This window comes from Ruminococcus sp. YRD2003, from assembly GCA_900109435.1.
GTDB lineage: Bacteria > Bacillota > Clostridia > Oscillospirales > Ruminococcaceae > Ruminococcus > Ruminococcus flavefaciens_G.
Window position 1 is genome coordinate 115,343 of record FNZT01000006.1, and the last position, 57,671, is coordinate 173,013.

The 57,671-nt window shown below is 51.8% G+C and carries 46 protein-coding genes (2 of these 46 running past the window's edge); 20 read left to right on the forward strand and 26 right to left on the reverse strand.

The features are described 5' to 3' along the window. Positions 1–1,349, reverse strand: the 5' portion of a protein-coding gene (gene ligA / locus BMX22_RS05820) for an NAD-dependent DNA ligase LigA (protein WP_074741518.1). It extends 634 nt beyond the left edge of the window; only the first 1,349 of its 1,983 coding nucleotides appear in the window; it begins with the start codon at positions 1,347–1,349; the stop codon falls past the left edge of the window. 393 nt (positions 1,350–1,742) lie between these two features. On the opposite strand from ligA, the gene BMX22_RS05825 reads away from it, so the two are divergent. Both BMX22_RS05825 and sigK read left to right on the forward strand, forming a co-directional pair. Continuing rightward, the gene (locus BMX22_RS05825; protein WP_074741520.1) at positions 1,743–2,450 is read left to right on the forward strand and encodes a sporulation initiation factor Spo0A C-terminal domain-containing protein; all 708 of its coding nucleotides are present in this window, start codon (positions 1,743–1,745) and stop codon (positions 2,448–2,450) included. 61 nt (positions 2,451–2,511) lie between these two features. Then, entirely contained in the window at positions 2,512–3,198 is a 687-nt protein-coding gene (sigK, locus tag BMX22_RS05830; protein ID WP_074741522.1) for an RNA polymerase sporulation sigma factor SigK, read from the forward strand. Positions 3,199–3,292: 94 nt separating this feature from the next. Here the strand turns inward: sigK and BMX22_RS05835 are convergent, their stop codons facing one another. Both BMX22_RS05835 and BMX22_RS05840 read right to left on the reverse strand, forming a co-directional pair. After that, positions 3,293–3,886, reverse strand: a complete 594-nt coding sequence (locus BMX22_RS05835) for an AAA family ATPase (protein ID WP_074741524.1) — start codon at positions 3,884–3,886, stop codon at positions 3,293–3,295. Positions 3,887–3,901: 15 nt separating this feature from the next. Continuing rightward, entirely contained in the window at positions 3,902–5,263 is a 1,362-nt protein-coding gene (locus BMX22_RS05840) for an SLC13 family permease (protein WP_074741526.1), read from the reverse strand. Positions 5,264–5,882: 619 nt separating this feature from the next. Between BMX22_RS05840 and BMX22_RS05845 the strand changes: the two genes are divergently transcribed. The 4 genes from BMX22_RS05845 to BMX22_RS05860 are packed head-to-tail and all read left to right on the forward strand — an operon-like array spanning position 5,883 to position 8,543. After that, the gene (locus BMX22_RS05845; protein WP_074741528.1) at positions 5,883–6,323 is read left to right on the forward strand and encodes a GNAT family N-acetyltransferase; all 441 of its coding nucleotides are present in this window, start codon (positions 5,883–5,885) and stop codon (positions 6,321–6,323) included. Positions 6,324–6,334: 11 nt separating this feature from the next. Next, a complete protein-coding gene (locus BMX22_RS05850; protein ID WP_074741641.1) occupies positions 6,335–7,075 on the forward strand; it encodes a glycosyltransferase in 741 nt (246 codons plus the stop codon). Between the two features lie 14 nt (positions 7,076–7,089). Beyond that, on the forward strand, positions 7,090–8,019 hold the full coding sequence (locus BMX22_RS05855; protein ID WP_074741530.1) for a calcium/sodium antiporter: 930 nt from the start codon (positions 7,090–7,092) through the stop codon (positions 8,017–8,019). Between the two features lie 11 nt (positions 8,020–8,030). Next, the gene (locus BMX22_RS05860) at positions 8,031–8,543 is read left to right on the forward strand and encodes a cysteine hydrolase family protein (protein ID WP_318259693.1); all 513 of its coding nucleotides are present in this window, start codon (positions 8,031–8,033) and stop codon (positions 8,541–8,543) included. A 60-nt stretch (positions 8,544–8,603) separates the two neighbouring features. Here BMX22_RS05860 and BMX22_RS05865 read toward each other — a convergent pair whose 3' ends face one another. After that, positions 8,604–9,644: a hypothetical protein gene (locus BMX22_RS05865; protein ID WP_074741532.1), complete on the reverse strand. Its 1,041-nt coding sequence runs from the start codon at positions 9,642–9,644 to the stop codon at positions 8,604–8,606. A 383-nt stretch (positions 9,645–10,027) separates the two neighbouring features. Here BMX22_RS05865 and pnuC point away from each other — a divergent pair, with 383 nt between their 5' ends. Continuing rightward, positions 10,028–10,744 (forward strand): nicotinamide riboside transporter PnuC, encoded by a 717-nt coding sequence (gene pnuC, locus BMX22_RS05870; RefSeq protein ID WP_143055480.1) that lies wholly within the window; start codon positions 10,028–10,030, stop codon positions 10,742–10,744. Here the strand turns inward: pnuC and BMX22_RS05875 are convergent. Next, complete coding sequence (locus BMX22_RS05875; protein ID WP_074741536.1) at positions 10,699–11,976, reverse strand: ABC transporter substrate-binding protein; 1,278 nt, start codon at positions 11,974–11,976, stop codon at positions 10,699–10,701. The two genes, pnuC and BMX22_RS05875, sit on opposite strands and share 46 nt — an antisense overlap. Next, positions 11,973–13,484 (reverse strand): sensor domain-containing diguanylate cyclase, encoded by a 1,512-nt coding sequence (locus BMX22_RS05880; protein ID WP_074741538.1) that lies wholly within the window; start codon positions 13,482–13,484, stop codon positions 11,973–11,975. Before BMX22_RS05880 ends, BMX22_RS05875 begins: the two co-directional genes overlap by 4 nt. Before the next feature lie 280 nt (positions 13,485–13,764). Between BMX22_RS05880 and BMX22_RS05885 the strand changes: the two genes are divergently transcribed. Both BMX22_RS05885 and BMX22_RS05890 read left to right on the forward strand, forming a co-directional pair. Then, positions 13,765–17,007 carry a beta-L-arabinofuranosidase domain-containing protein gene (locus BMX22_RS05885; RefSeq protein WP_074741540.1) on the forward strand — a complete coding sequence of 1,081 codons (3,243 nt, stop codon included), beginning with the start codon at positions 13,765–13,767 and terminating at the stop codon, positions 17,005–17,007. Positions 17,008–17,193: 186 nt separating this feature from the next. After that, a complete protein-coding gene (locus BMX22_RS05890) occupies positions 17,194–19,968 on the forward strand; it encodes a cellulose 1,4-beta-cellobiosidase (RefSeq protein ID WP_074741542.1) in 2,775 nt (924 codons plus the stop codon). 46 nt (positions 19,969–20,014) lie between these two features. On the opposite strand, the gene BMX22_RS05895 is transcribed toward BMX22_RS05890, so the two are convergent. Genes BMX22_RS05895 through BMX22_RS05905 form a run of 3 tightly spaced genes read right to left on the reverse strand, consistent with a single transcriptional unit; the run spans position 20,015 to position 25,978 of the window. Beyond that, positions 20,015–22,273, reverse strand: coding sequence for an ABC transporter substrate-binding protein (locus tag BMX22_RS05895; protein ID WP_074741544.1), 2,259 nt, complete (start codon positions 22,271–22,273; stop codon positions 20,015–20,017). A 44-nt stretch (positions 22,274–22,317) separates the two neighbouring features. Continuing rightward, complete coding sequence (locus BMX22_RS05900; RefSeq protein ID WP_074741546.1) at positions 22,318–24,570, reverse strand: ABC transporter substrate-binding protein; 2,253 nt, start codon at positions 24,568–24,570, stop codon at positions 22,318–22,320. A gap of 19 nt (positions 24,571–24,589) precedes the next feature. Then, entirely contained in the window at positions 24,590–25,978 is a 1,389-nt protein-coding gene (locus tag BMX22_RS05905; RefSeq protein WP_074741548.1) for a hypothetical protein, read from the reverse strand. A 283-nt stretch (positions 25,979–26,261) separates the two neighbouring features. Between BMX22_RS05905 and BMX22_RS05910 the strand changes: the two genes are divergently transcribed. Continuing rightward, the gene (locus BMX22_RS05910) at positions 26,262–26,825 is read left to right on the forward strand and encodes an RNA polymerase sigma factor (RefSeq protein WP_074741550.1); all 564 of its coding nucleotides are present in this window, start codon (positions 26,262–26,264) and stop codon (positions 26,823–26,825) included. A gap of 12 nt (positions 26,826–26,837) precedes the next feature. Further along, the gene (locus BMX22_RS05915) at positions 26,838–28,193 is read left to right on the forward strand and encodes a hypothetical protein (RefSeq protein ID WP_074741552.1); all 1,356 of its coding nucleotides are present in this window, start codon (positions 26,838–26,840) and stop codon (positions 28,191–28,193) included. Between the two features lie 56 nt (positions 28,194–28,249). Here BMX22_RS05915 and BMX22_RS05920 read toward each other — a convergent pair whose 3' ends face one another. From BMX22_RS05920 to BMX22_RS05955, 8 genes are all read right to left on the reverse strand, one after another. Continuing rightward, positions 28,250–28,477 (reverse strand): hypothetical protein, encoded by a 228-nt coding sequence (locus tag BMX22_RS05920; protein ID WP_074741554.1) that lies wholly within the window; start codon positions 28,475–28,477, stop codon positions 28,250–28,252. A gap of 12 nt (positions 28,478–28,489) precedes the next feature. Continuing rightward, positions 28,490–28,999 carry a Gx transporter family protein gene (locus BMX22_RS05925; RefSeq protein WP_074741556.1) on the reverse strand — a complete coding sequence of 170 codons (510 nt, stop codon included), beginning with the start codon at positions 28,997–28,999 and terminating at the stop codon, positions 28,490–28,492. 1 nt (position 29,000) lies between these two features. After that, positions 29,001–29,372 carry a NusG domain II-containing protein gene (locus BMX22_RS05930; protein WP_074741558.1) on the reverse strand — a complete coding sequence of 124 codons (372 nt, stop codon included), beginning with the start codon at positions 29,370–29,372 and terminating at the stop codon, positions 29,001–29,003. Beyond that, a complete protein-coding gene (locus tag BMX22_RS05935; RefSeq protein ID WP_318259694.1) occupies positions 29,365–30,390 on the reverse strand; it encodes an FAD:protein FMN transferase in 1,026 nt (341 codons plus the stop codon). The genes BMX22_RS05930 and BMX22_RS05935 overlap by 8 nt, the downstream gene beginning before the upstream one ends. Before the next feature lie 75 nt (positions 30,391–30,465). After that, complete coding sequence (gene gpmI, locus BMX22_RS05940; RefSeq protein ID WP_074741562.1) at positions 30,466–31,986, reverse strand: 2,3-bisphosphoglycerate-independent phosphoglycerate mutase; 1,521 nt, start codon at positions 31,984–31,986, stop codon at positions 30,466–30,468. A 69-nt stretch (positions 31,987–32,055) separates the two neighbouring features. After that, positions 32,056–32,832: a triose-phosphate isomerase gene (tpiA, locus tag BMX22_RS05945; RefSeq protein ID WP_024859683.1), complete on the reverse strand. Its 777-nt coding sequence runs from the start codon at positions 32,830–32,832 to the stop codon at positions 32,056–32,058. Between the two features lie 25 nt (positions 32,833–32,857). Further along, positions 32,858–33,094, reverse strand: coding sequence for a hypothetical protein (locus BMX22_RS05950; protein ID WP_074741564.1), 237 nt, complete (start codon positions 33,092–33,094; stop codon positions 32,858–32,860). A gap of 114 nt (positions 33,095–33,208) precedes the next feature. Beyond that, positions 33,209–34,429 (reverse strand): phosphoglycerate kinase, encoded by a 1,221-nt coding sequence (locus BMX22_RS05955; protein WP_074741566.1) that lies wholly within the window; start codon positions 34,427–34,429, stop codon positions 33,209–33,211. A gap of 265 nt (positions 34,430–34,694) precedes the next feature. Here BMX22_RS05955 and BMX22_RS05960 point away from each other — a divergent pair, with 265 nt between their 5' ends. Together BMX22_RS05960 and BMX22_RS05965 are read left to right on the forward strand one after the other, a co-directional pair. Further along, positions 34,695–35,096 (forward strand): hypothetical protein, encoded by a 402-nt coding sequence (locus BMX22_RS05960; protein WP_074741567.1) that lies wholly within the window; start codon positions 34,695–34,697, stop codon positions 35,094–35,096. Between the two features lie 5 nt (positions 35,097–35,101). Further along, positions 35,102–35,884, forward strand: a complete 783-nt coding sequence (locus tag BMX22_RS05965; RefSeq protein WP_074741568.1) for an indole-3-glycerol phosphate synthase TrpC — start codon at positions 35,102–35,104, stop codon at positions 35,882–35,884. Positions 35,885–35,960: 76 nt separating this feature from the next. Here the strand turns inward: BMX22_RS05965 and BMX22_RS05970 are convergent, their stop codons facing one another. From BMX22_RS05970 to BMX22_RS05980, 3 genes are read right to left on the reverse strand one after another with little or no spacing between them, the layout of a single operon-like run. Next, positions 35,961–38,024, reverse strand: coding sequence for a hypothetical protein (locus BMX22_RS05970; RefSeq protein ID WP_074741569.1), 2,064 nt, complete (start codon positions 38,022–38,024; stop codon positions 35,961–35,963). 19 nt (positions 38,025–38,043) lie between these two features. Next, positions 38,044–38,883: a hypothetical protein gene (locus tag BMX22_RS05975; protein ID WP_143055481.1), complete on the reverse strand. Its 840-nt coding sequence runs from the start codon at positions 38,881–38,883 to the stop codon at positions 38,044–38,046. Continuing rightward, positions 38,870–39,427, reverse strand: a complete 558-nt coding sequence (locus BMX22_RS05980; protein ID WP_074741571.1) for an RNA polymerase sigma factor — start codon at positions 39,425–39,427, stop codon at positions 38,870–38,872. The genes BMX22_RS05975 and BMX22_RS05980 overlap by 14 nt, the downstream gene beginning before the upstream one ends. Before the next feature lie 176 nt (positions 39,428–39,603). On the opposite strand from BMX22_RS05980, the gene BMX22_RS05985 reads away from it, so the two are divergent. Then, positions 39,604–40,086, forward strand: a complete 483-nt coding sequence (locus BMX22_RS05985; protein WP_074741572.1) for a GNAT family N-acetyltransferase — start codon at positions 39,604–39,606, stop codon at positions 40,084–40,086. 312 nt (positions 40,087–40,398) lie between these two features. Next, positions 40,399–41,925, forward strand: a complete 1,527-nt coding sequence (abc-f, locus tag BMX22_RS05990; protein WP_074741573.1) for a ribosomal protection-like ABC-F family protein — start codon at positions 40,399–40,401, stop codon at positions 41,923–41,925. Between the two features lie 88 nt (positions 41,926–42,013). Here the strand turns inward: abc-f and BMX22_RS05995 are convergent, their stop codons facing one another. Continuing rightward, positions 42,014–43,120 (reverse strand): DUF3810 domain-containing protein, encoded by a 1,107-nt coding sequence (locus BMX22_RS05995; protein WP_074741574.1) that lies wholly within the window; start codon positions 43,118–43,120, stop codon positions 42,014–42,016. A 547-nt stretch (positions 43,121–43,667) separates the two neighbouring features. Beyond that, positions 43,668–44,225, reverse strand: coding sequence for a TetR/AcrR family transcriptional regulator (locus BMX22_RS06000; protein ID WP_074741575.1), 558 nt, complete (start codon positions 44,223–44,225; stop codon positions 43,668–43,670). A gap of 125 nt (positions 44,226–44,350) precedes the next feature. Here BMX22_RS06000 and BMX22_RS06005 point away from each other — a divergent pair, with 125 nt between their 5' ends. Next, positions 44,351–44,554 carry a DUF1858 domain-containing protein gene (locus tag BMX22_RS06005; RefSeq protein WP_031560244.1) on the forward strand — a complete coding sequence of 68 codons (204 nt, stop codon included), beginning with the start codon at positions 44,351–44,353 and terminating at the stop codon, positions 44,552–44,554. 126 nt (positions 44,555–44,680) lie between these two features. On the opposite strand, the gene BMX22_RS06010 is transcribed toward BMX22_RS06005, so the two are convergent. Beyond that, positions 44,681–47,332 carry a CotH kinase family protein gene (locus BMX22_RS06010; protein WP_318259695.1) on the reverse strand — a complete coding sequence of 884 codons (2,652 nt, stop codon included), beginning with the start codon at positions 47,330–47,332 and terminating at the stop codon, positions 44,681–44,683. Between the two features lie 220 nt (positions 47,333–47,552). Next, a complete protein-coding gene (locus tag BMX22_RS06015) occupies positions 47,553–47,810 on the reverse strand; it encodes a hypothetical protein (protein ID WP_143055482.1) in 258 nt (85 codons plus the stop codon). Positions 47,811–47,930: 120 nt separating this feature from the next. Here BMX22_RS06015 and BMX22_RS06020 point away from each other — a divergent pair, with 120 nt between their 5' ends. Beyond that, positions 47,931–48,950, forward strand: coding sequence for an SDR family oxidoreductase (locus tag BMX22_RS06020; RefSeq protein WP_074741578.1), 1,020 nt, complete (start codon positions 47,931–47,933; stop codon positions 48,948–48,950). A gap of 2 nt (positions 48,951–48,952) precedes the next feature. Then, positions 48,953–50,134 carry an iron-containing alcohol dehydrogenase gene (locus BMX22_RS06025; RefSeq protein ID WP_074741579.1) on the forward strand — a complete coding sequence of 394 codons (1,182 nt, stop codon included), beginning with the start codon at positions 48,953–48,955 and terminating at the stop codon, positions 50,132–50,134. Between the two features lie 34 nt (positions 50,135–50,168). Here BMX22_RS06025 and BMX22_RS15835 read toward each other — a convergent pair whose 3' ends face one another. Together BMX22_RS15835 and BMX22_RS06050 are read right to left on the reverse strand one after the other, a co-directional pair. Next, entirely contained in the window at positions 50,169–51,845 is a 1,677-nt protein-coding gene (locus BMX22_RS15835) for a leucine-rich repeat protein (RefSeq protein WP_081349100.1), read from the reverse strand. A 213-nt stretch (positions 51,846–52,058) separates the two neighbouring features. Then, positions 52,059–53,585: a flotillin family protein gene (locus BMX22_RS06050; protein WP_074741580.1), complete on the reverse strand. Its 1,527-nt coding sequence runs from the start codon at positions 53,583–53,585 to the stop codon at positions 52,059–52,061. Positions 53,586–53,908: 323 nt separating this feature from the next. Here BMX22_RS06050 and BMX22_RS06055 point away from each other — a divergent pair, with 323 nt between their 5' ends. Together BMX22_RS06055 and glgB are read left to right on the forward strand one after the other, a co-directional pair. Next, entirely contained in the window at positions 53,909–56,107 is a 2,199-nt protein-coding gene (locus BMX22_RS06055) for a SpoIIE family protein phosphatase (RefSeq protein ID WP_074741581.1), read from the forward strand. A 196-nt stretch (positions 56,108–56,303) separates the two neighbouring features. Beyond that, a protein-coding gene (gene glgB, locus BMX22_RS06060; RefSeq protein WP_074741582.1) for a 1,4-alpha-glucan branching protein GlgB crosses the window boundary here: on the forward strand, positions 56,304–57,671 show its 5' portion. 606 nt of this gene lie beyond the right edge of the window; 1,368 of the gene's 1,974 nt are visible here — the first part of the coding sequence; it begins with the start codon at positions 56,304–56,306; the stop codon falls past the right edge of the window.

The window sequence follows — 57,671 nt, forward strand, 5'->3', positions numbered from 1 at the left end:
GCGGGGCCGAGACCGTCGATGTTCATCGCCTCCTTCGAGGCATAGTGTATCAGATTCTTCAGCAGCTGCGCGGGACACTCCACATTCGGGCAGCGCAGCACGCTCTCGCCCTCCTCACGGACGGACGGGGTCCCGCATATGGGACAGACCGCGGGCAGTCTGAATGCCGATGAGCCTTCCTTATGAGTCACGGAGCGCAGTACCTCGGGGATTATCTCTCCTGCTTTGCGGACTACTATTGTATCTCCGATACGTATATCCTTTTCGTCGATGAAGTCCTGATTGTGCAGAACAGCACGTGATACTGCCGTTCCTGCGAGTATGATGGAGTCAAACACTGCCACGGGCGTGATGGCTCCCGTGCGTCCGACGTTGACCTCTATGTCGCGCAGGATGGTCTCCTTCTCCTCGGGCGGGTATTTGTAGGCGACCGCCCACTTCGGGGTCTTTGCAGTGGCTCCCATAATATCGCGCTGCGCAAGGTCGTTGACCTTGATGACTACGCCGTCGATATCAAAGGAGAAGTCCGCACGCTCATTGCCGATACGCTCTATCTCAGCCTTTATCTCAGCGGTCTTGGTACACTTCCTGTATGTCGGGACGGTCTTGAAACCAAGCGTGCGAAGGTAGTCCAGCGACTCGGTGTGACTCGCAAACTCCCGTCCCCTCACCTGCTGAACATTGAAAATGAACATATCGAGCTTGCGGCCCGCGGTTATCTTCGGGTCCTTCTGCCTCAGCGAGCCTGCTGCCGCATTACGCGGATTCTTGAACGGCTGCTCGCCCTCAAGCTCCTGCTGCTCGACGAGCTCGAAGAAGCTCGCGCGCGGCATATAGACCTCTCCCCTCACCTCGAGAAACTCGGGAGCGTCCTTCAGCCTCAGCGGGATAGAACGGATAGTCCTGATGTTGGCGGTAACGTCCTCGCCGACGAAGCCGTCTCCGCGTGTGGAGCCGCGCGTCAGTACGCCGTCGGTGTACTCAAGAGATACAGATAATCCGTCTATCTTCGGCTCGACCGAGTATTCCGGCGACGTTAGCTGCTCATTACACCGCTCGACAAAGGCGTCGACCTGCTCGAGCGAAAAGACATCCTGCAGGCTCGCCATCTGCACGGCGTGCTCGACCTTCGCGAATTTGCCCGATGCCATGCCCCCGACTCTCTGCGTGGGTGATGACGGGCTGACAAGCTCGGGAAACTCAGCTTCTATGGCTTTGAGCTCCTGCATGAGCATATCAAATTCGTAGTCGCTGACCTCGGGGTCATCAAGGACGTAGTACTGGTATGTGTATTTGTCAAGCAGCTCGGTGAGCTCCTCTGCGCGTTTTCTTGCCTGTGAGATATCCATGGCTGTTTCCTCCGATATACTGAAATCCCGACCTTATTAATCTGACGTGCAAGTTCCTGTAGTGTAATGGATTTGCGCTCCCTTAACGAAGTTCGGGCTATTACCGCCTGACGGCGGTCGTTGTGAACACACTTATTATATCACATTTTTTTTAATTTTTCAAGAATGATATCCCGCTCGAGGCAATCCTCTGATGTGTGATAAAGCAGAAAAGTCTGTAAGATGTACTCTGCCGATTTGCCTGTATACAGCCTTTTCCTCATTTTTCGACACTCACACTCACTTTTTTGTTGACAAAAAAATCCTGATATACTATGATACAATTAGATATTTGTGCGCATACGTCGCTGTGTGTGCGACAACATTTTTTTAGGATAGCGAGTGACAAATCATATGAAATACAGCCTCCTTACTGGGGATAATATCGGCGGAATAGGCTGGAATCTTTCCAATGCGCTCGGCAATCTGGGCTGCTCGATAATCCGCTGCAGCAACTTGTTCACTGAGCTTGCTGGCAAATGTGCTGAATATAAGCCCGACGCACTGGTCTTCTTTGTCACCAGCGAAAGCGAGGAGCTCTTCTCGTTCGTCGATAAAATGGTCAGTGAGTACCCGAATATGAAGATCTTTGTCCTGTCTTATGTCAAATCATTTCAGATGAGAAGAAGATTTGAGGCTGCGGGTATTACCAATTTTTTCCTCATGCCTGACCTGCTCAGCGAGATATGCAAGTACATTGTCATTGACCTGCTCCCCGCCGATGAACAGCATCTTATGCTCGATATTATGAGCTATCTCGGCTCTAAAGGCATTTCGACCCTGAACTCGGGTTTTATCACCATGTGTATTGCTATGAAGCTCTGCATTCTCGAGCCAGGTCTGATAAAAAAGATCACTCTCAGGCTTTATCCCTGTATCGCGGAAGAGCTCGGTTCTACTCCCGAATCTGTCGATCAGCGCCTGCGCCGATTCAGTAAATCATTAAATAATAACGGCGTGCGCTTCAAACAGTATAACGGTAAATACCCTGTCAGCAACTCACGTATGATAAAGCTTGCACTTGAGGAGTTCAATGAGCTGTACCACTCCTATACGGAGTAGATCCTTTAGCTTCGGAAATATTGTACAAACTCCTCTGCATATCATTTCTCGAGGTGATATGATGTTTCTTGAACTGCTGAAAAGTCTTTTTTTCTTCGCCCTCCATGTTGACAATACCTGCGTTTTCCCTAAGCCGCTCACGAAAAAGGATGAGCAGGAATGCTTCAGGAGAATGTCCGAGGGCGATAAAACCGCAAAAAATAAGCTGATCGAGCACAATCTCCGCCTTGTTGCTCATATCGTTAAAAAGTATACCCAGTCCGCCGCCGAGCAGGATGAGCTCATTTCCGTTGGCACTATCGGGCTGATAAAGGCTGTGTCCTCCTTCGACTACACCAAAGGTGCCAAGTTCGCGACATATGCGAGCAGGTGTATCGAAAATGAGATACTGATGAATTTCCGTGCCGCTAAAAAGTCTGCCGGCGATGTTTACATCAATGAGCCCGTCGAGACCGACAAGGACGGCAATACCATGACCCTCATCGACATCATTGACGACGGCATCGACATCCACGAACAGGTCGAGCTCACGATACGCTCTAAGCAGCTCTACCGCTTCCTCGCAAGCTGTCTCGATGAACGCGAGACTGAGCTGATCGTCTACCGCTACGGGCTGTACGGTCAAGCTCCGCATACTCAGAACGAGACGGCTGAAAAGCTCGGGATATCACGCTCCTATGTCTCACGTATAGAAAAGCGCGCGATCCAAAAACTGAAAAAGATGTACGATAACTCTCCTCTGACCTAAATATGAAGATGAAATAAGGCACAAATTTACCCGTTCACACTTCATGCCCGAAAAAAAAGCCATAAAGATGCTGACGCTTCTTTATGGCTTTTTATCATTCTCCGATACGTGCTCTCACGTACTTTTCAAGGTAATCAACCGTGCCGTCTATCCCGAGTCGCGAGCTGTTGATAGACAGGTCATAGAGACGCGAATCACCCCAGTGCATATGCACGTGGTAATTGTGGTAGCGCTTTCTCTTCTTGTCCTTCTTCTCAATGAAGCTCTTGGCTTCATGCTCGGACATCTCGTATATTTCCATTACTCGCTTTATCTTCGCGTCCATGTCGCCGAGGATAAACAGGGAAACAAGTCCGTCGAAGTCTCGGAGCTTGGTCTCGGAGCACCTTCCGACAACAACGAATGACTCTCCGCTCTCTGCCTTCTTGCGGATGAAGTCGAACTGCATCTCTGCGATGTTGTCCTCTATCGAGTTGCTGAAGCCGCGCACTCTTCTCGAGATTAGACGCGAATTAGGCGCCTCGTTGAGCTTCTCTATCTCCTCGGGTGACATACCTGTCTTGTTGGCTATCTCGGTGATAAGATGACGGTCATATATCGGGATATCGAATCTCTTGGCAAGAGCCTCCGCGATAACGCGTCCGCCGCTTCCGAACTCACGTCCGACTGATATTATTAGCTGTGACATAGTTTTCCTCCCTTATCAAAGATATCTTACGAACAGGTAAACTGTGGATATAGCGAGAACTATTACGGTTGCAGGGGCGAGCTTCTTGCAGTATCTGCCCCAGCTTATGGGATAGCCGTTCTTTGCTGCGACGGATGTACCGACTACGTTTGCGGAGGCTCCGATAGGAGTAGCGCTGCCGCCGATATCCGTACCGAGCGAGAGTGCCCACGCGAGTGTATGCTGGTCGGCGCCGCTTGCGGTAACTATGGGGGCAAGGCTCTGTATTACAGGCACCATTGTCGCCGCGAAGGGGATGTTGTCTACGAATGCGCTGGCTATTGCCGACAGCCACAGTATGATGGCTACCATGAGCATGATGTTTCCGCCTGAGATGTCGCTGATGAAGTCCGCGATGTATTTCAGTATGCCCGTTTCTTCAAGTCCGCATACGACGATGAACAGTCCTATGAAGAAAACCAGAGTCTTGTAGTCGACCTTTTTGAGCAGCTCGAGCGCGTGCTTGGCATTTGCGATTAGCGTTATCGCTGCGATGAATGTGCCTATCGCTGCTACGGTAAGGTGAGTCATGGAATGTGTCACAAGGAGCACTACCGCAATGCCGAAAATGATGCTGCTGAGAATGAAGCTTGTCTTGTCGGTGATAGCCTCCGACGGCTTCGGGAGCTTGGACATATCCACAGGCTCTGTGCTCTTGGAGACGAGCTCCTTGCGGAAGACTATGTAGAAGAACACGACGCAGACAACGAGCGAGATGCCCGCAGCTGCTCCTGTATTCATCAGGAAGTCGAAGAACGAGAAGCCCATTGATGTGCCGACGATGATGTTCGGCGGGTCGCCGCACATCGTGGCTGAACCGCCGAGGTTGGCGCAGAATATCTCCGAAAGTATCATCGGGATAGGATTGAATTTGAGAAGCTGTGCAAGCTCAACGGTCACTGCCGCAAGGAACATGATGACCGTGATGCTGTCGATGAACATCGAGAGCACCGCCGACATTACCATGAATGTTATGAATATCGGTATCGTCCTGCACTTTACGAGGTAGGCTATCCTCATGCACAGCCAGCGGAAAAAGCCTGCCTTTGCCATGCCCTCGACCATTATCATCATCCCTGCGATGAACACTATGGTCGCCCAGTTGATACCCTTGCTCTCACTCTCGGTTACCTGATACCAGAACTCCTTTGCCGCGAAATCCTTGACAGCGATAGTGTTCCAGATAGCTGTCCAGCTCCTCATGCAGATACCGAAAACGATGACCAGCGTGAGAAGTCCGCAGCCGAGCGTGACGATGTGCCGCTCTATCTTGTCCCAGACGATTAGCAGGAACATTGCGACGAAAATGACTATGGCAAAAATCTGTGCTGCCAGCATAAATAACCTCCTGTTTGATATGCAAGCCTTTAGCTCTTAGCCTTTAGCCTTTAGCTTTCGGTATCGCCTGACGGCGATTTTTTGAATGATCCGCGACAGCGGACACCACGAGCTAATGGCTAACGGCTAATGGCTAACAGCTTAAATGTATATGCATTAGCCGTATCCCCTGCTGTTGCAGGAAAAAATCGAACCAAATCGAATTATAGCACAATCAGCCTCTTTATTCAAGAGAAAACCGATTTAAAGTAAAATTTCTGCATTTGAGCCTCAAACTTTCTCGAAAGGAAGCTTTTTTTGTGCATTTTGCCGTCGCAAACGGCGGTTACAGCGCGGGCTTTGACAGCACGCAGTCCAAAGTAAAAGAATGAACATAAGCTGACCGTATTGCCAATACCTCCTCTTTATGTTATAATATATATAGGCAACACCGCACAAAGCCCGCCTGAAGGCTTTGTACTGGATATGCTTGCATATTTTCCGTCATCTTGCACAGAAATTCCTTGACATACGTCAGTATGCCTGCGGAATTTCTATACAATCTGACGAAAAATCTGTCGGCGCATCTCCAGCACAAGCTTTGTGCGGTATTGCCTATACTTTTTTCGGAGGTTCGGGTATGGACATAATCAAGCTCGGTGCCGACAGATTCGGCGAGATAAAACTGCTCTTCCGTGACGTTTTCATGAATGAGCCGTGGTGCGACGACTGGAGCGATGACATTCAGCTCACAGAGTATCTGCTCGACCTCACAGGCAACAGGAACTCCCTCGCGTTCGGTCTCTTCGACGAGGACAAACTCGTCGGGATCGCGCTCGGCAGCATCATGCACTGGTGTTCGGGCACCGAATACTACATCTATGAGTTCTGTATAAGCCGCTCCCGACAGCATGAGGGGCTCGGGACTGTCTTCCTTCACGGTATCGAGGACATCGTCAGGGATATGAGGATAGACCATATCTTCCTACAGACCGAAAAAAATGTCCCCGCTTACGATTTCTACAGAAAAAACGGTTTCACCGAGCTTGAGGGTCATGTATCACTCGTTCACAAGCTATGACAGGTATGGATATGAGAAAAAAAAGAACGGTATCGGTCGTGATACCTGCACATAATGAGGAGCGCTTCGTTGCGCGGTGTATCGGCTCCATCCGCGAGGCTGCCGAGTTCTACGGCGGAGAGGTAGAGATCATCGTCGTCTGCAACCGCTGCACGGACAATACTGCCGACATCGCCCGTGAACTCGGAGCGAGGGTGCTCCTCAATGAGGACAGATGTATCGCTAAAGTCCGCAATGCAGGCATTTTCGCCGCAAACTGCGACGTTGTCATGACCATTGACTGCGACAACCGTATGACCCGCGGAACGATAAGAGAAGCTGTCCGTCTGCTCAATTCGGGAAAATTCATCGGCGGAGGTGCTCCCATCCGCTTCGAGCGGTATTCGCTCCCGCTTCACCTCAACGATCTGCTCTGCCGCGTGTCGTTTGCCGCTACAGGGCTGTACTGCGGTATCTTCTGGGCGGAGAAAAGTACGTTCACCGAGGTCGGCGGCTTCACAGAGAAAAAAGCTATGGAAGATGCTGCTACGGCAAAACGGCTCAAAGCCTTCGGAAAAGCAATGGGCAAGCGCTATACGGTGCTCCGACATAACTGCCTCATCAATTCTACCCGCAAGTACGATGACCTCGGAGACTGGCTGTACCTGCGTCTGATGATACAAAATGCGGGCGCGTTCGTGAGGGCTGCGCTCGGGAACAGAACTGACCTCGACAAGCTGCTCGACAGGCTGTTCTATGACTATAACGGATAATAAAGGAGACATTTATGCTGAAATATCTACTGCTCGTCGGCGGATTCTTCCTGCTGATAAAAGGTGCCGACCTCTTCGTCGACGGAAGCTCCGCTGCTGCGAAAATGCTCAAGGTCTCGCCTCTCGTCATCGGCATGACTATCGTTGCTATGGGTACGAGCCTGCCGGAAACTTCGGTCAGCGTCAGCGCTGCCATCGCCGGCAAGAATGAACTCGCGATAAGCAATGTCGTCGGGTCGAACATTTTCAATCTCATGGTCGTCTGCGGAATGTGCGCGCTGCTCTGTCCGCTGAAAATAGACGGTCTGTCGCTCAAACGCGACTTCCCGTTCTCGATAGGCATCGCAGGACTTCTTATGCTGCTCGGACGACCTGATAAGACGGTCGGTCACATCGACGGCGTCATTCTTCTTGTCGTGTTCATTGGCTTCCTCGTTATCATGATAGGCACTGCAAGAAAGCAGGATGCCTCGGCGGATGATGAATTCAAGACTATGCCTGTCTGGAAGCTGGTGCTGTTCATCATCATCGGTATGGCGGCTATCGCTGCCGGCGGTAAAATGGTGGTTTCGGGTGCATCCGACATCGCCCGCAGATTCGGTATGTCCGACAACCTCATCGGTATGACGGTGGTCGCACTCGGAACGAGCCTCCCCGAGCTCGTAACGTCGATGGTCGCCGCTAAGAAAAATGAGGTCGATATGGCTCTCGGAAACGTCATCGGCTCGAACATCTTCAATATCCTGTTCGTGCTCGGAGTCGCAGCTGCGATACATCCCGTGGAATTCACTATGCTGAACTTCATAGATACGGCTGTCCTTATTCTGATGAGCGGGCTGGTGCTCCTCTTGTGCTTCAGGTCGAAAAAGCTCGTCAGGTGGCAGGGAGCAGTAATGCTCGTGCTCTATGCGGGATATACAGCTTACATCATCAACCGTGGATAAGGAGTGATTATATGAAAACTGCTCTCATCGTTATAGATATGCAGAACGACTACCTCTGCGACAAGCGCAAGCCGCGCTTTACCTATGATACGGACAAGCTCGTCGGCGACGTTAACGCGCTGATACATGAGTACCGCGACAATGGGTGTGAGGTCATTTATATCCGACACATTATTCAGAACCTCCCTACGAACCGTCTCCTCTTCGGCTACTCAATAGCGGGGACGGAGGGTGCCGAGCTCTACGGCGGGCTCGATATCGTCTCCGAACACATCTTCGACAAACTCGTCGGCGACGCGCTCTCAAACAAGCAGCTCCGCGAACTGATACAGCAAAAGGGCATTGATATGCTGCACCTCTGCGGACTGGACGAGTGCGGCTGCGTGACCTCAACTGCTCTCGGTGCCGCAAAGCGCGGTATCAAGGCGGAGATACTCCGCAGAGGCACTGTTTCGGTCTTCCCCGCAAAGAAGATAGAAAAGGCGCATCAAAAGCTTGAAAAAGCAGGTATAAGGTTCATATAAGTACAAAAGCCAAGGAACATCAGTCCCTTGGCTTTGTTTTTAGGCACACTGCGCTGCTTCCTATAGTCTGAACAATTGCTCACCGTGCAATGGATCGAACTTCCTCAGCCGAAGCTTGCCGTCCTTGACCTCGAGCACGCGCCCATCACTGTCCTTTGCGGGCGAGAGCGTGAACAAGCCGTCGTGACGGTGTGCGGCGTAAAACACCATATCCGTGACGTTGACCTTCGATTCGGGCGAGGGGTTGACTCCGTGGAGTATCAGCCCCTTCTCCGTTATCTTTACCGTCATCACGTCCGTGCCCTTCAGCAGTCGGCAGCCCGAGCCGTTGAGGATATAGTGCGCCTCACGCTCCTTGGCGGTGAGGTCTTCGTAAAACCGCATAAGAAATGCACATATCACTCGCTCCGTGCGGAGAAGGTGCTCCTTTACGGCTTCGACGGGGTCTGCTTCTACGGCGGTAAGTCCGCCTGCTGTCTCGAGGACTATCTTATTGAGGTCGTCTGCAAATGTCGCACGCGACTCAAACAGCTTAGGGAGTTTCTCGGGCGTCTGCTCGGGGACGAGCTCGGGATATATCGCTTTGGCAAGGCGCTCATATCCCTTGTGGAAACTCCTGCCGAGCGAGTAATACGTCATTGAGGCAGTGTGGGGTAGACAGCACATATCCGATATCATATGCACCGCTCGCCCGAGAAATCTGCCGCACTCGTCAATATAGCCCGCGTGCTGCATGGTGAGTGCCATTGTATAGTCCTCCTCAAACATGGTACGGGCACTCTTGGTATGCTTCTTGACGCCGTTGCGGTAGTAGGAGTTGACCATTTTCATCTCCTTGCCGCTCAGGCTAAGCGCACAGTAATAGTGACGCCCCATGCCGTTTTCGTAGTCGCCCTTTCTGTCGGGACGCTTGGCGTAGGGCATCAGCGTTTTCATCATCGGTGCGAAGAAATCCTCTGTTTCGGGATATAGCTTCTTCAATATCACAAGCGAACGCAGGAGCAGTGTCCTGTGTACACACTTGGGTTCGGCAGTCCTCTCCGAGAGGTATCTGTCCGCAAGCTCGCGCATAGTTTTTGCTGTAGTTTGTATAACGCTCATTGCCGGCTCCTTTCGCCAATTACTTCAGGCAACGCCTCACAAAGACCGCCTGACGGCTTTGCACCGAATCTGCTTGGATATTCTCCGTCATCCTGCACGGAAAGTCCATTGACATACATCGGTATGCCTGCGGTCTTTCTGTACATCTGACAAATGATCCCACTGTGCCGGTTCATCACGATCTTTGTGCGGTGTTGTCTTTACCATTTTTATGATACCACATCATGCAGTAAAAATCAACTGCTTCACAGAACTTGACACATACCGCCCAAAAGTGATATAATAGCTTTACTGCCACCGGGTAGAAAAAATGCTGAAAGCATTCGCCTCACATCATTAGGTCCTTGAAGATGTGTGACGGGTGTTTTTTTTTGGAGGAAAATATGAAATTTACACGCGGATATTTCACACGCACCGAACTCGTACTGTGGTTCGGTTCGATGCTTCTGATAACAGCGGCATCCATCCTTTCGGGCGGCAGCGGGCTGCTGTCAACGGCAGCTTCGCTCACGGGTGCTGCTTCGCTTATCCTCGCCGCTAAGGGTAATCCGCTCGCACAGGTGCTGATGATAGCCTTCAGCGCTATGTACGGGATAATATCCTATTCCTTTGCCTATTACGGCGAAATGATAACTTACCTCGGAATGACGCTGCCGATGGCTGTGATATCTCTCATTTCCTGGTTAAGACACCCGTCGGGCGGAAGAGGAGCAGAGGTCAGGGTAAACCGCATCTCGCTGCGTGAGACACTTTTCATGGCTTCGCTCACGCTGTTTGTGACGGTGCTGTTTTTCTTCATCCTGCGTCGCTTCAACACAGCAAATCTCATTCCGAGCACGATCTCCGTCGCCACAAGCTTTGCAGCTGCATACCTGACTTTCAGGCGGACTATATACTTTCCTCTCGCCTATGCGGCAAACGACGCAGTGCTGATCGTTCTGTGGACGCTCGCTTCGATAAGTGACCGCTCGTACCTTTCGGTGCTCATGTGCTTCGTGGTTTTCCTTGCAAATGACCTTTACGGCTTTTTCAGCTGGAGGAAGATGCAGCGCCGTCAGGAGACACGCGCTATGTCAAAGTGCTCTGCGCAGGTGTCGTAGAGCTGCTGAGCTGCCTCCTCAGGCGCCGCCTTGTCGTACAGCACGAGATTTGCAGCTTCGTTGAAGGCACTGATGATGTCGGCATTCTCGATGAGCGGCGACATTTCGCGGAGTTTTGAGTTATCGTCCATTACGACGGACGCCTCATACTGCAAGCCTCTGAGCTTTCCTGCCTCGTCAAGATAATCCTTTGCCGACTTGCTTATCGGTATGCCCTTCTCAACTCCTTGCAGCAGTGCCATTTCCTTGTTGTTGAGAAGAAAATCAAGCAGCAGCGCCGCCTCATCGGGGTGGGCTGTGTTCTTGCTCATAGCGTAGAGGGTTGCAGGCTTCTCATACCAGCCTGCGCCGCTGTCTGCGGGGGAAAATGCCGTATAATCAGCTGCAATTACCTCGTCGCCGCGCTCGATGGGCTTGCCGAAGTAGTTTATTGCGTCGCTGACCCATGCGACTGCTCCCGCACAGGTGCCGTTCTCGACATTGACTTTTTTGAAGTCCTCTATCTTGGGTATCACCTTGCGGCCGACCATTTCCGTGTAGAATCCTATCATAACCTGAAACTCATCCGGTGTGAAGGCGATAGCTCCGTTCTCATCCAAAAATGTCCTGCCTGTCTTTTGCTCGGTATAGGCTATCGAATACAGCCATATCGCCTTGGATGCGCCGCAGAGCGGATATATGCCGTCCTTGCCGAGAACATCCGCTGCTGCGAACATATCGTCCCACGTCTGCGGGACGCCGAGCCCGTGCTCCTCGAATATTGTCTTATTTATGTATACGGTCTCGGTGTTCATCGCAATTGGTATCGCGTTGAGCACGCCGTTTCTTGTGCCGTATTTCAGCGTATTCTCAGGGAAATTCGTCAGGTCGAGCACGTCCGAGACCTCGTTGAGGTCATAATAGCCCGAGCCGTCTGCTGAGAAATCATCCAGCCAGCCTACGTTTATCTGCATGACGTCAGACTCGGTCTCTGATACCATTCGTATGCGGTTTCTCGCTTCATAGCCCGACCATTCCGAATAGTTGCACTTTACCTTTATGTCGGGGTGGAGCTCCTCGAATATGCGTACGGCTTCGAGCGTGTACTCTGTACGCGGGTCATTGCCCCACCATGCAAGGCTGATGACCGTCTGCTCTTTCTGGGAGCGCACTATCTGCTTGCCTGCACAGCCGCACTGAATGAGCATTGCTGATGCCGCCGCGAAGGCTATCAACCTGCCTAATGCGTTCATTCGTCAGACACCTCCCCGCTCTCGCTGCCGCTATAAAAGACATAGTTGTCCTTGCCGCACTTCTTGGCCGAATACAGCGCTTTATCAGACGCAGCATACAGTTCCTCGAACGTGCTGCCGTGCTCGGGGAAAAATGAAACGCCTATGCTCGCCGATATCTTGTAGTCACTCTTGTCACCCGAGTAGCACTTCCTGTATGCATTGCAGAGGGCTTCGCACTTCTCGCGTATGAAAGTCTCGTAGTCGGTGCCCTCGCTCGGACTGCTGTTCACAAGCACGCAGAACTCGTCGCCGCCTATGCGTCCGAGGAAGTCTTCGGTCGAGAACTCTGCACGGAGTATGCTTCCCGTCTTGGAGAGGACCTTGTCGCCGTATGCGTGACCGAGGGTGTCGTTGACTCCTTTGAAGTTGTCGAGGTCGAGCAGTATCAGCGCATGGCGCTCTATACTCAGCGAGGAATCAAGGCGCTCGGAAGCGCGGCCGTTGAATGCAAGCTTGTTGAATATACCTGTCAGCTGGTCGCTGTTCGCCTTATTGTCAAGGGCTGCTACTGCACGTTTTACGGGGCGTATCATCCGTATCGACAGGAATGTCGCAAGCACTACCGACAGCAGGGCTGCTATAAAGCCAACCATATATATATAATACTGCATTTCGTTCTTCTCGTTGAGGATTATCCTCGTAGGTATCGAGCAGATGACGTACCAGTCGTCTACGCAGGAATTCACGGAAACAAGGTAGTCGTTGTCCATTACCGCTGCGGAGGTCTTGCCCTCGACGCGCCTGATTATCTCGGAAGGGAGATGCTTTCCCGTCTCTTCCCCGCGTGAGGAGTAGAGTATGTCGTAGTTGGAATCAACGAGACGGATGTCCATATCTGCAAGAGTCTCGGGGTTATCGAATACTGCCTCGAGCTCTGAAGTATAAAAGGACATGACAAGAACAGCGTTATCATGTACGCGCTTCACGTAGTAGATACGCTTGAGGTCACCCTTATAGCCCGCGCACCAGCCATCGTGAGTGCGCTGTCTCGTTATCATTGAACTCAGCTCCTCGTACATCGTGTCGCCCATGAGCGAGGATGTGCCGTTTGATATCTTGCCGACGGTTCGGTTATTGCGGTAAACTATGCCATAGTCGCAGAAGTTGTCCATTATACACAGGCTGAACAGCTTGTCCGTTATGGCTTTCTCGGTGTTGATAGCCTCGTACTCATCGTTGTTCGGGTCTGTGGCGTCATAGGTGTAGGCGTCCGCAGAGCCGAATGCGAGCGTGCCGATAGTCTCCATGCGCGAGATGTAGCTGTCCATATTCAGCTTCATCTGCACGTTCAGCGATGAGGACATTGATATTACCTTATTTTTAAGCGCCGCATCCGTTTTCTTCACTGCTAAGTTCGTTACAATGAATACTACTGCGATGATTATAAAAGCATAACCGATTATCATCGACAACTGAAGTCTGCGAATGTTCTTCAGACTCGGCCGTGATTGTTCTCGTTTTGCCATATTTTGCTCCTTTACGCTGATGTTTTGTGCGAAATTATCGTTAATATATACATATTATAGCACCTCCGAGACACCAAATCAATATATATTTTATGAATATTATCCCGCCGATATTGTAAGTACAACAACGCCAAAATCCACACCGCGTGAAATAGCCAAATTCTTTAACTTTGTACGTACAAATCGTTTTGTGAACTTTTTCTGCATTTTATGGGTTGATTTAACAAATTGCAAATCGTATAATTAAATCGGGAAATATTTTTGGAGGTGTAATCACACTATGAGAAATTCATTTTTACGGCGCATGATGTCATTCGGACTGTCTGCTGCCATCGCTGTCGGCGCGACCGCGTTCCCTCAATTCGGTCAGACCGCAGTTAAGGCTGCTGACGCGGGCATTCAGGACTTCTCTATCGGAGACGTCACTATGCTCGACGAATACAGCGTCAACGCATTCAACAAGGAGGTCGAGTACCTTCTCTCATTCGACACAAACAAGCTTCTTGCTGGATTCCGCCAGAATGCGGGTCTCAACACCTACGGCGCAACACGCTACGGCGGCTGGGAGAATACCAATATCGCCGGTCACACTGTCGGTCACTATATGACCGCGATAGCTCTGGCTTATCAGAACCCCTCTCTCACCGATAAGCAGCGCTCTGACCTCTACAAAAGAATGACCACTCTCGTCGACGGACTCAGAGAGTGTCAGAAGAACTCAAAGGGCAAGCCCGGTCTGATATGGGCTCCCTCTCATCCCAACGGGACAGGTGTGGAGGTCCAGTTCGACAATGTTGAGGCTGGCAAGTCCAACATCATAAGCGAGGCTTGGGTCCCGTGGTACACAATGCACAAGCTTATGGCAGGTATCGTCGACATCTACAACGCTACGGGGTATGCTCCTGCAAAAGACCTCGGCTCAGATCTCGGTGACTGGGTCTACAACCGATGCAAGACCTGGAACGACCAGAAGCATCGCACCGTACTCTCTATCGAATACGGCGGCATGAATGACTGTATGTACGAGCTCTATGCCATCACAGGCAAGGACAACCATGCTGTAGCGGCACATTACTTCGATGATACAAATCTTCACGAGACTATACTGAAGGGCGGCGCAAACGTCCTCAACGGCAAGCACGCTAATACCACTATACCTAAGTTTCTCGGTGCCCTGAAGCGCTATATGATCTGCAACGGAAAGACTATCAACGGCGAGAAGGTAGATGCTACGCGTCAGCTCCAGTACGCCGAAGCTTTCTGGGATATGGTGGTCACTCACCACACCTACATCACAGGCGGAAACAGTGAGTGGGAGCACTTCGGTATGGACGATATCCTCGACAAGGAGCGTACCAACTGCAACTGTGAGACCTGTAACTCGTACAATATGCTCAAGCTCAGCCGCGAGCTGTACAAAATAACGGGCGACAGCAAATACATGGACTTCTATGAGGGTACCTACTACAACTCTATCCTCTCCTCACAGAACCCCGAAACAGGTATGACTACCTACTTCCAGCCGATGGCTACAGGCTATTTCAAGGTCTACAGCACACCGTATGACAAGTTCTGGTGCTGTACTGGAAGCGGTATGGAGAGCTTTTCAAAGCTCGGCGATACTATTTATATGCACGGCGACAATACCCTCTATGTAAATATGTATCAGAGTTCTATCCTCAACTGGGAAGACAAGAACATGAAGATAACCCAGAACAGCACTATCCCCGAAGGCGATACGACCAAGTTCACTATCGACGGCAGCGGTGCGGTCGAATTCCGTTTCCGTATCCCCGACTGGAAGGCGGGAGCTATGACTGTCAAGGTCAACGGCACAAAGTATAACTATAAGACCGTCAACGACTATGCTTCGGTATCGGGCGACTTCAACAGCGGCGACGTTATCGAGCTGACTATACCCGAGGAGGTCAAGGCTTATGCCCTCCCCGACAAGAACACCGTTTACGGATTCAAGTATGGTCCTGTTGTCCTCAGCGCTGAGCTCGGCAAGTCGAATATGGCTACGAGCTCGACAGGTATGTGGGTAACTATCCCCAAGGACAAGGTTACCCCCAATGAGACTATCAACATAAAGAGCGGCTCGGTAGCTCAGTTTATGCAGACCATAAACGACCACCTCGTTAGAGACGGAAGCTCACTGAAGTTCACTCTCAAGGATACAGACCACGACCTCACTTTCACTCCTCACTTCAGACAGTATCAGCAGCGCTACGGTATCTACTGGAACTTCTCGGGCAACGGCTCGGCTGTTGAGAAGCTTCCGCGTGCGAAGTACAGCACTACCGATACTGTACAGCCGGGTTACGGTCAGTACGAGAACGATAATCTCCACTACATGATAGAACATAACACTCAGGGTGTCACTGACGACAGCACATACCGCTACGCTAAGGCTAACGGATTCTTCAGCTATCGTATGGCGATAGACAAGGACGCTGAGTTCATGCAGCTGAAGGTCACATTCCGCAAGGCTGACAATGGCAAGACCATCCGCATCCGTGTAGGCGATGCCGTCCTCTATGCAGGCGAGCTCAACTACACGGGCAATAAGGACACCTACGACGTAAAGCTCACTATCCCGCAGGATGTCATCGAGCGCTGCGCTCAGTCCATTACCGCTGACGGCACTGACTACGATGTTCTCGAAGTCGTTTTCACTCCCGATGACAATAAGGAGTCCGCAAAGGTATGCGACTTCATTTATATGACAGCGGTCAAGCCCGCATATGAGGCTGACAGCAGCATTGCTTACTACGTTGACTGCGGCGACCACAATACCTCCACTGTTACAGGCAAGGATAAGCTCGGTATGTACAACTGCGTTACCGAGCAGCTCTACGGTCCCGACGAAGTAACGGGCAAGGAGTGGGGGCTCATAGACGATCCCACCGATCAGTACAACGGAAGCTCCAAGAGTGCAGGCATCTATACTGCCAACACATGGTGCGACGAAGGAAATGCTGCTGACGGCAAGGATAAATCAGTAAGCTTCCGCTATACAAAGAATCAGTACGAGAACAACATCGACCGCCACCTCGACTACGCATTCGAGCTCCCGCAGGGCGACTACACCATTGAAATGGCGTTCCGTGACCCGTGGGGCTGCTCGAAGAATCCCTCTGTATATGCTGTGGACGGCACGACCAAGACTCTGATAGCTTCCAACTGCGCGACCGACGGCTCTGTTGTAAAGGGCAATGCTACAGTCGGCGAGAGCGGTAAGCTCCAGCTCAGCTTTACTTCCGCAGACAAGGCTATCAACCTCTGCTACATCATCATCAAAGCAGACGGCGAGGGCTCTTCTCTCCCGCAGACAGGCATCAAGGGCGACGTCAACATCGACGGCAAGCTCTCCGCAGCCGACCTCGTTACCTTTGAGAAGTACCTCGTTAATGAGGATGTGCTCACGCGTGACCAGTGGCTCAACGCCGACATCAACAGAGACGATTCCGCTGATGTGTTTGATATGGTGCTTATAAGAAAGCTCGTTATCGCCGCATAATAGTCTTTTCATGGACGCCGTGTACGATTATTCTACACACGGCGTCCTTTTTGTGTGAACAATTGTGCACAATAATATTATCATTATGAGACAAAAAGTCATTGTGCAAAAGTGAATAATATGTTACTATAGAAAAGAATAAAACAGTTATTTTTCCATAATCTTACCTGAAAGGGGTTAACCACAATGAACAAATTCAAAAGGCTCACCGCGGCAGTCTCCTCTCTGGCTGTTGCGGCAGGTATGCTCGCGGGACAGGCTGCACCTCTCGCGGCTGACGCAGCTTACGGCGTGGGCGGCAACGGTAACGCAATCATGGAGTACCTCGACCGCGGTATCTACGCGATAAAGTCGGGCAACGGAATGTTCGTGAGCTGGCGATATAATGCCAACGATGACGATGACGCCGAATTCCGCCTCTACCGCGACGACCAGCTAATCTACACAAGCAAGGCGGGCGAGGCTACCAACTTCTGGGACGCTCAGGGCAGCGCAAACTCCAAGTACCGTGTTGACACGCTCAGAAACGGTGAGGTCATATCCTCGGAGAGCTGCCGCTTCACATCGGGCACTAACTACTTTGATATCCCGCTCGATGTTCCGAAAGGCGGTACTATCAACGGCGAGGCTTATACGTATTCGCCAAACGACTGCTGTGTCGGCGATGTTGACGGAGACGGTCAGTACGAGATATTCCTCAAGTGGGACCCTTCAAACTCTAAGGATAATTCACAAACACATAACCCCGATAAGGGCATACAGGGATTTACCGCTAATGTCTATATTGACTGCTACACCCTCACAGGTAAGAAGCTGTGGCGCATAGACATGGGCAGAAATGTCCGCGCCGGTCAGCATTACACTCAGATGTGCGTAGCCGATTTCGACTGCGACGGCAAGGCTGAGCTCATCACAAAGACCTGCGACGGAACTGTTGACGGCACGGGCAAGGTCATCGGCGACGGCAGCAAAAACTGGGTGAACAGTGCCGGTACCATCCTTGACGGTCCTGAGTTCATGACTCTCTTCGAGGGCGCTACCGGACGTGCTCTCGATACCATAGATTTTCCCGTTCCGAGAGGTGTCGCGACAGGTCAGACAGCCAAGGACACATGGAAGGATAACTACGGCAACCGCTGCGAGCGTATGAACTCTGCTATCGCTTACCTCGACGGCGTTCACCCCTCCGCTATCTATGGCAGAGGCTACTATACAAGGCTCTCTCTCTCGGCTTTTGACGTCCGCGACGGCAAACTCGTCAAGCGCTGGGTATTCGATACAGGTTTCGATACAAGCAACCCTGCCTACGGATGCGGCAACCATAACGTAATGGTCGCTGACTTCGACAACGACGGCAAGCAGGAAGTCTGCATGGGCGCAAGCGCTTACGACGACAACGGTAAGCTCCTCTGGTCCACAAAGCAGCTCCACGGCGACGCTATGCACATCGGCGACCTCGACCCGAATCACGAGGGTCAGGAAGTGTTTATCTGCCACGAGGACGGAAAGTACGGTATTTCCCTCGTTGACGGCAGAAACGGTCAGATAATCTGGCACTACGACGGCGACAAGGACACAGGACGCTGCTGCGCCGACAACATCGTTGCAGGTAACAGCGGTGCCGAGTTCTGGGGCTCAAGACCCGCCAATGCGGTATTCGACGTTACAGGCAAGCAGATAGGCAACAAGTGGCCTTCCACGAACTTCCTCATCTACTGGGACGGCGACCTCGAGCGCGAGCTGCTTGACAACATCACAATCACAGACGGTGCGGCAATAAACAACTATCCCGTGATATTCACAGCAGAGGGCTGTGCTTCAAATAACGGCACAAAGGCTGTTCCGTGCCTCACAGCCGACCTCTTCGGAGACTGGCGCGAGGAGCTCGTCCTCCGCACCGAGGATAACTCCAAGCTCCGTATCTGGTGCACAAATACCGAGACCAAGTACAGATTAGATACGCTCATGCACGATATGCAGTACCGTATGCAGAACGGCTGTCAGCAGAGCTCATACAACCAGCCTCCGCACCCGAGCTTCTACCTCGGTACCGAGGCTCCCCTCCCCGCAAGACCAAATGTAAAGCTCAACAACACTCCTCCCGAGCCCATAAGCGGCAACTATATCAAGAACCTCAACATCCTCGACCGCGACAATATGCTCGCGTGGTCGCTCTCGGAGGCTTCGAGCACGGGCTCGCTCATCTACGGCGACAGAGACTTCACATACACCGAGCTCCCCGAGGCTCTCAAGGGCAAGGAGGCTATCCTAACAGCGTGCAACTCCAAGAACACCTTCGCTGACCTCGCTGAATTCACAGTGGGAGAGAATTGCGACCTGTATGTCCTCCTCGATACGAGAGTAGAGGACGCGGGAAACACTCCCGCATGGCTCGGCAGCTATACCAAGACCGATATGACGGCTGCTTCGAGCAACGATGTAAAGTTCAGCGTATACACCAAGTCTTTCGAGGCGGGCGAAAAGGTAACTCTCGGTCAGAACGGTATGAACGGCAACTGCATGAACTATACGGTTTTCGCGGACGCGATTCCTGTTGTTACGACTACCGAGACTACAACGACTACCACCGAGACAACCACTACTACGACCGAGACAACTACTACCGAGGAGACAACTACTACCACGACCGAAACTACTGTGACTACTACCGAGGAAACAACAACTGCGACTACCGAGTCGACTACCGAAGCCACGACAACAACTACTGTCGGGCAGGCTACGCTCCTCGGCGACGCCAACGTTGACGGCAAGGTCACTGTTGCGGACGCGGTGGCGATACTCCAGTCCATTGCCAACAGCGACAAGTATGAACTGAAACCGCAGGGCAAGCTCAATGCTGACTGCTTCGACCCGGGCGACGGCGTAACTGCTTACGACGCGCTCGCGATTCAGAGGCTTGACGCGGGCAGTATCAGCTCTCTCCCCGAGCATTCAAAATAAGCATAAAGATACAGCGGCACGCAATGTGCCGCTGTTTTGCGTTATATCAGCCGTAGCGCTCGCTGAGGTAGAGAGATACACGGTTCTGTATCATATCGGCGCACTCCTCGGCGGTGCATTCGTAATCAAAGAATTTCATCGTTTCCTCGTTGACTATCTTGTTTATCTCGTTATCATAGCGTATTATCTCCGCATTTGTGACTAAGTTGTAGAAATAGTCGTACTCCTCCTGAGAGAATGGCTCGAGCTTCCCGCCGTCTATCATCTTCTTGTTCACATCGTCCCAGTCATAGTATCTCCACTCTGTTTTCTCGAATTCACCTGGAATTATCCTGCCGCTGTCGTCTGCCTTAAAGTTAGGATAGCCGTCCTGCATGGTGTAGGAGGCAAGTTCGTCGAAGCGCTTTTTCAGCGAGGGGAACGAGAGGTATTTATTCGAGTCTATCTCGGTGTAGTATTCGTCCGTCAGCATCATACGCAGGAACTCCCATGCCCCCTCCTTGTGCTTGGAGGTAGCGGTAATTGCGACGGCATCGTTCTGTATCGAAATATAAGAGCCGCTCCGTTTACCGTCATAGGGGTAGCCTGCTATGACGTAGTCGTTTCCGTATTCGTTGCGCTTCTGGTCAAGAAACTGACCGAACCACTGGATACTGAACTGCTCAAAATCAACGAACAGATTTCCGTACTTTACAGGCTGAGAAACAAGACCATGGCTGAAATCGCCCGAGAGGTTGTTGTATTCCGTCATTGAGAGTCCTATCTTTTCATCGTTGAAGAAGTTTAGGAGCTTGATAAATTCGGGCGAATCGAAGTGACACTCTGCATTGTCATAGTCAACGAAGAACGGGAGCTTCACGACCTCGCTGAAATAGCCGCTTCGGGCACTGCTTTCCTGAAATCTGAACATCTCCTTGTCCGCAGGCTTGTTCTTGTAGGCGGTGATGAAATCGTCAACGCTCCAGTTCTCGCGCACGCCTGTATAGCTCCCCTTAGCGGTCACAGTGTGGAACTCGAACGTCGGAGCTAACGCCACCATACGCCCGTCGCGTTCCATGCCCTTGAGGACATTCGGCAGGAAGTCCTCGCGTGAGATATCGGGGTCATTGTCGATGAATTCGTACAGGTCGGCAAAAGCCGCAGGATTTACCGTATCTATGCCCACTGCCATTACCTGCGGCAGGATGTCGGGTGCGTCGCCGCTGATTATCTGCAAGCGCAGATTCGCCAGCTTGTCGTCCCAATATTCGCCGGGGAGCTCCTTGTACTCTATCTTGTACTTGTCGCTGTGCTGATTGAAATACTTGACCTCGTTCTCGAGTATCGAGCCCTCTGAATATGTCGCCATCGTGATGACCTCTTTCGCTTTCAGCTCCGAGACGTCCTGCTCTGTGAGGAGGTACATCTCGCCCGAATAGAGCAGCACGGCTATCTCGCTGTCGGATACCATAGCGATGTCCTGCACGTCGTAGTCGTGGAATTCGAGGTCGGTGAAGTCCGCGAGCTTGACCTTGTCAGTCTCCGTCAGACCGTATATAGCTCCGCCCGCGACCATGATGAGGCTGTAGTCACCTGCACCCGCTCCGACGGCATAGCCTGACGACGTAAACGCCTTATAACTGCTCTTTTTCACCGTGCTTAGCGACTGTGCGTCCACGCTGTTGACCGTCAGCTCCTTGAAATCGGTCAGCAGCACGCTCAGCTTATTTTCGGGATCATAGCCCACACCTGCGACAGTATCGCTGCATTTGACCTCGCCGAGCAGCTTGCCCTCAGCCGAGAGTGCGATGAGGTGCATTTGTCCGCGCTCGTCGCCGAAGCTTATAACAAAGCCGTCATCGCCGTTACCGTGCAGCCGTGCGTACGGAGCGTCCTCGCCGAGCACCTCGCCGCATTCAAGCGTCTTCTCAAGCGTGTTGTCGCTGCCGTAGATGTAAATGAAAGTATCGGCGTCCTTCTGTGTGAGCACGCCTTTCTTGCCGTAGCTGAGCATCGCCGCGCTCTGCACGGTCTCGTCCTCCTGCGGAGTGAAGCTGAACTCCTGATAGTCGGCGAACTTGCCGTCAGTCACAAAGCCGCTATAGCCGCCGTCGCTGAGCTCGCCGAACACGAGCACTCCTCCGCCGCTTCCCTTGCTCATGGTAACTACCCGCGAGAAATAGTCAGCCATTCCGATAGTCGCCGCTTTGTAGCTTCGGAGCTGTACCGTTTCCGAGACTGAGCTCTCCGTTTTGCCGTCCGCGCACGCGGTCACGCCTCCGCAGAGCACCGCCGCCGCACATAATAATGCCATTGTTTTTTTCATAATGACTCCTCCTTCGTAGTTTTATCATCAGATCTATAATCTTGTCAAGACTGCTCGCTGAGCATGAGGGATACGCGGTTCTGAATCCGCTTTGCGCACTCCTCCGCGGAGACTTCGCCCGAATCGAACGAGCCGTACTCTTCCATTATAATGCTGCTTATCTCATCGTCGGCACTTATCAGATTCGTACAGGTGCTGATATATTCCTTCAGCTTTGTGATGTCCTCGTCGGTGATATCAACTCCAAATTCTACGCTGGCATGAGTCTGTCCTGATTCATCCGTCCATGTAGTGTGCTGTGAGCGGTACTGCCCGTCGATAAGCGTTTGCTCGAAGCTGTCCTTGCGCGTATGGAAGAAGCTTTCGGTTTGCAGATAGCTCCGCAGGAAATCGTCGCTCATTATGAAGTTGACGTAGTCCCAGCCGCCCTCCATACATTTTCCTGTTTTGAGCACGGAAAAGATATTGTCATTCTGAGCGCTAAAACTGCTTTTCGGGTCATCCGACGGAGTAGCGAGGTACACAACATCATCGCTGCTCAGACCTCTTTGTTCACGGATATCGCTCAGCATAAACAAACCGCCTATAGAATCTCCGTCTATGAGAGACTTCTCGTTTGCGACCGAATGCATTACTTCTGTGCTGTATATATACTGCTCCTCATCAGACATGGATGCGTTGAATTCGTCCCAGTCTCTCTCGGGTGCAAGGCGGACAGTATGTGTGAACTCCAGCAGCTTTACGAATTCGGGCGAATCGAACCAGCACTCCGCGTTGTCGAAGTCTACCCACGCGGAGAGGTCGCCTGTGACGAAGTTCGCCATTACCTGTTCGTGACGGAACAGCCAGTCTCCGCCGAGAGTCATATCCTTGGGCATATTCGACGCAATATCAATGAATTCGTCCATTGTGACATTGCCGTTAGGGAAGTATTTTTTCTTGCCGAGCAGCACGGGAAGAGTGAAGGTCTGGCTCATCATATACAGCCCGTCTTTGTACTTGTACGCCTCGACCACATTGTCGAGGATATCGTCCTCATTGAAGCCGCCGTACTGCTCCGAAAGCTCGTTCATATCAGCGAGCGCGCCGAGGTTGTAAAGCCTCGTCATATCGCGTCTGCCGTTTATGACGATGACGTCTGGGCTGTTTCCGCCGAGGATATCCGTCGAGAGCCCTTCAAGTCCGCTCGTGAAGTATTTCAACTCGCCCTCGTAGCTGTCGCTTTTTTTGTTGTACTTCGCTATCATTTCCTCATGGTTTTTCGACCAGCGGGCATCCTTCGAGAGCACGCCCACCGTGTACTTCTCCCTGTTCTCGACGTAGTCATCGGGACGCACCGTCAGCAGTGAAAAATACGTGCCTGCATCGTCTCCACCGTAGAGAGCAAACTTGCCCTCTCCCACGTATGCGAGAGCGTATATCTCCATGAGAGTTAGGTGCGACTCAACAAAGCCGAGCACCTTAACGACCTGCCCGTCAGCCGTCAGTCCGAAAATACCGTCCTGCAAAACGAAGAACGCCTTGTAGTCCCCCGCGCCCGTGAATATACCCTGACTTAGGCGCAGAAACTCGCCGTATTTCGTCATCTCGACAGGGTCACGGAGGCTCTTGCCGTCCATATAGCAGAACTCCACATCCTTTGCGTGGATGTATCTTCCGTCACTGTCGATTCCATAAGCCTCGAAGGTCATGCCGTCGTCGCTGCTCTCAGAAACAGTGCCGTCCGCGCCGATGAGCCAGCGACCAGTCTGACAGCCGATTATCCAACCGTCGCCGTAAGGACAGAAGTGCGTCAGCGGCGCCTCATATGGCGTGATATAGTCGCCGAAGTCGGTCAGCTCGACCGCCGAGAGCTCTGCGCCGTCAACGTCAAATGTACGTATCTCGTAGCTGTATTCGCCCGTCTTGAAATGGTCGGGGTCGGTGAGCTCCTTGCTGAATTCGGCGTGGATAATGAACAGCGACATCGTTCCGTCGGCGGCTATGCTCGCGAGGGAGTTGAAATAGTCATCGCATGAGTACAGCTCCGTCGGCGCGGATGGCTTCATCTCCTCGTCGTAGTCGGCAAAGCTGAATTTGCCCGTCGAATCCCACAGGACGCGCGTGCCCTTATCCTCAACGTATGCCATGTCGAGCAGCGAGCCGAAGCCCTGCGGCTTCTCGGCACGCTCCTCCTTGTAGTTGGTCTGCGAGACGATGACTGCCTCGGGTGCGGTGCTCGATGAGCCGCCCTTTGACGTGCAGCCGACTGCCGCGAGCATGGTCACTGCCATAAGTAATGATAACAGCTTTTTCATAGTTAGTCTCCTTTCAGGTTCACGATCTCTCGCTTAAATACGTGGTTATGCGGTTGTCGAGTATCTCCGCAGCCTGCTCGGGAGTGCGCTCCCCCGCAAGCACGGGCTGATACTCCTCCTCAACGATGTCGAGGAGCTCATTGGGGAAATAAATGTCTATCTTCGCACTGAAAATGTAGTCGCGGAGCTTGTCCTTCAGCTCCTGCGGGAGATATGCCGTTATGTTGTCGTTTTCATTCGCACCGAGTACAGGCTTGTAGACCTTTCGGTTTATCGAGTTGTTGTAGTCCTCGCCGCGCTCGTAGTCGATATCGAAGAGAGACTTTATCGTTGGTATGCCGAGAGTTCCGTCGCTTGCACTTTTATCGAGCGGCTTTCTGTACTTGACGTAGCTGCTGACGAGCTTCCATGCGCTCTCTTTGTCGGAGCAGCCCTTGAGTATGCCGTACGGGCAAGTCTGACGGTAACGCCACGCTCTCGCGCCGCTGCCGTCATTGCTCGGCAGACCGACAATGGTGAAGTCCTCGAAGTTCAGATATCCGTAGCTCATCTCTGCGAGAGCACTATCAAAGCCATTGATATTCAACTGAAAGACGAGCTGTTCATCGCGAAGTCCGCGTGTGCTGTCATCGAAGATATGCTCCTGTATTTCCATTTCTGTCGCGCGCTCGTAATCGAACGCTCTTATGTCCTTGACGGGATGCTCTGCACAGAATCGGAGCACGTCCACGAAATTGCTGTTTGAAAAATCACAGGTGTTGTTTTTGAAGTCTATGCACTCGCACGCTATGTTTTCGAGCATATACGGCGCCAGCTGCTCGTTGGCGGCGTCAAGGAACTCCATACCCTCGGGTATATCCTCATAGAACTGCATAGCCTGCTCGGGAGTCCAGTTCGTGTACTCACCGCCGATGAATCTTGTCTTTGCGACGGCGGTACTGAGGAAGAAGCTGTCTATCACAGCAGGGAGCTCGCCGTCTACGGTCAGACCCTCGAGCACATTCGGCAGGAACTCGTCCCTCGTCAAGCCGCCGTACTCGTCCATAAGAGGAAAAAGGTCGGTCATTGCGCCCTTTCGGATATAGTTGTACATTTTCTCGGGAGGCGCAAACAGGATATCGGGAGACTTGCCCTGTATCATGTCCATGTCGAGCTGATGCGACGCTTCCTCATAGGTAGTGCCATCGGGACAGTAGTTGACTGTCTCGACCTTGAAATCGAGAGGGAACTTTGTATACGCCGCAAATTTAGGTGTGATGCTCCCGAAGCTCGCGACGGTGAGTACCTGTCTGCCGTCATCGGCGTACTGAACCTCGTTGAGCGTGACGCTGCCCTTCTTCCCCGAAGAGCACGCCGAAACGGCGCAAAGCATCCCTATAGTAAATGATAATGTTATAAGCTTTTTCATTGTAACTCCTCCTTTTTGCGGTGTCACACATAGAATTCCGCAAGTTTCTATAAACAAGTGATTTTCAGAGGCAAAAAAGACGAAGTTTCATAAAAAGTTCACATTTTTTCTCTGTTATTGCCAAACCATCATTTCAAAAATAGTGCATAATATACAACGGAGCCACTGGAATTTAAGTGGCTCCGAAAAATTTTCTTGATTTCTGTTACGTTTTGCTGTATCATCTACAATAGATATAGTGAAAGCCAATAAATGCATTTTGAAGCTTTAAGGCGGTGAGATGATGACGCATGAAGAATTCCGCAGAGAGCTGAAACGCTCCCCCGAGCAAGCTCACAGAGCTCTGTTCGAGACCTACTGCAACTACGTTTATACAATTGTTTACAACAGGCTCCGCAGCTGTGCAAGCCGCGAGGATATCGAGGAATGTGTGTGCAGCGTGTTCGCAGACGTGTTCGTCAGCTACGATACCGATAAGGACGTGAGCGGGGATATCTCGGGCTTTATCGGCACTATCGCACGCCGCAGGGCTGCTGCGCTGTACAGGCGGAGCTGCGCACGCGAGACCGACCTGCCGCTCGACGACGAGGCTTTGCAGCTCCCCGACTATGCGCAGGACACCGAGAAAATATCCGATGACGGCGAGCGCCGAAAAGTTCTGCTCGACACGATAGCAGAGCTCGGCGAACCCGATGCGACCATTATCATGCAGAAGTTCTACTACGGGCGCAGCGCTCGGGATATCGCGGGAATGCTGTCACTCACTCCCGAGAATATCCGCGTTCGCTGCTCGCGCGCCGTCAAAAAACTGAAGGGAATGCTCGAAAAATCCGACATTTCCATTTAGGGAGGGTCACATATGAAAAATGATGAACTTAACCTTGATCTGCTTGAAAATGCAGACGATAAAACACTAAAAAGGCTGTCAGAAGAGTACAGTGCGGTTACGGACAAGGACGTTTCCCGCCTGTACGTGAGAGCTGAAAAGCTCTATGATTCAAGAAAAAACGAACTCTGCCCTGAGCCGCAGGACACCGTTTCGGGAGTGGAGATATACCGACGTCCGCTGTGGCATAAGCTGCTTGCGGCGGCTTCTGTGCTTGTACTCGCTGCGGGAGCTGTCTCGGGCGGGGCTCTGCTGATACGTAATTTCAGCAGCCGTCCCGATGATTCGCTGACCGATATGACCGAACCCGAAACAGCCGCCTGCCAAAATATTGCTCCTTTCGGCGATATCTCCGCGGCAAGAGTACGTTTCACGGGCGCGGCTTACGTCCCTTACCTTTATGAAGCGACTGCCGAGGAGGTCAGCGAGCTCGCTGAGGCGTTCAATCTCGCTGCGTGGGAGGAGATACCCGCTGACACTCCGCTCGGAGCAGACGGCGAATCTGCCCTTGTTTACGTAAACTCGGACGGTCAGACCTTCAAACTTGTATTCTATCCCGACGGCACAGCCGACTGCGTTCATGATGACATCACGACGAAGTACAAGGTGTCCGAGGTGGCGGTGTCTGCCGCATACGAAGCTGTCAACTCCGAGAATATCTACGACAGGCTCATTCCTTGCAGGTTCGATGACCTCACCGAAGACGGCGTCTGGAAGAACAACGAAGCACTTCCCGAGAAACTGTTCGATGAGCCCGCTCTACCCGAGGAACTTGAGGGCAAGTACATCATCGACAACACGCCGCTTTACGATTTCGCATGGGATATCGAGGACGTCAGGAAAGACGCCGCTTATGCCGATAATATCATCATCGGCACCGTCGACAGCGTGAGCTTCAAGTCGCACGGCGGAACTGCCTACACGGCGATAGATATCATCGTATCTGAGGAAGCTGCTGGCAAAGTCAGCGCGGGCGAGCATCTCAGCTTGGGTATTCTCGGCGGCTATGTCTCCATGAAAGAGAAAATGAGTGACCCCGGTGTTCAGGCACACGCCTCCCCTGACGGCTCAGAGCTGAAAGACTACGACGTCGATAACACCTACTACCACGAGACAGTCGGCACGGGTCTGGTCCCGATTGTCGGCAGGGAATACGCTTTTCTGACACGCTCCGATGAAAACGGATGCAGCATCGTCGGCGAAGAATACGGTATACTCTACAAGTGCGACAACCTCTATATCTCGCACACAAGTATGGCATCAATAAACGAATTCTTCGACCTCGACGAACTGAGCTCCATGCTCGGCAAAGAGGACAGCCTCCGATAAATACAAAAGCCATAGGGAAGATGATTCTTCCTTATGGCTTTTTCTTTCGGATACGCTCACTTTTTCAGCAGTTTTGCAAGCTCCTGAAAGAGCTCGAGGTCGTTGTCGTTTATCTTTATGTTGGTTTTCATCGTCTGCCCCTGCGAGTTGGTGAGGGTCATCTCGATGATACTGTCCTTGTCTACTGCTCCGCCTACTGCTCCGAGAAACATCAGGAACTTCGGATGGTCCTGACAGAAGGTCTCGAACAACGGCTTGAGCTTCATCATTGCAAGTGGATTCATTCTTTATCCTCCTTAGTCGTTTCGTTTTTTTCTCACGGGTATCAGGCGTTTCAGTACAAACTGCGCGCACAGTCCCGTGAATAGTCCCGCAATACAGCCTGTGACTATGAGCGTCGGGTAGTGTACCAGCACCGCGGGCGACCTCGTAAGCACGAGCGCTGCGGATATTTGACCTGTATTGTGGAATATCGCTCCGAATACGCTGCACAGCCACAGCCAGTTCAGCGGTATGACCTTCTTCAGAAGCAGCATACCCGATATGCAGAGCAGTCCGCCTGCAAGACTGTATATTATCGCCGAAAAATTGCTGCTGAATATCGAGCCGAGCAATATCCTCGTAACAAGGAGCATCACGGCTTCATGCGCCCTGTAGCTGTACACGGCATAGACTGTGAATATGTTCGCGAGCCCGAGCTTGACCCCCGGGATACTCGAGAGGTCGGGCAGGCGGAGCTCCACGATGAATATTATCAGAGCCGCCGCTGTCAGCAGCGAGAGCTCGGTAAGTCTCCTCGTCTTCATGTCAGCCTCCGTTCTTCGGCGGGTCGATGTACTTGATGACGAGTTTGTGCGGCAGACATACGATAGGCACGCCGTCAGAGAGCTCGCCTGTCTTTACGCAGGTCTTGTCAGGGCAGTCTGCTTCGGAGATACGAATAGTGTTGCCCTCATCTATCTCGACGATATTGTAGCCGCCGTCGGGACTTTCTATGCGTATTTGCTGAGTCTGCTCGTCGTCGAAAGTCGCGAGGTCGAACGTGTAGAGTGTCTTGCCGTCCTGCGTTATCGCGACCCATGTACTATCAGACGGCAGCCGCAGATACAGCATTGCTGCAACAGCTCCAACGAATATCACTATTGCCGCCATGAGGCATATCTTCACGCCCTTAGTCACGCGCTATCACCTCCGAGGGCATATCGCTCATTATCTCAAGCTTGTCGGCAAGTCCATCCGTGTACAGGATTCGCGCGTCGTCCGTGACGAGAACGGCGTCAACTTCTGTATGCCCGTTCAGGTAAGTCTGTGCCTTTTCAGTACCCATGACGAACAGTGCCGTCGAGAGTGCGTCACACCGCAAGCCCTCGCCGCCGATAATGGTCACGGAGACAAGTCCGTTGTCCGCAGGATAACCGTCCGAAGGGTCAATGATATGCCAGTAGTTCCTGCCGTCGTCAGCGGTGAAGCAGCGCTCATAATTGCCCGAGGTCACGACCGCCTTGTCCGAAATACTGACCACACACATATTCTCGTCCGTCGTGAACGGGTCTTTGATGCCGACACGCCAGTCCGAGCCGTCGGGCTTGCTGCCGAGAGCCTGCACGTTACCGCCGAGGCTTATCATCGCCGACTTGACGCCGTTATCGCGAAATATCGCCATTATCTCGTCACCTGTGTAGCCCTTGGCGAGGGCTCCGAGGTCTATCTTGCTGTCAGCGGGTATCTGCACAGTTGAGCCGTCAACGCTGATATCCTCGCCGCTGACTCTTTCCAGCAGCCGTGCTATCGCCGCAGCGTCGGGTACGTGATACTCACCCGTGGTGAAGCCCCACTCTGTGAGCACGGGATATACGCTGATATCCAAGGCTCCGTCGGTGTCGCGCCAGTATGAGGCTCCAGCCCCTACGAGCAGAGCAGTGTCGTGCGAGACCTCGACCTCCGCGCCGTTTGCTCTGTTAATTCGAGCGATGTCGCTGTTCTGAGAAGTGACTGAGAGCTCGGCTTCGAGCTCGTGTATGCGCTCCTCTGCGGAATCAAGCGCTTTCGCGGCGCCATCTCCGTACGCCTTCATCGTCATGAAGGTGTCCATTGCGAACACATCGCGCTCGGCAGATTGAGTCGGCTGTAAAGACCTGCATGAGGTCGTGCATATCAGCACTGCAAGAAGCGGTGCGATAATAATTGAGTGTTTCAATTGCGTTCCTTTCAAGTTAGGATGATATAACTGATTGTTCAGTATAACGGGCGAACGATGTCCGCCCGTATTCTATTATTTTGCAAGCAACGACTTTCCTGTCATCTCAGCAGGCTGTGGAACTCCCATTATATCGAGCATCGTAGGTGCAAGGTCTGCGAGCACGCCGCCATCTGTGAGCTTGCCCTCTACGCCTACTGCGATGAGCGGCACCTGATTCGTGGTGTGTGCCGTGAACGGGCTTCCGTCGGGCTCCATCATCTTGTCGGCGTTGCCGTGGTCGGCTGTGATAAGCGCCGCGCCGCCCTTTGCGAGTATCTTGTCGACCATGCGTCCCACGCACTCGTCAACAGCCTCGACCGCTTTTACTGCGGCGTCGAATATGCCTGTATGGCCTACCATGTCGCAGTTAGCATAGTTGAGTATGATAACGTCATACTTATCGGAGTCGATAGCCTCGCATACAGCGTCGCATACCTCATATGCGCTCATCTCGGGCTTGAGGTCAAAGGTGGGCACGTCGGGAGACTTGATAAGTATCCTGTCCTCTCCCTCGAACTGCTTCTCTTCGCCGCCGTTGAAGAAGAATGTTACGTGTGCGTACTTCTGTGTCTCGGCGATTCGGAGCTGAGTCTTGCCGAGCTTTGCAAGATACTCGCCCATTGTCATGGTGAGCTGCTCGGGGGGATATGCAACAGACACATTAGGCATGGTAGCATCGTACTGTGCCATGCACACGAAGTTCACGGGGAAGAAACCGTTCCTGCGCTCGAAGCCCTTGAATTCGGGGTCTACGAAGGAGCGGGTTATCTGTCTTGCACGGTCGGGGCGGAAGTTGAAGAAGATGATGCTGTCGTCAGCCTTTATCTGCGCTCCGCCTGCAATAACTGTCGGGAGCATGAACTCGTCCGTAACTTCGTTAGCGTAGGAGTTCCTGATAGCCTGTACGGGGTCGGTCTCCTGCACGCCCTCGCCGTAAACAAGCGCTGCGTATGCCTTCTCGACTCTGTCCCATGCGTTGTCTCTGTCCATTGCGTAGAAGCGTCCCGAGATAGTTGCTATCCTGCCGAGACCTATCTTGCCGAGCTCTGCAACGGTCTCCTCCATGTACTCTGCCGCTGACAACGGAGGTACGTCACGTCCGTCGAGGAAGGCATGGATGTAGACCTTGTCGAGACCGTTCTTCTTTGCCATTTCAACGATGCCGAAGAGGTGCTCCATATGGCTGTGAACACCGCCGGGAGAGAGAAGTCCCATAAGGTGCAGAGCACTGCCCTTTGCCTTGCAGCTGTTCATAGCATCGAGGATAGCCTTGTTATTGAAGAAAGTGCCGTCCTTGATGTCCTTGGATATCTTGACGAGCATCTGGTAGACAATGCGTCCCGCGCCGATGTTGGTGTGACCTACCTCGGAGTTGCCCATCTGTCCGTCGGGCAGACCTACGTCAAGTCCGCTCGCGCCAATGAGTGTGTGCGGGCACTCGGCGAAGTATTTATCGAGGTTCGGCTTCTTTGCGGCAGCAATAGCGTTGCCGTATGTATCGGGGTTGTAGCCGAAGCCGTCCATGATTATAAGTGCTACGGGTTTTTTTGACATTTGAATTATCCTTTCATTCAAACTCAGGGGCGGAGTATCTCCGCCCGCTGAAATGTTTGTTGTTTAAGATCAGCCGTTTACAGCAGCCTGAACGATAACGTTGAAGTCCTCAGCCTTGAGGGAAGCGCCGCCGATAAGACCACCGTCGATGTTGGGCTTTGCAAGAAGCTCTGCTGCATTCTTTGCGTTCATCGAGCCGCCGTACTGGATAGTTACAGCGTCAGCAGTAGCCTGATCGAAGAGCTTTGCGAGCTGTGCACGGATGAATCCGCATACCTCCTCAGCCTGATCGGGGGTAGCTGTGAGACCTGTGCCGATCGCCCATACAGGCTCGTATGCGATAACTACGTTCTTTACCTGCTCTGCTGTGAGTGACCAGAGGTCGAGCTTGATCTGACGAGCGATTACTTCCTCTGTGATGTTGCACTCGCGCTCCCACTTGAGCTCGCCTACACATACGATGGGCTTGAGACCTGCCTCGAGAGCTGCAATAGTTCTCTTGTTGACCGTCTCGTCAGTCTCGCCGAAGTACTGTCTTCTCTCGCTGTGACCGATAACTACGTACTCAACGCCAAGCTCTGTGAGCATATCAGCGGAGATCTCGCCTGTGAATGCGCCGCTCTTCTCGAAGTGAACGTTCTCGGCACCGATCTTTACATTGCTGCCTGCTGTTGTGTTGATAGCTGTCTCAAGGTTTGTGAAGGGTACGCAAGCGATAACTTCAATCTTGCCCTCAGCGTTTGCTACGAGGGGCTTGATAGCCTCGAGAAGTGCCTTTGCCTCGGGACGGGTCTTGTTCATCTTCCAGTTGCCTGCGATGATTGCTTTTCTTAATGACTTGTTCATGGGTATTTTCTCCTTTATTTATGATTTACTTCTTTTTCTTGTGCTTGCCTTTTTGGCATTTCTCTTCCTCAGCCTCATATGTAACGGCTGAATTATTGCAGCCGACAGAGAAGCTTTTCTTCGGTGAGAAGATGAATCCGAGAACTATGCCGAGAAGGAAGCAGCATATGGCAAAAAGCCACATTGAAAGAGCATTCTTCTGAAGCTCTGCGGTAAACTCCTTGAAGGAGGCGCAGTCACAATTACAAGTTAACTTTTTCATAGTTTTTCTCCTTTATCGCAACAGGGGCGAATATTCCTATCCGCCCCGATCACTTTTCTTTTCAGAACACTGTTGATGCGCGGCGATAAACTATATGTTTATTATCCGTGCTTCTTACTTTTCAGCGATAGCTGCTACACCGGGAAGCACCTTGCCCTCGAGGTACTCGAGAGAAGCGCCGCCGCCTGTTGAAATGTGGCTCATCTTGTCTGCAAAGCCGAGCTGGATAGCTGCTGTTGCGGAATCGCCGCCGCCGATGATAGTTGTAGCGTCAGCCTCGGCAAGTGCCTCGCATACTGCTACTGTGCCCTTCTTGAGTGTGGGATTCTCGAAAACGCCCATAGGTCCGTTCCATACGACTGTCTTTGCGGACTTTGCAGCCTCTGCGAAGATAGCAGCTGTCTTGGGTCCGATGTCAAGGCCCATCTTGTCAGCGGGTATCTTGTCAGCGTCAACGTACTCAACGGAGATCTCAGCGTCGATGGGATCAGGGAAGGAAGCAGCAATAGCTGTATCAACGGGGAGAAGTATCTTCTTGCCGAGCTTCTCAGCCTTAGCGAGCATCTCCTTGCAGTAGTCGAGCTTCTCGTCATCAACGAGCGACTTACCGATAGAACCGCCCTGTGCCTTGATGAATGTGTAAGCCATACCGCCGCCGATAATGAGTGTGTCGCACTTCTCAAGGAGGTTGGAGATAACGTTGAGCTTGTCAGCTACCTTAGCGCCGCCGAGGATAGCCACGAAGGGTCTCTCGGGATCCTCTACCGCATTGCCGAGGTACTGTATCTCTTTCTGCATGAGGTAGCCTACAGCTGTCTCCTTAACGTAAGCAGTAACGCCTGCTGTTGAAGCATGAGCACGGTGAGCAGAACCGAAAGCGTCCATTACGAATACTTCGCCGTCAACGAGAGCTGCGAGCTCCTTGGAGAACTCCTCGCCGTTCTTTGTCTCCTCGTTGCCGCGGAAACGTGTGTTCTCGAGAACAACTATCTCGCCGTCCTTCATCTCGGCAACAGCCTTCTTTGCGTTCTCGCCAACTACTGTGTCGTCAGCGGCAAAAGTAACCTTTGTGTTTACGAGCTCTGCAAGTCTTGCAGCAGCGGGAGCGAGAGAGAACTTAGCCTCGGGTCCGTTCTTGGGCTTGCCGAGATGTGAGCAGAGAACTACCTTCGCACCGTTCTCAACGAGCTTGTTGATAGTGGGAAGTGCAGCCTGTATACGGTTGTCATTCGTGATAACGCCGTCCTTCATGGGAACGTTGAAATCTACTCTTACGAGCACCTTTCTGCCCTTTACGTTGATGTCTTCTACAGTCACCTTGTTTAATCCTGCCATTGGTATGACGTCCTTTCATTTTAAAATAAACGATTTCAGTAGGTTGTTAAAATCATAACGATTATACCAACACTACTATATTGTACACTATTTCAAGTTTTTTTTCAAGTCTTTTCCTATATTTTTTTCTTAATATTATGTTAAGAGCGCAACATTCGCACAATTATCGGTCAGAACAGGCGGAATCCCTCTTGACAACCGCGCCTCATCGTGCTACAATAGCACCATAGCAGATTTTGTCGTTTTTTGTCGGGAGGAATGCTCTATGCCTAAATGTTTGAGGATCATACCGCGGGCAAAGCTCACCCGCATCGCTGACCTTACCAAAAGCACTCCCGAATGGAATGAGCATCTCAAGCTGCTCTCCGCAGAGGGCTGCCTCTGCATTATGCAGGGCGAGGACGACCCTCCCGATAAATTCTACCTCGTACTCTTCGATTACCCAAACCGCTTCCGCAGCTTTTCGGGCGAGCTCGAGGAGACAGACAGTGAGATAAGGCTCATTACCAAGGATACAGGCTACGTTTTTACTGTGACAGACTTTGAAATGACCAAGGAAAAAGGCGAGTTCCTCCGCGGACAGCTCAGCTCGCTGCTGACACTGCTCGAGGCTGAAAACGCTATCAGCAAATATCTCAATAACGATAATACTAATGATAACAGGTGATACCAATGAACATACTTGAAGAACTTTCCGCTGCTACCCGTGAGCGCGTCGAGACCTCGAAGCGGCTCATTTCTGCCGATGAGATGAAGTATATGGCTCTGTCCATGCAGGACGATACGTTCGATTTCGAGATCGCCCTCTCCAAAAAAGGGCTCTCGTTCATAGCCGAATGCAAGAGAGCTATGCCTACGATCGGGACCATAGCCGAAGGTCACCACATCGTGGATACAGCCAATGAGCTTGAAAATGCCGGCGCAGACTGCATTTCAGTCGTTACCGAGCCAATAGGCTTCAACGGCTGCCGTGACCATCTCCGCCTTATCGTAAATGAGGTATCCATCCCCTGCCTCCGCAAGGAAGCTGTCGTGGACGAATACATGATCTATGAATCAAAGATAATCGGCGCTAAGGCTGTGCTGCTCATACCTTCACTTATCAGCGACGATGATTTCAGAAGTTATATCGCTATTTGCGATTCTCTCGGCTTATCGGCATTTGTCGAGTGCTGCTCCGAAGAGGACATCAAGCGCGCACTCTCGGCGGGTTCACGCATAATTACCGTAGACAATCGTAACCTCACCGACTTCTCAATAGACCACGAGAGATGCATTCGTCTGCGTGACACTGTTCCGTCGGACGTTATCTACGTAGCGGAGGGCGGTATCTCCACTCCCGAGCAGATTGCCCGTCTGCGTGAGGTGAACGTTGACGCCGTTATCGTCGGCACCGCTCTCATGCAGGCTGAGGACAGAACTGCAAAGCTCCATGAGCTGAAAGGCAGAAGATAATATTATCCGACAAATATAAAGGGCGTGATGAAGTTCATCACGCCCTTTATATTTGAATGGAGAAGTAAAAGTGTTGTCAGCTTAGTATCCAGTTGACGGTCTGTCCGTCGTACAGCTCTTTCGGTACCTTTATCTGCTGTAGGCACACCGAGAGCATATCTTCACTTGCGCCGCCATCTTTTTCGCGGCTTGACGTTACTGTAACGGAACAGCCGTCCTCGGAGTATTCGGCATTTTCAACGGTGATGCAACATTTTCCGCCGCTTGTTTGCAGCTGACAGTTCATAAGGAGAACGTTCTGCGTGAAGAAGCCATTGTAGGACTCGAGATATTCCGTCACAAGGTCTTTCCGCAACACCTTCGAGAGGTACTCCTCAAGCTCAGCCGATGAGGTGATAACTGCCGAATAATCGCCATTTTCAACTATGTCCCAGACCTCCGGCTTCATATCGCTGCCCGTGTCGCAGTACCAGTCGGTCTTCGCGGAATAAACCAGACTTGCGGGCTGTGCAGGCTCGGGCTGAGGATCATTGCACGTCCATACGACCTTCTGACCCTTGTATGCCTCCTTGGGAAGCTCGATAGCTCCCACACATACGGACATTATATTCGCTGCTGCATATGTATAGTCAAACCCGGCATTGACGGTTATCGTGTCGCCGAATCCAACGCTGCCTATGTAAAGGCACGGGCTTGCTCCCGAGCGCTGCTCAATTACGTTCATGAAGAGGACTTTTTCAGCGAAGTATTTGTCATCGTACAGCTTAGCGTACTCTGCGATCTTCTCATCGGTGCAGACCTCGGTGAGGTAAGCCGTGAGCTCATCTGTGCTCGTAATAACACCTGAATATCCCATTCCGTTCAGCTTATCGCGGTTCTCCTTCCTGAAGCCCGTGTAGCCGAATGTATAGTCTACCCTTTTCTTGTAGGCAGGAAAATCGGAATCTCCAAAGGGAGAAGCAACGTTTGTGCTTATCCACCACTCCACTGCCTGTGTCTCGTACTCCGACTTCGGAAGCACCACCTGTGCCATGCAAACCGACATGACCGCTTCGCCGACCTGCGGGTCTTCCCATTCGGCGTATATCTTTATCTTTTCGCCGACTTCTACGCCGTTTATCGTGAAGAGAGGACGGGCACACATACTCTGCGGGAGAGTATTGATGAAAAGTACATTCTCCGCAAAGAACGCCTCATCGTACTTCTCGGCGTACTCGGCTTTTTTCTCATCGGTGCATATAGACGAGAGGTAGATGTCGAGCTGCTTTGTGGTCGTGATGACCGAATTGAAGCCGCCGCTTATCCTCTGCCATATCCCGTCTTTGAAGCCGTCATGATTCATAGTCCAGTCGACGCTCGCCTTGTAGACGGGGACTTCCGTGCAGGTGGGAGGTTCAACGTCGTAGTGCTCGTTGCACGTCCATACGACGGATCGTCCGTCATAGGCTTCCTTTGCAAATACGACCTGACCGAGACATACCGACATCACGGCTATCTCGGTTATCTCCCGCGCGTACCGTGTATTGACCGAGATATGATCATCGCTCATGTCAAGGCTGTCTATCGACAGGGCGCACTCACCGCCGACGCTCTGTGATATCGCATTCATAAACAGCACATTATCGACAAAGAAGTCCTCGTTGTATATTTCCGTATACTTCGTGATATTCTCTTCCGTACATATCTCGGAAAGGTATGCATAGAGCTCGTCTGCGCTCGTGATGACACCCGAATATCCGTCCTTTATCTTGCTCCAGATATCGTCCTTGAAGCCGCTCTGTCCCATTGTCCAGTCCATTTTTGCAGTATAGAATGTCATGCAGGCGGTCTCGTTTGACTCGCTTTTCAAAGAGTCGCGCACCAACAGCTCACGGGCGTCTTTTGCGGTGACTCCCGCTCTGCCGTCAACATCCGCATTGACGAGACCCTGCGGTGACAGACCATACTTGTCATGGTTTGCGATGTGTTGGAGAATAGCAACGGAATCAGCCAGTGTAGCCTTCGTGTCGAGGTTTGCGTCGCCTTTGAGGCAGCTGATGCTTGCTGTCGGGTCAACACTTATCCCGTATGACGTAATAGTGTTAATTGCTCCCATGCAGCAAACAGCCGCAGTGATAATACTTAACATCTTCTTTTTCATACCTCTCACTCCTTTACATTTACATAGTTTGCCAATATATCCAGTAGCCGTCATATCCCTCGAATTTGAGCACAATGGGGTAGGCGCCTGCCTCAATTCCTGAGACAAATTCATAGATCTGCACATTGCAGCTGATAAGGCTGTCGTCGGAGACGAACACAGTCGAGTCTATCAGCTCGCCGACTTCCATAGACCTTGCTTCCCAGCCCTTTGTGGTGTATGTTTTTTTGTTGTACTCCAAATAGCTGAATCTTTGGTACACTTCAAGTCTCTCTGCCAGCGTTGGTGATGTCGTTGTTACTGCCTGACTTGTGCCGACCGTGACAACGACCTGCGTCATCACAGGTTGCGTGGTCTCCGCTATTTCGGGAAAAGGCGACACAGTCGCGGCGGTTGTGGTGGTCACTGTCTTAAGCTCTGTTTCGTCGCGGATATCGTCGTGGGTTTGCGTAGTTTCCGCTGTTGTTGTCGTGTGTGCCGCTGCCGTGGTCGGGGAGCCTGATGAGGTCGTCGAGCGAGCCGAAGTCGAAGTCTCGTCAGCCTCTGATGTTACTGTCTGAGTGGTCGCTGTCTGCACTGATGTAGTGCTCGGCGCGGACTGAGCTATAGTGCTCGGCATAGTCGGAGTGTCGTCAGACTCGGAAGGGGCTGTCTCTGTCTCAACTATGATTCCGCTGTCAACAGGGTGCGGCTTTTCGGGCGTTGTGAGCTTCAACGCGGCAAATATGAGCCCGAACATACACGCCGTCGCCCCCACAAGAGCCGTCCTTTTTATGATGATCTTTCTTTTGTTTTTCTTCTCGGCATAGGCGTCACGTATCCTGAATACGGCGTCAGCCATCTCTTTAGAACTCTTCATAGTGAAAGCCCGCCCTTTCCAGTTTTGACTTCAGTGACTTCTTCGCTCTGTACAGCAGGTCGCCGACCTGCCGCTTCGACTTGCCCATGACCTGTGCGATACCGTCTGTGTCGAGTGCTTCAAAGTACATCAGATACAGAACCTGATAGTAGTCGGGAGCAAGTTCCTTCATACTCCTGTGGAGCTCGATATTTTGCTCTGTTCTCAGATGCTCGCGCTCGACGTCGGTGCCGTCCGAAAGCGTGATGTACTCGTCTATAGGCTGCTCCGAGAAACGCGATCTGTGGCGCTTGAGGTAGTTGCAGGCAGAGTTGCGGGCTATGGCATAGAGCCATGTCTTGAACGAGCATTTTCCGCTGAATCGCGGCTTCTTCACTGCCAGCTTCACAAATGTGTCCTGCACTATGTCCTCTGTCTCGGCGGAATTCCTTACGATACCGTTGATATACAGTGTCAGTCCGTTATAATATATGTCGATTATCTCTCTGAGTCCATTATCATCACCATCAAGGAAACGGCGGTAGCGATCCGCATCGTTGCCCATAGATTTCCTCCTTCGCGTGTGCTGCAAACTTGCTTCTGTTTATTAGACACAGCTGTCAGTGATTTTTCGCAGACATTTTTTTCATTATACATTTTTTCTCGGAGAAATGCAACAGAAAAACGATGTTGACAAACCATTTTTATCAGTGTATAATGAGGTAAAACAGGAGGGATAGCATGATACGTAAAATTGACAGAAGCGAGTTCCCTGTGTGCGCTGACATCATACGCAGAAGCTTTATGACAGTTGCCGACGAGTTCGGCTTTACACCCGAGAATGCGCCCCGCTTCGCAGCCTTTGCGACTACAGCGGAAAAGCTGCGTGAACAGCTCGATGAACAGCACCGCCTTATGTATGTGTACTGTTCCGATGACAGGATCGTGGGATTTTATTCGCTGCTCATGCGCGGTGAAAACGAGTGCGAGCTCGGAAGCCTCTCGGTGCTCCCCGACTACCGTCACAAAGGCATAGGAGAGGAGCTCGTAAGGAACGCTATGGATACTGCACGCAGCTGCGGCTGCAAGGTCATGAAGCTAAGCATAGTCGAGGAGAATACCGTCCTCCGCCGCTGGTACGAAAGCCTCGGCGCTGTCCATACGGGTACGGAAACGTTTGATTTTTTCCCGTTCACCTGCGGATACATGAGGATAGAACTCTGATTTTTTGCTTGACATTCACTGTGAGCTGTGCTATAATACTTACAGAATTTCAGGAGAGGTGAGAGGATGAAAAAATAATTCACTTTTGAACGCATCAATATCTTTTACAGTGTATGCATGGGCATATGCTGTTGATTTGTGCTGCCAAAAGTGGATTATGTTCTCATAACCTCTTTTTGCTTTTTCATATGATATCTGCGGGCATATGGTCATTTCCTCCCCCGCTCTTTGAGGTTTCTCGGAACATAACGGAACTGTTTGGCAGCAATCAGTTCCGTTTTTGTTTTCGGAACACATGAAGGAGGAATGCTTATGTCACAAATAAGAGCAGATAAACTTACTTTCAGCTATGACGGTTCCGCGGAGCCCGTATTTGAAAATGCCTGCTTTACGCTCGATACCGACTGGAAACTCGGGCTCATCGGCAGAAACGGCAAAGGCAAGACCACGCTTCTGCGGCTGCTGACGGGCGAACTCTCGGGCAAGGGGACACTGGTGTGCTCGGTACCTGTCGCTTACTTCCCCTACCCTGTCACTGCTGAGCAGATGAAACTGTCCGCTGCCTGCTTTGCAGAGGAGCTCCGCAGCGGCTGCGAGCTTTGGCGCGTGATATGCGAGCTCTCCGAGCTCCGTGAAGATGCGGATATACTGTATCGTCCGTTCGACACGCTAAGCTTCGGACAGCGCACGAAGGTGCTTCTCGCGATACTCTTCTCGGGCGAGAACGACTTCCTGCTCATCGACGAGCCGACTAATCATCTCGACGCGCGGGCACGTGAGAACGTGCGGCAGTACCTGTCCTCAAAAAAGGGCTTCATTCTTGTCTCGCACGACCGCGACCTGCTCGACGCCTGCACTGACCACATCCTCGTGCTCAACCGCAAAACGATAATGGTGCAAAGCGGAAATATCTCGTGCTGGCAGGAGAATCAGCAGCGCCGCGACCAATTCGCCGAGGCTGAAAATGAAAAACACAGAAAACAGATACGCAGACTCCGTCAGGCAGCAAAGCGCACCGCAGAATGGGCTGACAAAAGCGAGCGTTCAAAGATAGGATTTGACCCCTTAAAAGAGCCCGACCGCTGTATCAGCACGCGCTCTTATATAGGTGCAAAGACCAAGAAAATGCAAAGCCGCGTGAAAAACACGGAGAACCGCATTCAACGTGAGATAGCCGAGCAGGAAGGTCTGTTGCAGGACATAGAGGAGATAGCGGAGCTGAAAATGTCTCCGCTCGAGCACCACAAGGAAACTCTCGTAACACTGCGGGACTGTTCCTTGAAGTATGATGGCGCGCCTGCTCCGATGTTCAGCGGACTGACCCTCACCGTCAGACGCGGAGAGCGCATTGCTCTGCACGGCTCGAATGGCTGCGGCAAATCTACGCTCATGCGAGTTATCCTGCATCGGGCGGGTGCGCTCACGACCGACGATGACCTGCTTGTTGACGGAATATGTGAGACTGCATCGGGGCTTATTGTTTCCTATGTCCCGCAGGACGCCTCGTTTCTGAAGGGCTCTGTCCCCTCCTTCTGCGAGGAACGCAGACTCGACCGAAGCCTCTTCTGCACAGTGCTACGTCAGCTCGACCTCAGCCGCGCTCAGCTCGCCAAGGATATCTCGGAATACTCGGCAGGGCAGAAGAAAAAGGTGCTGCTCGCTGCAAGCCTGCTTACTCCCGCGCACCTTTACATCTGGGACGAGCCGCTGAATTTCATCGACATCTTCTCGCGTATGCAGCTGGAAAAACTGCTCGATTCCTACCGCCCTACCATGCTATTCGCAGAGCATGATATCCGCTTCCGCAATAACATAGCCACAAGAACTGTCAGCCTCTGAGAGCTGACAGAATAAAAACATCTTTACGCAAAACAGCGGCACCCGAAATTAGTGTGCCGCTGTCTTTTTGTTTGGTATGAGCGTTTTATTAAGGAGTTTCCTCGGCTGGGAAATAGTAATCGAGCAGCAGGTTCACCATACGTGAATAGCTCTTGACGCCGTCCTCGACTCCGTTGAGCTTCATGCTCGTATCAGAGGCCGACTCGGAAAAGGCGCTGACTGTCTCGGTATCGAAAACCTCTTTGTCCTCGTTATCCTCCCAGTAGTTGTCGGGGAGAAAACGGAACCAGTCGTTCGCCACCTGCGGCGATACCTTGTCGGTCAGGTCAAAGCCTGACTGTACGTCGTTTTCGTATATCTGATTTTGTACATACTCCAGTGCGTCAAGGCAGCCGCTGTACTTCACCTGCGGGTCATCACTGCCCTGTGTTGCCACAAACGAAATGAAGTTCGCCTCGTCCTCCTGCATGAATCCTTTGAGGTGAGCGTACTCGTGACAGATGACCTCTGGCTGTATCTCTGGTACCATGTCCGCGTTGTAGGTGGACTCCATCGAAAACGGGAAGTACATCCCCGCCGTGCCCGTCTGGCTCATAAAGTATGAGAACATTATCGGCTTGGGTCTCGGATAGTAGCCGCGAAGCTGCGGGTACTGCTCCGACGCCTTCTTCATCGCCTTTTTGCACTCGGTCGTGACGTCTATGGTCAGTACAAAACGGTCATTTTCATCGCGCGGAACCTGCTGTGCGAGATCGTTTGCCTCGTCGATGAGAAGGGAGTAGAGCTGCTTGAGCTCCTCGTTATCATGCTCCTTCGCTGTGAAGTAGCGCTCGGAAAAGCGCGTACAGCCGTAAAGTGTGAAGCAGTTCAGGGACTCCGTCACCATAACAAAGGCGAGTATCCACATCACTGTCGATACCGATACCGAGGCGACCGTTCTGCGGGACTTTTTCATAAATATCAGCATTATTATCATCACAGGTATGCCTACAAAAAACAGCACAAGCGCCGCAACTATCATCAGCTCGCCCACCGATATCGGCAGCAGTCCGCTGACGAAAACATAGGGAGTAGATATGTACGGGAAGATGTATGCGGCGTAGAAATCAGCGAAGGTCTGTGAGAGCCTGCCTGCGGCTGTCAGCAACACCGCCGCTCCAATGAGTATCAAAGGGATAAGGTAGCGTTTTTTCATTTTTTCACCTTTTATTAGGGCAATACCGCACAAAGCTTGTGCTGGAGATGCGCCGACAGATTTTTCGTCAGATTGTATAGAAATTCCGCAGGCATACTGACGTATGTCAAGGGATTTCTGTGCAAGATGACGGGAAATATGCAAGCATATCCAGTACAAAGCCTTCAGGCGGGCTTTGTGCGGTGTTGCCTTAGATTAATTCAAGTTTTATCCTGTTCTGACCTTTATGACGCTCCCTAATGAAAGAATGACCAACGGAAGCCACAAAAATACTGTCAATATACAGCAGCATATAAGCAGAGTTGTTTTTTTATCAGCATTATCATTCCTATCAGTGATACGAATCGCAGAACGATAAGAGGAGATGCAAATATTCCAAGAGAGGCAAGTATACATAAATATGTATATATAAATTATTCCATACCGAACACCTGTAGTTTTCTGTCGCCTTTTGGATAGATCCTGATTATACGGCTGAGCAATTGTTATGTTTATTATAAAAGAAAAAGCCGCCCTTGTCAAGGAAAAGGACGGCTGTAAAATATTGTCAGTCGCTGAAACTGTGCGTGAAGTAAAGCCCGCCGAAAAGCCTGTACATAAGCTTTGCAAGGTATTCCTCGTCGGCGCGGCAGCCCGTCAGTACGTAGTTCTTCGCTATGCCGTTCATTCCGCCTGCGATGAAGTCAACGAGGTAGACGCGGCTGTCCCCCGTAACGTCGCGGAAGAAGTGTTCGCATTCCATGAATGAGCTGTACTGTGCGTCGTACAGGAAATGCATCATGCCGTTCCTGACGAGGAGCTCGAGCAGGTGGCGGTGCTCAACGATGAATGTGCTGTAGTGCCTGCAGAAGAGGTTGAAGCTCGCCGAGCGGCAGCCGCGGTCGTTGTCCTCGGGCACAAAGCAGCAGCTATTGCGTATGGTATATGCGATGACATTTTCTTTTGAGCCAAAAAGTGAATAGAATGTCTGGCGCGAGACATCTGCTTCCTTACAGAGGTCGCTGACCGATATCTCGGCAAACGGAGTGTTTTCAAGGAGACGCAGCATCGCATCTCCTATGAGCTTCTGCGAGAACAGGGCTGTTTTGTTGGTGCCTTTGTACATTGACAAAACCCTTTCATATGTAAAAGTTAAAAAATGTCCTTGACAAATGTCAGACTTCATGTTATTATTATAACAACAACTTTGACAAATGTCAAGTTGTGCTAAGATCATATGGAGGTTCAAAAATGGCAGAACAGGTTACAAAGGATACCAAAATAGGCGAGCTTCTCAGAATAGACGCAGACGTTGCTCCCATTCTTCTGAGCATCGGTATGCACTGTCTCGGATGTCCCGCTTCCCAGAACGAGACTATCGAGGAAGCAGCGGCTGTACACGGCGTAAACGCAGACGAGCTCGTAGCTGCTCTCAATGAGAAGATAAACGCTTGATCATCCGATAAAGCCGTTTCATTTATTCATTGCATTGCTTTAGGATAATTGCAGAGGAGGACTCTTTTTTACAAAGAGTCCTCCTCATTTTTTATATATGTTTTTCGGTTATACAGTTTTATGCTATCAGCCGATAACTTCCTTTCTCAGGGCTGCAAGGTCGAAGGTATCAATACGTCCGTCCTTTACCATATCGGCATTTACTATATTGACCTTCTGTCCGAGAACGTACTTATTCAGCGTTGTAAGGTCTGCAACGCCTACGCTGCCGTCGTTGTTATAGTCGCCTCGGAGTATGGACACCCCGCCGATGTAGACTGCCTTGACAGTTACATTGCCCGCTGCCTTGAAGCTTATCGTCTGAGAAGTCTTGCTGCCCGAGGTAAGCTCTGCACCCGTTATCTCCCAGTGGTCGAACTCAGCGCCCTCGAGAGGCTCTGCCGTCGCAGTCATATCGTAGTCGGAGTGGTACTTGCCCGTCCAGCTCTCCTCGTTGAGAGTCAGCGTATTGAGCTTTACGCTGCCCTTTGATGTATCGTTCTGAACTGTCACTCTGCTGAGCTCGCCCGTCAGCGAAGCAGCCTGCTTGAGTGTTCTTACCGCATTATCATATCTGCTGTTGTAGAATGAAGAAACGGTGTTTGCCTCCTGCTGGAACTTGCCAGCGCCATGTGTCGTGAACGCGAAGCGCGTATATGTGTCGGTAACAGGTTCGCTGTACTTGGTAAACTTGTTTATCTCGGCTGATGTCTTTTCGGTATCAAAGTTATAGTTAGCGATATCCATAAAAGTTCTCGAGAAGTCAGAGGCAAACTGCTTGTCGCTCATGAGCTTCGTGAAAGCCTTGCTGAGAGTATCGGTATTCTGTCTGATACGGCTGAAGCTGTCAGCACCTGCGGAGTTCTGCTGTGTACCGTACATACCCTGTCCGAGCTCGGTATCAAAGAGGAACATACGCCATTTTCCGTCGCTGTAGGGATTTTCGAGGTCGACAGCCTTCGAGCGCCATACAGCCACGTTGTTCTGCGGCCAGTCGGAGTTGGCGATGTATATCTCAGATGCGAAATAGTCCATGAAGCTCTGAATATCGACCTTCTGAGCAAACTGTTCGTAGTTCACGCTGCCGTTGACAACGTCGTTGAGGAGCCTGTCCCAATCCTCGAGGTCCTGATCTGTGCCTTCCTCGAGCTCATTGTTCTTGATGATGGCAACATCGCTCTTCTCAATGCCGTAGTGGGACTTGATGTAGTCGTCGCCGACCTTCTCGGTTATCTGATAGATGCCCCAGAACTCGCCGTCAATGAAGAGTATGCACTCGCTCATCGCCTGAGTAGCCATATTCCTGTCTGAAACGAGCTGCTGGTTTACAGTATCGCGGAAGTAGAATCCTCCCGCATCGTTTCCGCCGTTTCTGATGACGATATTCTCGAACTTCTTGATAGTCTTGCCGTTCTTTGCCTTGGTAGCCGTACCGTCAAAGAAGTCGTATTCGAGCTCTGATTTGCCGTAATCCTTGCGGGCATAGATAGTGAAGCTCTTCTGTACGGAGTTGCGGCTCGCGGCGCCCTTGATGCGGATGCCGACGTCCTGCTTGACTACGGACTTTCCGCTGTCGAACATCTCAAAGCTCGCAACGCGCTCCCACTCTCTGCCCTTCTGGTTGTAGTTGGCGGGTATCTCCCAGGGGTTGATCATATTGAAGCCCCAGCCGCCGCCTCCCCAACCGGGGATCTGCCAGCCGCCCGGACCCTGACCGGGACCTCCGGGCTGACCGGGCTGCTGTTGCTGTTCCTGCTGATAGTCGTCGTAGGTCTTGCCCCTGACGTAGATCCCCTGTTCATAGCCGAAGAGGTTATCGGGGTCGGTAACGAGGGATACGACCTTCATATCCTTATAATATCCCGTGGCAGTCTTGCCGACGAAATAGGTCTTTGTTACGGGTGCGCTGACGCGTCCTGACGAGTCGACCGCTACCGCACGTACAACCGCTGCCTTGTCGATAAGCTCGCGCGGAGCAGTTGCGCCGCTCGCACTGATATCGGTCTTCATGCTGAGACGGTTCTCGGTGTTGCTCATATCCTTTATTTCTATCGGACCTGTATACTTTGTCGATTCCGTGGTCGGGTCGCTGCCGTCGGTGGTGTAGTAGACCGTCGTTCCTTCGGGGGCTGTGATAGTGAGCGAGAAGCCGCTGTCAAAGAAGCCGCTCTCCTTTGAGAATTCGGGAAGCCTTACCGCATTTGAACCCTCGGGAGCCGAGTTTGCCTGTCCGGGAGTGCAGCTGAGCACATAGTATTCGCCGCTGCCGTCAGGGTACTGACCATATGAAGTATCGGTCGCAAGAGCATCAAAGGTGAGCGTATCGACTGCTGCACCCGATGTATCACTGAGGATGAGAGTCTCACCGCTTGCTGACATACCGAACGGGGCTATCTTGCTGTCATTGAGAGCGGCGTTGCTGTCGCAGTAAACTACAAGACTGCCCTTTGCGGGAATAACGCTTCCCGACGGGAACTTGTACCTGAACGGCTCGTTCTCCTTGTCGGAGAGGCCGTAGCCGCTTATGTCGACGGACGAGCCTGAGCTGTTATATATCTCTGCCCAGTCGTAGAACTGACCGTCGGGAGCAGGATTTTTTGTGTTTTTGGCGCAGACCTCGTTGATGGTCACTGCACCTGCTGCGTCGGCGGGTACTATGGGTGCTGTGCCTATCAGACCCATTACCGCTGACAGGCTGACTATGCCTGCCGCAGCACGCTTGAAGAATCGTTTTTTCATTAAAAAGTCCTCCTTTTCATTTTTACCCATTCCGCTGACAAAGCGGGAACAGGCATAAAGGTGTAACTTTCCCCTTCATGTTTTTCTATTTCCCCTTCACTCTTTCTATATAGTAAAATCATAACACAAAACACACAAATTGTCAATATTATTGATACAATTCCGCAATAATTGGCATAAAGAATGCTCCCTATGATAAATGGGAGCATATCTCATACATTTATTCATTTCCATCACGGAGCTTTTTTGCTCTGACGATGCTGAACACTATCATTGCTGCACTTATCACTGCGGCAGCGATCCACACTAAAACGTCTTCACGTATTATCGCCCCGAGTCCTGCCATCGGACTCCACAGCAGGATAACAACGGGTATGAACCGGTCAGCAAGAAGCGAGATGTGATGCTCCATTCGGTCAAGATGATATATGTCACAGCTGATGTTACATAAGTCACTGCTTTTTATCAGACTTGACATTATTTTCTGATTTTTAACACTGTTTCTACACTTTTGCATAAAAGTATTGCTTTTGCGTGTGAAATATGGTATCATCTGTTCATAAGCTGCGCCCAGGCGCATTAACGAGGTGAACGTAATATGAAGATTCTTTTGATAGGCGGTACGGGTACTATCAGCATGGCTATCACTCGGCTGCTCACCGAAATGGGCGAGGATGTGTATCTGCTCAACCGCGGAAACAGAAACAGCGGACTTCCCGAGGGAGTCAAGCTCATAAACTGCGACATATGCGACGAGAAAAAGACCGCCGAGGCTCTCGGAGATATGACCTTCGACTGCGTAGGCGAGTTCATCGGATTCGTGCCCGAGCAGGTCGAGCGCGACTTCCGCCTGTTCAGCGGCAGGACGAAGCAGTATATCTACATCAGCTCAGCTTCTGCGTACCAGAAGCCGCTGTCCGACTACAGGATAACCGAGAGCACTCCGCTCGCGAACCCGCACTGGCAGTACTCCCGCGACAAGATAGCCTGCGAGGAGTTTCTCATGAAACAGTACCGCGAGAACGGCTTCCCCGTGACTATCGTCCGCCCGAGCCACACCTATGACGAGCGCTCGGTGCCGCTCGGAGTCCACGGTGACAACGGAAGCTGGCAGGTGCTGAGGCGTATGCTCGACGGCAAGCCCGTCATCATTCACGGAGACGGCTCGTCCCTATGGACTATCACCCACAACAGCGACTTCGCGAAGGGATATGTCGGGCTCATAGGAAATATCCACGCGATAGGTCAGGCTTTCCATATAACCTCCGACGAAAGCGTTACGTGGGATCAGATCTACGCTATTATCGCGGACGCGCTCGGCGTGAAGCTCAACGCGCGGCATATCTCATCGGAATTCCTCAACGCTATAGGTCCGTATGATTTCGAGGGCACTCTCATCGGCGACAAGGCTAATACCGTCGTATTCGACAACTCCAAACTCAAACGCGCAGTTCCCGATTTCACGGCGACTGTCCGTGCAGATCAAGGCATACGCAGGACGGTCGAGTACGTGCTCGCACATGAGGAATGCCAAAAAGCAGACCCCGATTTTGACAGCTGGTGCGACAAGGTGATAGCGGCATACGACAGACTAACAAATGAACTAAAGGAGAAATAACTATGGAAAATTTTCAGTTTTACAGTCCCACCGAATTCGTTTTCGGAAAGGATACAGAGGACAAGGCGGGCGAGCTCGTGAAGAAGCACGGCGGCTCGAAGGTGCTGATACACTTCGGCGGAGGCTCGGCTGAGAGGAGCGGTCTGCTCGGACGCGTGCGCGCTTCGCTTGAAAAGGCTGGAGTGAGCTTCATAGAGCTCGGCGGTGTTAAACCAAATCCGCGTGATACTCTCGTGTATGAGGGCATTGAGCTCTGCCGCAGGGAGGGTATCGACTTCATTCTCTCGGTCGGCGGAGGCTCGACCATAGATTCTTCCAAGGCGATCGCTCTCGGTGTACCGTATGACGGCGATTTCTGGGACTTTTACAGCGGTGCTGCCCGTCCAAATGCGGCTCTCCCAGTGGGAACAGTGCTTACAATTGCAGCCGCGGGAAGCGAGGGCTCGGGCGACTCCGTAATCACCAAGGAGGACGGCGGACTCAAGCGCGGCACGGGCTCAGACCTCATACGTCCGCGCTTCTCTATCCTTGACCCGCAGCTCACCTGCACTCTCCCCGCATATCAGACAGCCTGCGGTGCTACCGACATTATGGCACACGTTTTCGAGCGCTACTTCACGAATACCACTGAGGTCGAGGTCACCGACCGCCTCTGCGAGGCTGTACTCCTGACAATGGTTAAGGAAACTCCCCGCGTCATCGCAGACCCCAACAACTACGACGCCCGCGCGAACATTATGTGGGCGGGAACTGTCGCGCACACCAATATCGTCGGCGTCGGCAGAGAGCAGGACTGGAACAGCCACGGAATCGAGCATGAGCTCTCGGCGCTGTACGACTGCGCTCACGGTGCGGGTCTCGCAGTGATAATGCCCGCGTGGATGGAGTTCGTATACAAGCATAATCCGCTCCGCTTCGCACAGGCTGCAACGAGGATATGGGGCTGTCAGATGGACTTCGAGAACCCCGAAGTTACGGCTCTGGAGGGTATAAAGCGTTTCAGGAGCTTCCTGCACAGCATCGGTATGCCGATAAACTTTGCGGAGCTCGGTGCTAAAGAGGAAGACATACCCGCACTCGTTGAGAAGTTCGGTATCGGTGACGGAAGAACAGGCGGATTCGTTCACCTGTCAGCCGAGGATATCGCGGAGATATACCGCATTGCTGCGAAGGCGGAGCTATAAAACAAAAGGGACGTTCAGTGAACGTCCCTTATTTTTATTCTGCGAGATAATCCTTGAAGCTCTTGTCTCCGCCTGTGGAGAGGTATGAATAGTAGCCGAGGATAGCCGAAGAGTCCTTCGCGTCTACCTTGCCGTCGCCGTTTACGTCGGCGGCTGCTATCTCCTCGGGAGTGAGCGCGGATTCGCCGCCCGTGGAAACCTTCGCGTACTCGACGAGGGTGAAGGAGGCGTCATTAGCGTCGATTTTGCCATCGCCAGTCGGGTCACCGAAGGACACTTCATTGACAGGAGCTGTAACTGTTGTGGTGACGGGCTCAGTGGTTGTCTCGGGAGCGGTGGTGGTCGTTTCGCTCGCAGTTGTTGTAGCCTCGGTGGTAGTTTCAGTAGTTGTTGTTGCTTCTGTTGTTGTAGTAGTGGTCGTGGTAGTTGTTGTCGTCGTTGTGGTGGTAGTTGTTGCAGGAGCATTTCCAAGCGACACGAATGGGATGCTGTTATCATTAGCGTAGGTTTCAGCGTAGGAACCCGAATACCCCTTGATAGTCAGATTATCGCAGGCTGTAAATGCATTATTTCCGATACTTGTCACGCTGCCCGGAATTGTAATTTCTGTCAGGCTGTTGCACCAATAGAATGCACCGTCTCCGATGTTTGTCACGCTGCCCGGAATTGTAATTTCTGTCAGGCTGTTGCATGCATAGAAAGCTTGGTCTCCGATGCTTGTCACACTGTCCGAAATTGTAATTTCTGTCAGACTTCTGCAGCCGTTGAATGCCAAGTCTCCGATACTCGTCACGCTGTCCGAAATTGTAATTTCTTTCAGAGTTATGCAGTCATAGAATGCATAGTCTCCGATACTTGTCACGCTGTCTGGAATTGTGACGGTTTCGGAACAGGCTTCTCCGTCAATGAGAATACCATTTACAACAACAAGCGGGTCTTCTTTGCGCTTTGCATAAAGCCACGGTGTATCGAAAAACGCACTGGCTCCGATAGTTGTCACGCTGTTCGGAATTGTAATTTCTTTCAGACTGCTACATCTACAGAATGCCCAGCCTCCGATACTTGTCACGCTGTCCGGGATTGTAATCTCTGTCGGGCCGTTGCACCAATAGAATGCACTATTTCCGATACTTGTTACGCTGTCCGGAATCGTGACGGCTCCGGAACAGGCTTGTCCGTCAATGAGAATACCATTTACAACAACAAACGGGTCTTCTTCGCGCTTTGCCGCCAGCCACGGTGTACCATAGAATGCAGCGCCTCCGATATATGTCACGCTGTCCGGAATCGTTATTTCTGTCAGACTGGTGCATTTAAGGAATGCTTCGTCTCCTATACTTGCCACGCTGTCCGGAATCGTTATTTCAGTCAGACTGTCACATTTCTCAAACGCATATTCTCCGATACTTGTTACGCTACTCGGAATTGTAATTTTTGTCAGACTGGTACATCCCGAGAATGCCATACGTCCGATACTTGTCACGGGCATTCCATCAATTTCAGTGGGGATTGCAACCTTGGCAGGCATATCGTCTGTATACCCGGTAATGCAAACCTCTCCGTGAGATATCCTGAATTTAAGCCCCTGATAGACCAAATCCTCAGCACTTGCCGTCAGAACGGTATCAGGCGAAAAGCGGTAAGCTGTCGGCACAGCTCCGCAGACCACGGTCAGAGCCATTGCCGCCGCTATGATTTTTCTCAATTTCATCTTTATTCCTCCTCGGGATATAATATATTATTCATTATACTATAAAAGAAAAAAATAACAAGTATTTCGGAGAAAATTCAGCATATTACACAAATCAAAGCACCCACATTTGTCACAAGCAAAAGTGCCGCAAGAACAATTGTTTCACGTGGAACAATTGTTCTTTTTCGCAAATAAAGCAAAAGGGACGTTCAGTGAACGTCCCTTTTGTTTTTACTCATCATCTGTCTCGTCAGCCTCGGGTACCTCCTCGAAGGAAACGTCCTCCGCGGGTGCCTCTGCTGCGGGAGCTTCGCTCTCAGCCTCGGGAGCGCTTACCGCTCTGCCTCCGAGAAAGCTCGAAAGTATGCCTCTGATGTCCACGCCTGTCGCCTCGGAAAGACCGTCGGTAACTTTCGTGGTGGAGCTTATTATGTCGCCAACCATCCTGCTTGAATTGCCGTCGCCGTACATGGTGATGCGGTCAACATTTTCAAGAGGTGCGGCAGCGTTCTTCACTACCTCGGGCAGAGCCTTGAAGTACATCTCGAGAACAGCAGCCTCGCCATATTTCTTCATAGCCTCAGCCTTGGCGTTGATGCCCTCTGCCTCTGCAAGGCCCTTTGCGCGGATAGCGTCCGCCTCTGCCTTACCTACAGCTGCGATACCCTCAGCCTCCTGCATACGGGCGAACTTCGCAGCCTCCGCCTCAGCCTTCTGAGCCTCTGCCTCCTGCTCCCTCTGGAAGCGGTCAGCCTCCGCCTCTTTTTTTAGCTGATAAAGCTTCGCGTCGGCTTCCTGCTGTGCCTTGTATCGGTCAGCCTCTGCCTTCTTCTTTATCTCGGCGTCGAGTGCCTTTTCCTTGACCTCAGCTTCCTTTGCCTTGAGCTCTACGTCCTTCTCGGAAGCTGCGATATTGGCATTAGCCTTCGAGACCTCGATGGTCTTTCTCTGCTCTTCCTTCTGTATCTCGTAAGCAGCGTCGGCTATAGCGAGCTGAGTATCAGCCTCGCGCTTCAGCTCTGCCTGACGGATAGCGAGCTCATTGTTCTTCTGAGCTATCTCGGTCTCGGCAAGTACCTTCGCGTCGTTGGCTTCTTTCTTTGCCTGTGCCTTTGCAATTTCGATCTCCTTCTCGGATTCAGCTCTTGCAATGGCTGCCTTTTTCTGGATCTTGGTCGTATTGTCGATACCGAGATTCTCTATGAGGTTCTGGTCGTCGGTGAAGTTCTGAACGTTGAACGAAACTATCTCAAGTCCCATTCTGTTGAGGTCGGGAGCTGCGTTCTCCTGTACCTTCTCGGCGAAAGCCTTGCGGTCATTGACCATTGCTTCGAGAGTCATCTGTCCGACGATCTCACGCATATTGCCTTCGAGCACCTCACGCGCTACCTTTGCAACGTATGTGGTGTCCTTGTTGAGGAAGTTCTCAGCACCGAGCTTGATGAGAGCAGGGTCGCTGCTGACCTTTACGTTTACGTTCGCGTCAACATTTATGTTGATATAATCGGCTGTGGGCACTGCGCTCGACGTCTTTACGTCTACAGCAATGAGCTGTAATTTGAGCTTATCCACGCGCTCAAAGAACGGTATGCGGATACTCGCCTTGCCGATGATTATCTTTCGTCTCAGACCCGAGATTATGTAGGCTGTGTCCGGAGGAGCTTTGATGTATCCCATGGCGAGAATGATAGCGAAGAGTGCGATACCCGCTGCAACAGCTATCGCGATAACGAGTTCGATGGGGAAATCCTTTAACATAGTGTACCTCCCTTTCTGGTCTATGCGGATTTGTTTGTGATGTACACCGTCCGTGTACAATGAGCATTATACACCGTCCGCGGATACTTGTCAATACCCCTTAAAACGACGGTATATAAGGAAATACTACCGTTCCAGATACAGAAATATATAGCTTTTTTGGCAAAATATAAGCTCATATGAACCTATACTGAGTTCGAATGATTAATCTTTGCCGCCAAGGCTGTTTTGCCATATAAAAAAAACTATGTCATTATTCCGACAAAATATGCACCTGAATCGTGTTATAATAGTTTGCAATTATGATTCGGAGTGTGATACATATGAAAAAGCTATCGGACACAATGCGCCTCACCGCAGTCAGGACTGCCGCCTCGCTCCTGCTCTCTTTTGCAGGCGGCTTCGTTTTCTCCGGGACTGCCCTCGCGGGGGCAGCTTCATTTGCGGACATCTCACTCGCAGGCGCACTTGGGCTCCCCTACGCAGCGGCAGCTCTCGCAGGCGCCATAATACGCGGTGTTTCGACGGATTCCGTAGGTAAGGGCATAGTTAAGACTGCGGCTATGGCATTTATCGTGATCGCCAAACTCTTCTCGGGCACACGGAGCTCTCCACTGCGCTGCGGCATGATCACCGCGGTATGCGTAATGCTCTCGGGGATGTCGGTTTCCGCTCTCATCGGAGAGCTCCCGCAAAAGCTCATTTTCTACGGCTTCTATGCCGCCGTTGCAGGGTTCGCTTCTTACTGCGGAGCTGAGCTGCTGAACAGTCTCAGGCACGAAAAAGTCATATCATTATCGGGGATTTCAGGCGGGTGTTATGCCGTGATATATATAGTGTACACAGCCTCGCTTTATTCGCTCGGTATCCCTGCTGTGAATGCGGGGGCTGTGCTCGGAATAGCCGTAACCGTTCTCGCCGCCTATACATACGGCAGCGCAGGAGGCGCTATATGCGGTGCTATGACGGCATTCGCGGCTGCACTCGTCTCGCCGCGTGAGTGCATAGCCGCTGCTGTATTCCCCGCCGCAGGTCTTTTCGCGGGTCATGTCAGAAAGGGAAAACCGCTCATTACGGCGCTTATTTTTGCGGCTCTCTGCTACTCCCTGAGCGTCCTCACAGGCGCTCCGCGCGACGGCTCGGATATCACTCTCAGCGTACTTATCGGAACAGGTTTGTTCGTCGCTGCTGCGCCGTATTTTTCGGACAAATGGCTCTCGACAGAGCCGACTTCCGACCATGGCGCGATTGCCTCGGATAACTGCCGCATCACCTTTCTCTCGGACGTTATCGACGCTGTCCGCTGCGATGCGGTGAAGCTGTCTGCGGCTCTGAGCGCGGCTGAATCCGACTGCCGTCACGACTCTCCCGAGGTCTGCACGAGCTGCTCACGCGGGAGTACCTGCCGCCGTTTCGATGCAGAAGCCGCCGACGAGTTAACGCCCGATATACCGCAGTCATGCGTCCGAAAGCGCGAGCTTGAAGAGGAGCTTGAGCAGCTGCGTGAAATGCGTATCGCCGACCGTCTGCTGCGCCTCCGCCGCTCACGCGACCGAAGCCTCCTGAGCGAACAGATGAAGCTGACGGGAGAGATACTCCGCGCCGCTGCGACCGAGCACAGTTTTCGTCCGTCGGGACGGACTGCCGCAAAGATCATTGAGCAGCTCTCCTCACACGGCATCGCTCCGCTGCGCGCTTCAGCGTGGTATAACGCCGCGAACAGGCTCACAGTCGAGCTCTACTACAGCGCCGAGAACGTCGGGCTGAGCAGTTCCCGCATTCGTGACCTCATAGCCGACGGTCTCGGTCTCGAACTCACTGCCGCCGCCCCTGTATGCTCCGCAGACGAGCTCCGCCTCTGCTTCTACGAAAAGCCCGAATACACGGTCGAGGTCTACTCTGCGTCAGTCTGCGCGGAGGGAGCTGAGGTCAGCGGTGACAGCTCGTCCGTATTCACCGATGGCGGCGGAATATGCTATATCACGCTTTCCGACGGCATGGGCACAGGGAAGAGTGCCGCTGTCGACTCGCATACGGTGACAGCTCTGTTCCGTCGTCTTGTATGCGGAGGAATGGACTGCGTCACTGCCGTAAAAATGGTCAACTCGGTAATGGTCGGGAAGTCGCGCGATGAATCCTTCGCGACCTTCGACGCCCTCCGTTTCGACCCAGATACCCACACGCTGACGATAATGAAATCAGGAGCCGCACCTACACTCATAAAGCACGGAAACGACGTGATAAAGGTATCTGCGCCGACATTCCCCGTCGGGATAAACGAGGCGGCGGAGGTCTACACAGCCGAACACGAGACCGAGGAAGGAGACATGGTCGTAGCTTTCTCGGACGGCATAAGCGAGAATGAGTTCCCGTTTATCCGAGAGCTGCTTTCGGGTGACGGCGACATAAAGGAGATCGTCCGCGAAACAGCGGTCAAAGCTGCGGCTTTTGCGAGAGCTCCGCATACGGATGATGTCACTGTAATAGGAGTAAAAATTTTAAGAAATAAACAATGTATATAAAAATTTGATAGAGATATACTCCGTGTGTGCAAATTCACAACGAAATACTTCTCAACAGCTGATATCGTGTGGCAAAGCGCACAAAAGAATAGGGGTAAATTTATCGTATTAACTGAAATTTTATGCTGATTTACGAAAATGCTTGAATAATTACGCCGATTCTGATAAAATGTATATTAGCAAAGGAGGCTGAATTATGTCTGTTAATAACAATAATCCCAACGATTTTCCGCTCTATCTGTTCTATCAGGGCAAGAACTGCGAAGCCTGGAAGTTTTTCGGCGTTCACAGCAGAAAAAGAGGCAGAGGCAAATCCTATACGTTCAGAGTTTGGGCTCCTAATGCTGTAAGTGTTTCTGTTGTCGGCGATTTCAACAGCTGGGACAGAAGCAAGAATCCCTGCAAACTCATTGCGGACGGCATCTGGGAGGCAGAGATCTCACGACTCAAACAGTTCGATACTTACAAGTACAGCATAGAGACCAAGGACGGCAGGACCATTCTGAAGGCTGACCCGTATGCAGCTCACTTCGAGACCCGCCCGGGAACTGCCTCCAAGATATACGAAAGCACGTTCGAGTGGAAGGACAGCGATTGGTACGCCGCAAAAGCTTCCACCAGCATATACAAGAGCCCCGTCAACGTCTACGAAGTACATCTCAGCTCGTGGAAGAACTACGGCGGCGATGTCTACATGAATTATACCGACTTCGCGAAGGAGATAATCCCCTACCTCAAGAAGATGTCATATACCCACGTCGAATTCATGCCGCTCACCGAGTACCCATACGACGGTTCGTGGGGATATCAGGTCACAGGCTACTTCGCTCCTACTTCACGATACGGAACTCCCGACGATTTCCGCGCAATGATAGAGGCTTTCCACGACGCAGGCATAGGCGTTATACTCGACTGGGTACCTGCTCACTTTCCGAAGGATGAGGCGGGTCTGTACGAGTTCGACGGCACCTGCTGCTACGAATACACCGATGAACGCAAGAAAGAGCACAAGGCATGGGGCACGCGGGTCTTCGACTATGGCAAGGCTGAGGTATGCTCGTTCCTGATTTCAAGCGCAAACTACTGGTTCACCGAGTTCCATATCGACGGTCTGCGCGTGGACGCTGTAGCTTCGATGCTCTACCTCGACTATGACCGCCGCGACGGCGAATGGGCTGCAAATATCAACGGTGGCAATGAGAACCTCGAGGCTGTTGCCTTCCTGAAGCGTCTAAATGAGGCTGTCTTCTCGAAGCACCCCGACGCTCTCATGATAGCCGAAGAATCCACCGCTTGGCCTCTCGTTACGAAGCCCACCGACATCGGAGGTCTCGGCTTCAACTTCAAGTGGAACATGGGCTGGATGAACGATATGCTCAGCTATATGAGCCTCGACCCGATATACCGCTCGTTCAACCACGACAAGCTCACTTTCTCATTCTTCTACGCTTTCTCCGAGAACTACATCCTTCCTATCTCCCACGACGAGGTAGTATACGGAAAGTGCTCGATGATAAACAAGATGCCCGGCGAGTATGAGCAAAAATTCGCATCATACCGCGCT

Coding starts and splice junctions, on each gene's coding strand:
- BMX22_RS05925 (WP_074741556.1), bottom strand. CDS start 28,999: ATGAAGACGAGGAGACTTACCGAGCTCTCGCTGCTGACAGCGGCGGCT.
- BMX22_RS05970 (WP_074741569.1), bottom strand. CDS start 38,024: ATGAAAAAGAAGATGTTAAGTATTATCACTGCGGCTGTTTGCTGCATG.
- BMX22_RS05885 (WP_074741540.1), top strand. CDS start 13,765: ATGAGAAATTCATTTTTACGGCGCATGATGTCATTCGGACTGTCTGCT.
- BMX22_RS05950 (WP_074741564.1), bottom strand. CDS start 33,094: ATGAAAAAGTTAACTTGTAATTGTGACTGCGCCTCCTTCAAGGAGTTT.
- BMX22_RS05875 (WP_074741536.1), bottom strand. CDS start 11,976: ATGAACGCATTAGGCAGGTTGATAGCCTTCGCGGCGGCATCAGCAATG.
- BMX22_RS05915 (WP_074741552.1), top strand. CDS start 26,838: ATGAAAAATGATGAACTTAACCTTGATCTGCTTGAAAATGCAGACGAT.
- BMX22_RS06020 (WP_074741578.1), top strand. CDS start 47,931: ATGAAGATTCTTTTGATAGGCGGTACGGGTACTATCAGCATGGCTATC.
- pnuC (WP_143055480.1), top strand. CDS start 10,028: ATGAAATTTACACGCGGATATTTCACACGCACCGAACTCGTACTGTGG.
- BMX22_RS06010 (WP_318259695.1), bottom strand. CDS start 47,332: ATGAAAAAACGATTCTTCAAGCGTGCTGCGGCAGGCATAGTCAGCCTG.
- BMX22_RS05840 (WP_074741526.1), bottom strand. CDS start 5,263: ATGCTGGCAGCACAGATTTTTGCCATAGTCATTTTCGTCGCAATGTTC.
- BMX22_RS06050 (WP_074741580.1), bottom strand. CDS start 53,585: ATGTTAAAGGATTTCCCCATCGAACTCGTTATCGCGATAGCTGTTGCA.
- BMX22_RS05995 (WP_074741574.1), bottom strand. CDS start 43,120: ATGAAAAAACGCTACCTTATCCCTTTGATACTCATTGGAGCGGCGGTG.
- BMX22_RS05920 (WP_074741554.1), bottom strand. CDS start 28,477: ATGAATCCACTTGCAATGATGAAGCTCAAGCCGTTGTTCGAGACCTTC.
- BMX22_RS05845 (WP_074741528.1), top strand. CDS start 5,883: ATGGACATAATCAAGCTCGGTGCCGACAGATTCGGCGAGATAAAACTG.
- BMX22_RS05955 (WP_074741566.1), bottom strand. CDS start 34,429: ATGGCAGGATTAAACAAGGTGACTGTAGAAGACATCAACGTAAAGGGC.
- BMX22_RS05985 (WP_074741572.1), top strand. CDS start 39,604: ATGATACGTAAAATTGACAGAAGCGAGTTCCCTGTGTGCGCTGACATC.
- BMX22_RS05880 (WP_074741538.1), bottom strand. CDS start 13,484: ATGGCAAAACGAGAACAATCACGGCCGAGTCTGAAGAACATTCGCAGA.
- BMX22_RS05865 (WP_074741532.1), bottom strand. CDS start 9,644: ATGAGCGTTATACAAACTACAGCAAAAACTATGCGCGAGCTTGCGGAC.
- BMX22_RS05975 (WP_143055481.1), bottom strand. CDS start 38,883: ATGAAGAGTTCTAAAGAGATGGCTGACGCCGTATTCAGGATACGTGAC.
- BMX22_RS05980 (WP_074741571.1), bottom strand. CDS start 39,427: ATGGGCAACGATGCGGATCGCTACCGCCGTTTCCTTGATGGTGATGAT.
- BMX22_RS05960 (WP_074741567.1), top strand. CDS start 34,695: ATGCCTAAATGTTTGAGGATCATACCGCGGGCAAAGCTCACCCGCATC.
- BMX22_RS05905 (WP_074741548.1), bottom strand. CDS start 25,978: ATGAAAAAGCTTATAACATTATCATTTACTATAGGGATGCTTTGCGCC.
- BMX22_RS05850 (WP_074741641.1), top strand. CDS start 6,335: ATGAGAAAAAAAAGAACGGTATCGGTCGTGATACCTGCACATAATGAG.
- BMX22_RS05855 (WP_074741530.1), top strand. CDS start 7,090: ATGCTGAAATATCTACTGCTCGTCGGCGGATTCTTCCTGCTGATAAAA.
- BMX22_RS05825 (WP_074741520.1), top strand. CDS start 1,743: ATGAAATACAGCCTCCTTACTGGGGATAATATCGGCGGAATAGGCTGG.
- BMX22_RS05910 (WP_074741550.1), top strand. CDS start 26,262: ATGACGCATGAAGAATTCCGCAGAGAGCTGAAACGCTCCCCCGAGCAA.
- BMX22_RS15835 (WP_081349100.1), bottom strand. CDS start 51,845: ATGAAATTGAGAAAAATCATAGCGGCGGCAATGGCTCTGACCGTGGTC.
- BMX22_RS06025 (WP_074741579.1), top strand. CDS start 48,953: ATGGAAAATTTTCAGTTTTACAGTCCCACCGAATTCGTTTTCGGAAAG.
- tpiA (WP_024859683.1), bottom strand. CDS start 32,832: ATGAACAAGTCATTAAGAAAAGCAATCATCGCAGGCAACTGGAAGATG.
- BMX22_RS05895 (WP_074741544.1), bottom strand. CDS start 22,273: ATGAAAAAAACAATGGCATTATTATGTGCGGCGGCGGTGCTCTGCGGA.
- BMX22_RS06015 (WP_143055482.1), bottom strand. CDS start 47,810: ATGTCAAGTCTGATAAAAAGCAGTGACTTATGTAACATCAGCTGTGAC.
- BMX22_RS05860 (WP_318259693.1), top strand. CDS start 8,031: ATGAAAACTGCTCTCATCGTTATAGATATGCAGAACGACTACCTCTGC.
- BMX22_RS05835 (WP_074741524.1), bottom strand. CDS start 3,886: ATGTCACAGCTAATAATATCAGTCGGACGTGAGTTCGGAAGCGGCGGA.
- BMX22_RS06000 (WP_074741575.1), bottom strand. CDS start 44,225: ATGTACAAAGGCACCAACAAAACAGCCCTGTTCTCGCAGAAGCTCATA.
- BMX22_RS05890 (WP_074741542.1), top strand. CDS start 17,194: ATGAACAAATTCAAAAGGCTCACCGCGGCAGTCTCCTCTCTGGCTGTT.
- sigK (WP_074741522.1), top strand. CDS start 2,512: ATGTTTCTTGAACTGCTGAAAAGTCTTTTTTTCTTCGCCCTCCATGTT.
- gpmI (WP_074741562.1), bottom strand. CDS start 31,986: ATGTCAAAAAAACCCGTAGCACTTATAATCATGGACGGCTTCGGCTAC.
- BMX22_RS06005 (WP_031560244.1), top strand. CDS start 44,351: ATGGCAGAACAGGTTACAAAGGATACCAAAATAGGCGAGCTTCTCAGA.
- abc-f (WP_074741573.1), top strand. CDS start 40,399: ATGTCACAAATAAGAGCAGATAAACTTACTTTCAGCTATGACGGTTCC.
- BMX22_RS05965 (WP_074741568.1), top strand. CDS start 35,102: ATGAACATACTTGAAGAACTTTCCGCTGCTACCCGTGAGCGCGTCGAG.
- BMX22_RS06055 (WP_074741581.1), top strand. CDS start 53,909: ATGAAAAAGCTATCGGACACAATGCGCCTCACCGCAGTCAGGACTGCC.
- BMX22_RS05900 (WP_074741546.1), bottom strand. CDS start 24,570: ATGAAAAAGCTGTTATCATTACTTATGGCAGTGACCATGCTCGCGGCA.